The following is a 57,671-nucleotide window of genomic DNA, read 5'->3' as shown; positions in this document are numbered from 1 at the left end:
ACACGGATCTCATCCCGATGGCCGGCGAGACCGATGGGCCCCCAGCCTTCGATCTGGTGCGCCGTGGCTACGACCCCAACCAGGTCACCTACCACGTGAACTGGCTCGTCGAGCAGCTCCGCGAGGCCGAGGCGCACCGGGCCGCGGCCGAGGCCGCCGCGTCCGAGGCGGCGACCGAGGCGGCCCGCGTGCGCGACGACCTGGCCGCGAACCGTCCCGCGTGGGAGGAGTTCGGCGGCCGGGTCACCCAGATCCTCCAGCTCGCCGAGGAGGAGGCGGCCACCGTCCGCGCCGAGCGGACCCGCGAGGCCGACGCCCAGCTCGAGCAGGCCCGCCGGATCGTCACCGAGGCCGAGGCCGCCCGGGAGAAGACCCTGCGAGAGGCCGACGAGCAGGCCGCCTCGATCGTCTCGACGGCGCGCGCCGAGGCCGAGCGGATCGTCGAGCTCGCCCGGTCCACCGCGGCGGCGGCCGAGGACGAGTCGAAGCGCCGGCTGGCCGATCTGGAGCGTCAGCGCGAGCAGGTCACCACCCAGCTCGCGGCCCTGCGCGAGCAGGTGACGGCCCAGCTCGGCGCGCTGCGCGACAAGCTCACCGCCGCCAGTGCCTCGATCGCCTCGATCGAGGCGGCGCCGGTCGAGGAGCGCAAGGCGATCGGCGCCGAGACGACCGCGCTGCCCGCGCCCGCCAGCGCCAGCGTGCGCAGCGCCTGAACCCCGCTGCGGCGGCCGCGCGGGCGCGCCTTCAACCGGCATCCGATCGCAGTCGGGCCGCCCGGCAGCGCCGATCCCAGCATGGCCGGTGCCAGTGCCGGCGGTCCTCGACGCGATCCGGCGGCCAGACGACCAGGTGGGCGGTGCCCGGGTTGATCTCGTGGTCACACCCGGGGCACCGGTAGACCTTCGCCGTCGCCGCGCCGGCGACCGGGCGGACCACCCACTCCCCGTCGCGCAGCAGCACGACCGGATCGGGCAGCCACGCCCCGACCGGCCGCCCGCGCCCGTTCTGCCCGCGCCCGTTCTGCCCGCGCGCGTCCCGACCCCGGGCGGAACGGCGCCGCGCCCGGCGCGTCACCGACCGCGTGAGGGTCTGCCCGGCTCCCAGGAGCGCGCCCGCCGCGTCGGCGGCCCCGACGTCTCCCGGCCGCTGTCCGAACCCGGTTCGGCGACCCACTCGGCCCGGTCCACGACCTCCCCGTCGACGATCCGGCCTGGATCTCCCGCCGGATCGCCCGCGCGGCCGTGGTGCCCTCCTCCCCGCGCCCGCCCTGCCGTTCCTGCGGCGCCCGCCGAACCCGCGGACCGCCCGCCCGCGCCGCCCCCACGGACCCGGTCGATGCCGGCGGCCACGAGCGAGCGGGCCACCTTCGCCTTGCGCACCGCCCCGGCCGGGCTCGCCAGGGCCGAGGAGGCGCCGATGAGCACCTGGAAGCCGCGCTCGCTGCCCCGCCAGTGCTCGCGCAGGATCGGCTCCCCGGCGCCGACGACCAGCCGGCGAAACGCGAAGGCGATGATGGCGACGTCGTCGAGCTGGCCCACCACGGGGATCATGTTCGTCAGCCGGTTGCGCGGGGACACCAGGTACGCCAGCGCCGCCGCGGCCTCGACCTTCGCGGACTGCGGCACCCGCGGATCGGCGACGACCCGCCGCAGCATGACGACCAGATCGGGCAGGAACATCGTGACTTCCCGACCGAACTGCCGCACGGCGTTTTTGTCGAGCGTGACCATCGCCGTCGCGTCTCCTCTTGTGCGAACCAGGACTTCCCGCCGACCGGCGACATCCTAGTGCCGCACCCGGCACCTCCCGCTGGCGACCGCGGCGCCGGCCGTCCCCTTTCAACGGACGGCGCCCCTACGGCGTGCCATGTCGCGCCGTGACGCCTCGACATCCCGGCCCCCTGGCGCCGCCGTGGCTCGGGCGGCGGGTCCCCCGGATCGCCTTCTACCGGCGGGGATGCGCCAGGAAGCCCCGGCCGGTCTTGCGGCCCAGGAACCGGGCCCGGACCAGATGCTCCAGCAGCGGGGCCGGGGCGTAGCCCGGCTCGCGGAACTGCTCGTACAGCGAGCGGGTGATGGCGAGGGTGACGTCGAGCCCGACCACGTCGGCGAGCGCGAACGGGCCCATGGGGTGGCCGCAGCCGACGGTCATCGCGGTGTCGATGTCCTCGATCGTGGCGTAGTTCGCCTGGAGCATCTTCACCGCGTCGTTCAGGTAGGGGAACAGCAGCGCGTTGACGATGAACCCGGCCCGGTCCGCGCAGCGCACCGGGTGCCGGCCGGCCGCCCGTGCCAGTGCCTGGACCGTCGCCGTCGTGTCGTCCCCGGTGAGCACCGTGGGCACCACCTCGACCAGGCGCATCACCTGGGCCGGGTTGAACCAGTGCATGCCGACGACGTCCTGGGGCCGCCGGGTCGCCGTGGCGCACTCGACGACCGGCAGCGAGGACGTGGTGGTCGCCAGCACGGCGCCGGGCCGGGCGACCTTGTCCAGGTCGGTGAACAGCTCGCGCTTGACCGCCAGGTCCTCGACGACCGCCTCGAGTAGCACGTCGCAGCCGCCGAGCTCACCGAGGTCGGCGGTGACGCGCAGCCGGCCCTGGGCGGCGTCGCGGTCGTCGTCGGACAGCCGGCCCTTCGCGACCGCCGCCGACAGCGACGCCTCCACCCGGCCGCGCGCGGCGTCGGCGGCGTCCGGACGACGGGCCCGCAGGACGACGTCATGGCCGGTTCGGGCCAGTACCTCGGCGATGCCCCGCGCCATCGTGCCGCTGCCCACGATCCCGACTGACCGGACCCGCCGCGGCGCCCCGCCGGCCGCCTGCGCGCCGTCGCCGGTTCCCCTGTCAGCGGAAGCCGCCGTGCCGACCGCCGGCTGGCCGCCGCCACGGGGGCCCTCGGCCACCACCTCGGTGGAGTCCGTCGCCGTGTAGGTGTAGAAGCCGCGGCCGGTCTTGCGGCCCAGCAGGCCGGCCGCGACGAGCTGGCCCAGCAGCGGCGCCGGGGCATGCAGATGATCGCGGGTCTGGTCGTACATCGACGCGAGGATGGCGTGCGCGGCGTCGAGGCCGATGAGGTCGAGCAGGGCCAGTGGCCCCATGGGGTGGCCGCAGCCGAGCCGCATCGCGGCGTCGATGTCCTCGCGGGTGGCGAAACGCGCCTCGACCATCCGCACGGCGTTGTTGAGGTAGCCGAACAGCAGCGCGTTGACGATGAACCCGGCCCGGTCCGCGGCGACGACGGCCGTCTTGCCGACCGCGCCCACCAGCGACACGACCGCGGCCAGGGCGTCGGCGTCGGTCACCACGGTGCGGACGACCTCGACCAGGCCCATCACCGGCGCGGGGTTGAACCAGTGCATGCCGAGCACCCGGGCCGAGCGACCGGTGCCCGCGGCGAGCTCCGTCACGGACAGGGAGCTGGTGTTCGTCGCGAGGACGGTCGCCGGCGGGCAGACCTCGTCGAGCCGGGCGAACAGCGCGGTCTTGGCGTCGAGCCGCTCGTCGATGGCCTCGATCACCAGGTCGCAGCCGGCCACCGCGGCGAGCTCGGTGCCGAGGCTCATCCGGCCGAACAGGTCACCGCGGGCCGTGTCAGCCAGGCGGCCGTGCCGGGCCGCCCGATCGAGGGAGTGCTCGATCCGCGCGCGGGCCCGGGCCAGCGCATCGGCGTCCCGTTCCACGCCGACGACGTCGAGCCCGGCCCTGGCCAGCACCTCGGCGATCCCGCTCCCCATGGTGCCGAGCCCCACCACCCCGATCCGCCGCCACCGTGCCCCCCCGCCACCGCCGACCCCCGGCGCCGCCGGGACAGCCGTCGCCGCAGCAGTCTCCGCCGCCGCAGCCGCCGCATTCGCAGAAGCCGTCCCACTCGCCGAAGCCATTCCACCCGCCGAAGCCGTCGCGGCATCGGTGCCGGTTCGGGAGGCCTTTTCCGACCTGCCTTGCGAATGCGTTCCCCGCCGGGCTCTCTCGGCCATGCCCAGGCTCCTCAAGGTCGTCGCGGCAGCCCGACGACAATGCGGCGGAAATCTCGGGCCGCGCGGTATCGAACCGCGGACCCGTCGATTCTCCCAGCCTTTCCACCGCCCGGCCCGAGATCAATCGGAGTCCGCCGGAAGGAGGAGGCCCTCGGCCATCAATCTTTTTCTCGCAACCACGGGAGAGGCCGACTAAAGACGAGATCGTCGCCCGTGCCGTAAAGAACACCAGAAATTCCGGCGGCTTGCCCCGGAAGAACCGATGGTCCGCCGCCAGGCCACCCGGGCCAGGCGGATCCGCATTCGGGATGCGCCGCGGGACGGGCCGGTCAGAACAGGGTGGGGATGGAGGGTTCGAGGCCGCGCAGCTCGTCGTAGTCGACGACGGCGCAGCCCAGGCCGCGGTCGGCGGCCAGCAGCCGGGCCTGCGGGGTGATGGACTGCGCGGCGAGGATGCCCCGCACCGGGTGCGGCAGCGCCGGATCCGCGTCCAGCCGGACGAGGTAGCGGGTCAGCTGCTCGACCCCGTCGATCTCACCCTTACGCTTGATCTCGACGGCGACCGTGGATCCGTCGCTGTCCCGGCAGAGCAGATCGACCGGCCCGATCCCGGTCTCGTACTCGCGGCGGATCAGGGTGAGCCCCGGGGCGATCGCGTCCGGCCGGTCGGCGAGCAGGACCTGCAGGTGGGCCTCGACGCCGTCCTTGCGCAACCCCGGATCGACGCCCAGCTCGTGGGTGGAGTCGTGGAGAACTTCCTCGAGGGTGATGACGAGCTGCTCGGCGGCCCGGTTGGTCACCCGCCAGACCCCGTCATCCTCCGCGATGGCACAGGGCGGACTCATCCAGTTCAGCGGCTTGTAGGCCCGCCCGTCGGCGTGGATCGACACCGACCCGTCCGCCTTGACGAGCACCAACCGGACGGCGCTCGGCAGATGGGCGGTGAGCCGTCCGACGTAGTCGACACTGCACCGAGCGATGACGAGCCGCATGACGTCACGTTATCGCGGACCCCCTGCCCGCCCCCCATCACCCGGACCGTTCTCCCTCTCCCCGGCTCCGGCTCCGGCTCCGGCTCCGGCCAGAATCATCCTGGGTCCCCGTTCCGCCAGCGACGCCACGCCAAGGCCCTGCACTGACCCTCCCGCCAGAACCGCCCGCTGCGATGCGGCCTGGATCAACGCTCTGACCTGCGCAGTTGCACTACCGCCGAACCGCCGCAAGATCGCTGCCTCCCGCCCCCACGCCACCCCTCTGTGGAACTCGTCGTTGATCGACCCTGGGCGGGTAAGTACGAAGTTCAGCTAACCGGCAGCTCGCAACTCGCGGTTCCGGCGTCGCCGATTGTCGCGTCCTACGGTGATCGGCTGGGTACAGAATCGTGCCGAGGGCTGGGCACGGTCTGCGCCCGGAATGCCGTGCTTGTACCTCGGCACGATCTGACCGGTCTCTGGCCGGGAAGGCCGGGACGGGGCCAGCGGCCGGAGACGGCCCTGCCCGGTGCCGCGGTGCACGGCTCGGGTTCACCGCGCCGCCGGCTCCCCGCCCTTCCGTGCCCGTGCAAGTACCGGGAGGCGCTGGAGGTTGATGACGGTTGCGGAGGCGGAGACCGGATCACGCAGGGCCGCCAAGCCGATCGGACCTACTCGGCTAGGAGGAGCAGTCCACGGGGGTCTGTCAGAGTGACGTCCAGCGTGCCGGTGGTCCTCGCTGGTTATCCCTGGCCTTGGCGGCCGGTCCGGGCGGAGATGAGGTCGTCGAGGAGCTCGCGGCGGCCGGCGTAGCGGGTGGCCAGGCGTTCGGCCTGGTCGGGGGCCAGGCGGCCGAGCCGGACGGGGTCGGAGTTGTCCTGCATGTCGGCTCGCTTGACGACGACGGCGAGCGGGTCGGCGGCGACGCGGGCCAGGTAGTCCCGCGTCGACTCGTCGGGGCGGTGCGACAGGGCGTCGACGGCGGCGACGACCGGCGCGGGGTAGCCGGCGGCCGTGAGGTCCGCGAGCGTGGTGTCGCTGTCCTCGACGACGTCGTGCAGGACGGCGGCGAGTTGGGCGGTGTGCGGGTCCACCCCGGCCGGCTCGGCGGTGCGGGCGACCGTCGCCATGACCCGCAGGGGATGGCCGATGTACTCCTCGCCGCCCTTGTCGATCTGGCCGCTGTGGACCCGGGTGGCGAAGGCGATGGCGTCGTCCAGCGTCGGAGCGGCGGTCGCGCCGTGGTCCGGTGACGCGCCGGGTCGGTCGGGCGCGGCCGCGTCAGGGGTGGTCGAGGGCATGCCTCGACCGTACGACGTCCACGATGCCGCGGATTATGGCGCTGAGCTCATAGTCCCGGGGGGTGAACACCGCGGCCGCCCCGAGCCGGGCCAGTTCCCGCGCGTCCGCCGGGGGGATGATGCCGCCGACGACGACGGGGACCTCCCCCGCCCCGGCGGCACGCAGCCCGTCGAGCACCTCGGGCACCAGGTCGAGGTGAGCGCCGGAGAGCACCGACAGGCCGACGACGTGCACGTCCTCCTCGACCGCCGCGGCCACGATCTGCCCGGGGGTCAGCCGGATCCCCTGGTAGACGACCTCGAAGCCGGCATCGCGGGCACGCACGGCGATCTGCTCCGCGCCGTTGGAGTGACCGTCGAGGCCGGGCTTGCCGACGAGCATCTTCACCGGCCGCCCGAGCGCGACGCCCGTGCGGGCCACCAGGGCGCGCAGCTCGTCGAGCCCGGTCGCGCCCCCGCCGGCGCCGACGGCGTCGCTCACCCCGGTCGGCGCCCGGTATTCGCCGAACACCTCCCGCAGCGTGTCGGCCCACTCTCCGGTGGTGACGCCCGCCCGCGCGCAGGCCAGCGTCGCGGGGACCAGGTTCACCTCGGTGCCGGCGGCGGTGCGCAGCCCGAGCAGCGCCTCCCGGACGGCGGACGGGTCACGCCCGGCCCGCCAGGCGGCGAGCGAGTCCCGGGCCGCCTGCTCGAAAGCCGGGTCGACCGTCTGGATCGCCGTGTCGAGCTCGGCGAGCAGCGGGCTCGGTTCGGTCTCGGTGAACCGGTTCACGCCGACGACGACGTCCTCGCCGCTCTCGATCCGCGCGCGGCGGGCCGCCTGGGCGCAGACCAGCGCCGACTTCAGGTAGCCGCTCTCGACGGCGGCCACCGCCCCGCCCATCGCCTGGACCCGGTCGATCTCGGCGGTCGCGTCGGCCACCAGCCGGCGCACCCGCTCCTCGACGACAGGGGAGCCGGTGAACAGGTCGTCGTACTCCAGCAGGTCGGTCTCGTGGGCGAGGATCTGCTGGACACGCAGCGACCACTGCTGGTCCCATGGCCGGGGCAGGCCCAGCGCCTCGTTCCAGGCGGGCAGCTGCAGCGCCCGGCACCGCGCGTCCTTCGACAGGGTGACGCCGAGGGTCTCCAGCACGATCCGGATGACGTTGTTCTCCGGCTGGGCCTCGGTCAGCCCGAGCGAGTTGACCTGCACGCCGTAGCGGAACCGGCGCGCCGCCGGGTCGCTCACCCCGTACCGGGAGCGCAGCAGGTCGTCCCACAGCACCCCGAACGCCCGCACCTTGCACATCTCCTCGACGAAACGCTCCCCCGCATTGACGAAGAACGAGATCCGGGCGCACACCTCCGCCATCCGCTCGGCGGGGATCGTCCCCGTGGCCACCACGGCGTCGAGCACGGCGATCGCCGAGCACATCGTGAAGGCGAGCTCCTGCACCGGAGTCGCCCCGGCCTCCTGCAGGTGGTAGCTGCAGATGTTGATCGGGTTCCACCGCGGCAGCTCCGCCACCGAATAGGCGATGAGGTCGGTGACCAGCCGTAGCGACGGCCCCGGCGGGAAGACGTACGTCCCGCGCGAGAGGTACTCCTTGATGATGTCGTTCTGCGTGGTGCCGGCGAGCTCGGCCGGGTCGGCGCCCTGCTCCTGGGCGACGGCCTGGTAGAGCGCGAGCAGCCACATGGCGGTGGCGTTGATCGTCATCGACGTGTTCGTGCGGGCCAGCGGGATCCCGTCGAACAGCCCGCGCATGTCGCCGAGGTGCGCGATCGGCACGCCGACCCGACCCACCTCGCCGCGGGCGAGCGGATGGTCGGGGTCGTAGCCCGTCTGGGTCGGCAGGTCGAAGGCCACCGACAGGCCGGTCTGACCCTTCGCGAGGTTGCGGCGGTACAGCGCGTTGCTCTCGGCGGGGCTGGAATGTCCCGCGTAGGTGCGGATGATCCACGCCCGGTCCCGGGCTCCACGCCCACCGCCGGGAGGGGCGCCGGTGTCGGTGTCGGTGCGAATGCCGGTGTCGGGACGGGCCTCGGCGTGGGGGTGGGTGCCGGCCTCGGGGCGGGGGGGCGGCTGTGCCGTCCGGGTGCCGTGCCGGTCCGCCGAGCGGGTGGACAGGTCCGTCATCGCCGCCGCCTCCCTGGGGTGCTGCGCCGGAGCCGGTGGCCGAGGAGCCACCGGCGGGCGCGGGCGGGGTCATCACGCCGGCCTCGACCCGCGCGGACCGCGGGCGACGAGTCGAGACTAGGCCGGGCCGCCCCGGCCCGCCCGTCGGCGCGTCAGCCGCGGCACGACCGCCCCGTCGCCGGCTCACCCCTTGTCGCCGGCTCACCCCTTGTCGCCGGCTCACCCCTTGTCGCCGGTTCACCCCCAGGAACCGGGCTCACCTCCAGGCACCGGCCGCCGCCTGGCCAGCGCCGGCTCAGCCCGAGCAGGGGGCCGGCTGGCCCTTCCATTCCTGGATGAGGGCCGCGGGGATCGCCGTGCAGGCGTTCGGGCCGTTGCGGACGATCGTCCACGGCCCGGTGCCGATCCGCCGCCACACGTGCGGGTCGGCCGGCGGATTGGCGACGCCCGCGACCTGGATGCGGCCGATCGCCCAGTACTGGTCTTGCGCGGCGTCGGCGCCCTCGATAGCGCCGAAGAACATGCCCTGCGGCACGGTCACCGCAGCGGCGGTGACCGTGCGGTTGCCGGCGGCCCTGATCTGGTCGGCGACCGTCCAGGACAGGGCCAGCCGCAGGGCGACGGGATCCGGCTCGTCGTCGACCCGCATCTGGTGCGCCCGGCCCGGCTGGCGCACGGCGTCCCAGGGCGCGATGCGCAGGGTGGGCGTGAGCTCGGGCGCGAGCGCTCCGCGCCCCGTGATCGTCACGCCGCCCGTGCCGCGGTCGGCGGTGGCGAAGCCGATGCCCACGCCGATCAGGACCGCGACGAGGAACGCCGCGAGCACGGCGGCTGGCCGCAACTCACGCACGCCGAGAAGCCCTGCGGGCCGCGCACTGCGTTCGCCGGCGATATCCACCCGCGCGGGCACCTCCACTCCTGCAGACCTCCGTCCGGCGTCCACCATGCCATCAGCCGGGCCAGTAACCCGAAAGCAGTACCCGATCAGCAGGTACCCGGCAAGCATGCCGCATCGGAAGTCCCGCCGACACGCGGGCGCGCCCGGGATGACGGTGCGCATCCACCCCGGTTCGGTCCGCTTCGCCCGGTCGCCGACCGCGAACGCGGCGCCGCGGGGCGGCTCAGGCGTGCCCGACGTGCACCAGCTCGGTCGACTCCTCGAACCGCAGCAGCCGCCCGAGCCGGTCGGCGGCGAACATCCGGCCCAACGCGCTCGGCACGTCGACGAGCACCATCGATCGGCCCGCCGCCCTGGCCCGGCGCGCCCCGCCGAGCAGCACCCCCAGCGCCGCGTGGTCGCCGAGCTCCAACCCGGCGACGTCGACGCGCAGCGGCCCGCTGCCGTTGTCGATGGCGGCGTGCAGCAGGGACCGTAGCGTGCCCACCGTCCGCACGTCCACCCTGCCCACCAGCCGCACCGCCTGCCCGGGGCGGCCGCCCGCCCCGGGCGGACCGTACATGTGCACCACGTTCACGCCGTTGTTCATGTGGTCTCCCGTCCCCGGCCGCCCGGCACCCCCGCTCGCCGTGACGCCGGCGCTACCAGCTATCCGCGCCGAGGTGCGGGTAGCACCCAGGTGCGGTTCCGCGCATGGCGGACCGTCGTACGCCCTCTCGCCTCGTCCGAACCGTCGTCGCTCGGCCACGGGGGGTCGGGGCCGGTTACCTCGATGATCCCAGCCGTCGCGGCGCGATGTTTCCTCTGTCGGATTCCGCGACGGGATGAGGACGGATCGGGGCGGGAACTCCTGCCGATCCACCGAGCGTCTGGGACCATGGAGGCCGGATGCCGACGGGCGAAGGTGCTCCGCCCGAGGCTCCCGCGCGGCCCCGTGCGGACCCGGCCGCGGTGCGGTGAACGGGAGGTGCCAGGTGGCCGTGAACTCGGCGCAATACCTCGTCGAACCGGCGTTGGCGATGCTCACCGTGGGGCTGCTGATGGTCATGGCGCGCTGGGCGTCCACCCCGCTGCGGGCGCTGCCCCGCGGGGTCGTGCTCGGCCATGACTTCGGGCTGCTCGTCCCCGTCGCCGTCGTCGACACGCCCGCCGAGGTGAGCCGGGCCCGGGCCGCCCTGCGCACGCAGGGCATCCGCTCCACCTGGGCGATGGCGATGACCCCGCTGCACATCGACGCCGCGGGCAACATCCTGTCCCGGCCCCGGCAACGCCGGCACGTGCTCGTCTTCGGCGCGGACGCGGCCCGAGCCGCCCGCGCGCTGGCGGCCCCGCCCGGCGGGCTGTCCTCGCAGACCTGAGGCGCCGCTCAGGCCACCGCCCGGTCGGAGACCCGCCGGATATCGGCACCGAGCGCGGTCATGTTCTCGACGAAGCCGGCATAGCCACGATCAATGTGGTACACGTCGGTCACCTCGGTCTCGCCCTCGGCGACGAGGGCGGCGAGCACGAGGCCCGCGCCGGCCCGCACGTCCGACGCCATCACCCGGGCTGCCGTCAGCCGGTCCGCGGGCCGGACGATGACGTGATGGCCGTCGGTGCGCAGGTCCGCACCCAGCTTGTGCAGCTCGCGGCAGAACACGAAGCGGCTGTCGAAGACGTTCTCGGTGATCAGCGATGTCCCGGTGCTGATTGCCTCCAGCGCGATGATCTGCGGCAGCAGATCCGTCGGGAACCCGGGGTAGGGCAGGGTCACCACGTCGATCGATCGCGGCCGGTCGCGGCCGACCACGCGGAACCCGTCGTCGCGGACGTCGATCTCCGCGCCGGCCTGCACCAGCTTCTCGAGCACGATGCCGAGATGCCCGGCCCGGCCGTGCCGGATCATGACGTCGCCGCCGGTCATCAGCGCGCCGATCGCGTAGGTGCCGGCGACGATGCGATCCGGCACCGTCCGGTGCTCGACCGGGGTCAGCGCGTCCACGCCGTCGATCACCAGGGTGGACGAGCCCGCGCCGTCGATGCGCCCACCCATCGCGGTCAGCATCTCGCAGAGGTCGGCGATCTCGGGTTCCTGCGCGGCGTTGTCGATGACGGTCGTGCCCTTGGCGAGGACGCCGGCCATGAGGAGGTTCTCCGTGGCGCCGACGCTCGGGAAGTCCAGCCAGATCGACGCGCCCTGTAGCCGGCCCGAGCAGCGCGCGACGAGCGTGCCGGCCTCGACGTCCACGAGCGCCCCGAGCTTCGCCAGCCCGTTGACGTGGATGTCGAGCGCCCGCGAGCCGATCGCGTCGCCACCCGGCAGGGCGACCCGCGCCTCCCCGCAGCGGGCGACCAGCGGGCCGAGCACCGCCACCGACGCCCGGATCTGCCGCACGAGATCCCCGTCCGCCGCGAACCCCGGCGTCTCGGGAACGTCGATGCTCAGCCGGCCACCGTCGACGTCCCGTTCCACCACCGCCCCGAGCCCGACCAGCACCTCAGACATCACGGAGACGTCGAGGATGTCGGGAACCGCGGACAGGGTCGTGCGACCGGCGGCCAGCAGGCTCGCGGCCATCAGTTTGAGAACCGAGTTCTTCGCGCCCGGGACGGCGACCTCGCCGGCCAGTCGGGTGCCGCCTGTCACGACGAAGCGCTCCACGGACCTCGATGCTAGGTCCTGCCGCAAAGATCTTCACCGGCACCCACCGGATTGGCCCCTGCCACCCTGCGCGCTCACCTCATCCCGGTCCGTCCGCCGCCAGGACGGACACCCCGTCATGGGTCCGGACGAACGGCTCCCCACGCCCGGCCAGGGCATCCGTCACCCGCACCGCGAACGCCGGCACGAACCTGGCCTGGATCTGCGCCGGGGACAGCCAGCCGACCTCCGTCGCCTCCGCGGTCCCGGCGGCGATCGGACCGGCCGCGAACTCGCACAGGAAGACCATCGCCACCACGCCGAGCGGCAGGTTCAGGTAGACCCCCGTCAACCGGACCGGTCGAACGACCGCGCCGGTCTCCTCGGCGATCTCACGGCCCGTCCGGCCGCCGGGCTGCTCACCCTGGCCGGCGGCGTCACGCTGCTGGTCTTCTGGGGCTTCCACGTCCTGCTCATCGCCACGGCAAGCGGCAGCGGATCCTCCTGGCGCCGGCTCGCCCCCGCGATCGTCGGGGTAATACTCGTGACGGCGGGTTTTCTGATGACCGGGTAGGGGCCGACGGGTGCAGGTGCTGCGGTCCATCAGTCGTTCGGACAAGGTGCATAACGAGGATGCGGCCGGCTGCCGTCCGGACGGGCTGTGGGTGATCGACGGCGCGACCCCGCTGGGTGACGAGGCCCGGGTGGACGGCCGTTCCCCGGCGGCCTGGCTCAGCACAGCGGCCGACGCGTTCCTGGCCCAGGTGCCCTGGGAGGGCCGTCCGCTGCGGGCGGTGCTGCGGGACCTCATCGGCCATGTCCGCGCCGAGGGACGGCGAGCCGGGCTGCCGGCCGCCGGCTTCCCGACGGCCACGCTGAGCCTGGCCCGCCTCCTCGACGGTCGGCTCGACCTCTGCCTGCTCGGCGACAGCCCCATCCTGCTGCGCCAACCCGGCGCCGCTGTGATCGAGTTCGTCGATCCGCAGTTCGCCGGGGTGGAGGAGGCCCTGCTCGACCGGGTCCGCGCCGAGCTCGACCGCGGCGACGAGGCCGCCGACGCCTACGCCCGCGCCCGCGTCCTCAACCGGGAGCGTCGGCGGTGGCGCAACACCCCGCGGGGTTCATGGGTTCTGTCGGACGTGCCGGCCGCCGCCGAGCATGCCTTCGTCACCACCGTCGCCGTGGCGCCGGGGACGGAGCTGGTCGCGATGTCCGACGGATTCGCTCGCGCCGTGCGGCCCTTCCGCCTGGTCCGTAACGGTGCCGAGCTGCTCGACGAGATCGCCGCGAGCCGCGAGTCCGAGCTGCTCGACCGGCTGCGGGCCGCTGAGTGGGCCGATCCCACCTGCTCGCGTTTCCCCCGCTTCGGGATGAGCGACGACGCAACCATGCTCTACGCCCGGCTCTGACCCCAGGCCCGACGCTTGACCCCAGGCCCGACGCTTGACAGCAAGCCCGACGCTTGACAGCAAGCCCGACGCTTGACACCGTCGCCGGTCTGGCGGCGGCTCCCTAGAGTGGGGGCATGGCGGTACACCTCACCCGGATCTACACCCGCACCGGGGATGACGGCACGACGGCGCTGGGTGACATGTCCAGGGTGGCGAAGACGGATCCGCGGCTGGCCGCCTACGCGGACGTCGACGAGACGAACGCGGCGATCGGCGTGGCGCTCGCCCTCGGCGGGCTCGCCGACGACGTGCGGGCGGTGCTCGGGCAGGTCCAGAACGACCTGTTCGACGTCGGCGCGGACCTGTGCACGCCGGTCGTCGCCGAGCCGGCCTATCCCCCGCTGCGGATCACCGAGGCGTACGTGGACCGGCTGGAGGAGGCGTGCGACCGCTTCAACGCCGACCTGCCGAAGCTCGCCTCGTTCATCCTGCCCGGCGGCACGCCGGGCGCCGCCCTGCTGCACACCGCCCGCACCGTCGCCCGCCGCGCCGAGCGCTCCGTCTGGGCCCTGCTCGACGCCGAGCCCGAGCGGACCGGCCCGCTGCCCGCCCGCTACCTCAACCGCCTGTCGGACCTGCTGTTCATCCTCGCCCGGGTGGCGAACCCGGAGGGGGACGTGCTGTGGCGCCCGGGGGCGCACGCCTGACCGGCGTCCCCGGTGGAGTCCAGGCACATACCGGAGGGTCGACAGTCCAGTCAACCCAATTGTAGACTGGCGATCATGAGTACGACGGTGCGCGTGAGTGACAGGACGCGGCAGCGGGTCGCGGCCATGGCCGCGTCCACCGGCCAGCAGATGCAGACCATCATCGACGAGGCCGTCGAGGCGTACGAACGCGAGCTGTTCTGGCGCGGGTTCGAGCAGGGGTACGACGCCCTCGCCGCCGACCCGGACACCTGGGACGACATCGAGGCCGAGCGCTCGGCCGAGTCACCGGCCCTGCGGGACGGGCTGGAGTGATCTCACCTCGCCGCGGCGAGGTATGGATGGTCGACTTCGGTGAGCCGATCGGCCACGAGCAGGGGCTGCGCCGGCCGGCGGTGGTCGTGTCCGCGGATCGGCTCAACCGCAGCCGCGCGGGCCTGTCCATCGTCGTTCCCGTCACCAGGACCCGCCGTGGGCTGCCCTCCCACGTCGAGCTCGCCCCCGGCGGCACCGGCCTGCGCGAGACGAGCTACGCCAAGGTCGAGGACGTCAAGTCGGTGTCGCAGCAGCGGTTCGCCCGCCGCCTCGGTGTCGTGGGCCCCGACCACCTGCTCCGGATGACCGAGGCGCTGAAGTTCCTGCTGGAGATCTGACCGTGGCGGGCCGCGGCGACCCCGGGAACGGGCAAGGGCGCGTCCCCTCGCGGGGAACGCGCCCGTGACTGCCGCGGTGGCCCGGTCGAGCCGGGCCTGGCCGGCATCCGACCTGAACTAGCTGCGACCCGAGCTAGCTGCGACCCGAGCTAGCTGCGACCCGAACTAGCTCAGCGTGGCCGTCTCGGCCAGGATGCTGACGCCCTGGTGGGTGACCGAGATGAAGCCGCCGTCGACCTCGGCCGAGATCTCCCGGCCGCCGGTCTTGACCCGGACCGTGCCGCCTGGGACCAGCACCCCGAGCAGCGGCACGTGGCCGGGCAGGACGCCGAGATCACCGTCGGTGGTCCGGGCGACGACCATGTCGGCGTCGCCGGACCACACCTCCTGCTCGGGCGAGACGATCGCCACCCGGATCGGCATTACAGGTTCTCCGCGTTCTTCTCCGCGTCCTCAAGGCCGCCGCACATGAAGAACGCCTGCTCCGGCAGGTGGTCGAAGTCGCCCTGGGCGAGCCGCTTGAACGAGTCGATGGTCTCGTCGAGCGGGACGAACTTGCCGGGGATGTTGGTGAACTGCTCCGCGACGAAGAACGGCTGCGACAGGAACCGCTGGATCCGCCGGGCCCGGTTGACGAGGATCTTGTCCTCTTCGGAGAGCTCGTCGATGCCGAGGATGGCGATGATGTCCTGCAGGTCCTTGTAGCGCTGCAGGATCCGCTGCACCTCGCGGGCCGTGTTGTAGTGGTCCTCGCCCAGGTAGCGGGGGTCGAGGATCCGGGAGTTCGATTCGAGCGGGCTCACCGCCGGGTAGATGCCCAGGTCGGAGATGGCCCGGTCGAGCACCGTGGTGGCGTCGAGGTGGGTGAACGTCGTCGCCGGGGCGGGGTCGGTCAGGTCGTCCGCGGGCACGTAGATGGCCTGCAGCGAGGTGATCGAGTGGCCGCGGGTCGAGGTGATGCGCTCCTGGAGCACACCCATCTCGTCGGCGAGCGTCGGCTGGTAACCCACGGCGCTGGGCATCCGGCCGAGCAGCGTGGACACCTCGGAGCCGGCCTGGGTGAACCGGAAGATGTTGTCGATGAACAGCAGCACGTCCTGCTTCTGGACGTCCCGGAAGTACTCGGCCATCGTCAGCGCGCCGAGGGCGACCCGCAGCCGGGTGCCGGGCGGCTCGTCCATCTGGCCGAACACCAGCGCGGTGTCCTCGATGACGCCGGCCTCGGTCATCTCCAGGAACAGGTCGTTGCCCTCACGGGTGCGCTCGCCGACACCGGCGAACACCGAGACGCCACCGAACTCCTTGGCGACCCGGCGGATCATCTCCTGGATGATGACGGTCTTGCCGACGCCGGCACCGCCGAACAGGCCGATCTTCCCACCGCGCACGTACGGCGCGAGCAGGTCGATGACCTTGATGCCGGTGGTGAACATCTCGGTCTTGGACTCGAGCTGGTCGAACGGCGGCGCGGTGCGGTGGATCGGCCAGACCGTCTCGGCGTCGACCTTGTCGACGTCGAGCGGGGTGCCGAGCACGTTGAACACGTGCCCCTTGGTGGCGTCGCCGACCGGAACCGAGATCGGCGCGCCGGTGTCGCGCACGGCAGCGCCGCGGACGAGACCGTCGGTCTGCTGCATCGAGATGGCACGCACGGTGTTGTCGCCGATGTGCTGGGCGACCTCCAGCGTCAGCGTGGCGGTCTCGCCGCCGATCGTGCGGTCGACCTGGAGGGCCTGGTAGATCTCGGGAAGCTCGTCCGGCGCAAACTCCACGTCGACGACCGGTCCGATGACTCGGGCGACCCGGCCGATCCCCGGGGTCCGGCCCTCCGGTGTGGCCGGCGAGCTGGTGGTGACGGTCATGGCGTCCTCAGTTTCCATCATTGCCCGTCGCCGCAGCCTCGGGCTAGCCGTTCTCTGGCACCTCCGGCGCCGCCGGGGTGGTGGGCGCGTCCCCGCCCATCGCCTCGCCGGCGCCGTACTTCTACGTTGTGGTGAGTTGGTGTCGTCTCGCCCGGCACTCAAGATGAGGTGGGTGCTCGCCCCCGAGGGTGTCTCACCTCGACGGCGCGCCCTCCCGCGTGAGGACGCCCACTCTCAGTGTTACCTAATGTGTCCGGCGACGCGGCGACATGGCGGATGTCCCCGCCACCCAGCCGTGCGTCGCCGGTCCACGTCAGGAAGCCGAGGCCAGGGCGTTGGCACCACCGACGATTTCGGAGATCTCCTGGGTGATGGCGTCCTGCCGAGCCCGGTTGGCCTGCCGGGTGTACCTCTTGATGAGATCCTCGGCGTTGTCGGTCGCCGACTTCATCGCCCGCTGCCGTGCCGCCGACTCCGACGCCGCCGACTCCAGCATCGCCGCGTACAGGCGGCTTTCGACGTATCGGGGCAGCAGCGCGTCGAGGACCGCCTCCGCGGACGGCTCGAACTCGTACTGGGGCAGCGGACCGCCGGCCGGCGGCTCGTCGGTCTCGGTGAGCACCATCGGCAGCAGCCGGCGCGCGACCGGCGTCTGCGTGATCGCGGAGACGTACTCCGTGTGGACGACGTGGATCTCGTCGACCCCGCCACCCTCACCAGAGGCAACGAACGAGGCGATGAGAGCGTCCCCGACCGACTTGGCGTCGGCGTAGGTCGGCTGCTCGGAGAAGCCGGTGTACTCGCCGCTGATCGCCCGGCCGCGGAAGCGGTAGTAACCCACTCCCTTACGGCCGATGACGTGCAGCTCCGGCTCCTTGCCCTCCGAGCGCAGCAGCTCGACCAGCTCGTTGGTACGCCGCAGCGCGTTCGAGCTGTAGCCGCCGGCCAACCCCCGGTCGCTGGTGATCACCACGACCGCGGCCCGGACGGGCCGGGGCCGCTCGGTGGTCAGCGGGTGGCTGATCGTCGTCTGCGACGCCACCGCCTCGATCACCCGGGTGATCTCCTCGGCGTAGGGGCGGGCCGCGGCGACCCGCGCCCGAGCCTTGGCGATCCGGGAGGCCGCGATCAACTCCATCGCCCTGGTGATCTTCTTCGTCGACTGCACCGAGCGGATGCGCCGCCGGTACTCGCGAAGCTGCCCCGCCATGGATCAGCCCTCGTCGTCGGTGCGTGCCGGAGCCCGGTGCACCGGGATCGACTCCTGACGGACCGCACCGGGGTCGAGCGGGCTGGCCGCGGGCTCGTTGACCAGCGGCTGCCCGTCGGACAGCGTGAACTGGTTCTTGAACTCGCCGATCGCGGCGTCCAGCTCCGCGAGCACGTCGTCGCCGAGCTTGCCACTGCCCACGATCGTGTCGTAGATCCCCCGGTGCGCCCGACCGACGTAGTCCAGGAACTCCGTCTCGAACCGGCGGATGTCGGCCACCGGCACGTCGTCGAGCTTGCCGGTGGTGCCGGCCCAGATCGACACGACCTGCCGCTCGATCGAGTACGGCTGGTTCTGCGGCTGCTTGAGCAGCTCGACGAGGCGGGCACCCCGGGCGAGCTGGTCACGCGAGGCCTTGTCCAGGTCGGAACCGAAGGCGGAGAACGCCTCCAGCTCGCGGTACTGGGCGAGGTCCAGGCGCAGCCGGCCGGCGACGGACTTCATCGCCTTGGTCTGCGCGCTGCCGCCGACGCGGGACACCGAGGTGCCGACGTTGATGGCGGGGCGGACACCCTGGTTGAACAGGTCCGACTCCAGGAAGATCTGGCCGTCGGTGATCGAGATGACGTTCGTCGGGATGTAGGCCGAGATGTCGCTGGCCTTCGTCTCGATGATCGGCAGCCCGGTCAGCGACCCGCCGCCGAGCTCGTCGGACAGCTTGGCGCAGCGCTCCAGCAGGCGGGAGTGCAAGTAGAACACGTCGCCGGGGTACGCCTCACGGCCCGGCGGGCGGCGCAGCAGCAGCGAGATCGCCCGGTACGCCTCGGCCTGCTTGGACAGGTCATCGAAGACGATCAGCGAATGCTGGCCGTTGTACATCCAGTGCTGGGCGATCGCCGAGCCGGTGTACGGAGCGATGTACTTGAAGCCCGCCGGCTCGTCGGCCGGGGCCGCCACGATCGTGGTGTAGGCCAGCGCGCCGGCCTCCTCGAGGGTGTTCACCACCTCGCGGATGGTCGACTTCTTCTGGCCGATCGCGACGTAGACGCACTTGACCTGCTTGCGCGGATCGCCGGAAGCCCAGTTGTCCCGCTGGTTGATGATCGCGTCGATGGCGACCGTCGTCTTGCCGGTCTGCCGGTCACCGATGATCAGCTGGCGCTGGCCGCGGCCGATGGCGGTCATGGCGTCGATCGCCTTGATGCCGGTCTGCAGCGGTTCCTTCACCGGCTGGCGCTGGACGACCGTCGGCGCCTGCAGTTCCAGGACCCGGGAGCCCTCGGCCTGGATCTCGCCGAGGCCGTCGATCGGCCGCCCGAGCGGGTCGACGACCCGCCCGAGGAAACCGTCCCCGACCGGGGCGGAGAGGATCTGCCCGGTACGGCGGACCTCCTGCCCCTCTTCGATGTGCTCGGCGTCACCGAGGATGACGGTGCCGATTTCGCCGACTTCGAGGTTCAGCGCGAGGCCCAGCACGCCGCCGGTGAACTCCAGCAGCTCGTTGGTCATCGTGTGCGGGAGACCCTCGACCCGGGCGATGCCGTCACCGGTGACGACGACCCGGCCGACCTCCTCCCGGCCGGCGGAGGTGGCCTGGAAGGAGTCGACGTACTCCCGTAGGGCGTCGCGGATCTCCTCCGGCCGGATGGAGAGCTCAGTCATCGCTTACGTCCTTCGTCGTTCATCGCTGGCAGGGCAGGTCGCCTGGGTTCCGCGCCCGGGTCCGGGATCGTCGCGGGAGCGGTCACCCTCGCGGGAGCGGTCACCCTCGCGGGGGCGGTCGAGGTCGCTGTCATGGTCATGACCGCCACCCGGCTATCGGAGCAGCGCCCGGCGCGCGGCGGCCAGGCGGCGTAGCACGCTGCCGTCGACCACCTCGTCGCCGACCTTCACCACGACCCCGCCCAGGAGGTCGGGATCGAGATCGACCTGAAGTTGGATCTGGCGGCCGAAGTACCGGCTGATCGCCGCGCCCAGGCGGGCGATGACCTCGTCGGTCAACGGCACCGCCGTGCGCACGATCGCGACGACCCGACCCCGACGGGCCGCGGCGATCCGGCTGAAGTCGGCCAGGCGACGCTCGACGTCACCGTGGATCCGGTCGGCGGCGGCCTGCTGGGCCAGCCGCAGGGTGACCGGGTGGGCCCGACCGGACAGCAGCCGGGTCAGCAACGCGTTCTTGACCGACGCCGGCGCGGCCGGGTCGGTCAGCGCCAGGGCGAGCTGCGGGTTCTGCCCGAGGATCCGGGCGAACCGGAACAGCTCGTCCTCGACCTCCTCCAGCGCGCCGTCCCGCTCCGCCTCGACCAGCAGGGCCTCGACGCTCAGTTCGAGCAGCGCGTACTGCAGATCGGTCGGCAGGGACCAGCGCGCCGAGACCGCGGTCTGCGCGATCCGCAGGCTCGGCGCGGCGAGCTGGCGGCCGAACAGCCGGGTCGCGAGCTCGGCGCGCGCCGCCGGGGGCGCTCCCGGGTCGGTCAGCGCCCGGCGCACGGTCGGCTCCCGGTGGAGCAGGTCGGCGACGGCCCGCAGGTCGTCGGCGACGCGCCTGGCGTCCACCGGGGTGGCGGCGGCGCCCGGCGGCGTCGCCGTCACCTCGTCGAGGATCGCCCGCGCGGTGGCGAGCGCGTGCCTGCTGGCTCCCTCCACCGTCAGCCTCCCGACCCCACCGGCGCGGGGGTGCTGCCCGCGCCCTCGGCCGAGTTGTCCAGGGCGGCGATGAAGTCGTCGACGAGCCGGGCCTGGGTGGCGGTGCTCTCCACCTGGTAGCCGACGATCTTCGAGGCGAGGTCGATCGCGATCACGCCGACCTCCCGGCGGACCTGGGCCACGATCTGCGCCCGGTCGGCCGCGAGCTGGGCGTCGGCCCGCTCCTTGATCTCGGCGATCTCCCGCTGCGCGGACGCGCGGAGCTCCTCGACGATCTGCCGGCCCTCGGTGTGCGCATCGTCCCGGATGCGCGCGGCCTCGGCCCGGGCCTCGGTGAGCTGCGCCCGGTACTGCTCAAGCAATGCCTGCGCCTCGCGCTGGGCGGCCTCGGCGCGGGCGAGCCCGCCTTCGATGCGCTCGGTGCGCTGCGCGTAGGTCTTCGCGATCTGCGGGCGAATCTTCCAGAAGAAGAAGGCCACGAGCAGCCCGAAGGCCAGGGTGCCGATGAGCAGCTCGCTCAGCGGCGGGATGAGGACGTTCTCGTCGGAATGCCCGCCCTCGCTCGCGGCAATGAGGATGGTGGCTGATGCGCTCATGGTCGCTCCGCCGGTTTACGGGAAGACGAAGGGAACGACGAAGCCGATAAGCGCGAGGGCTTCGGCGAGGGCGAAGCCGATCAGCATGTATCGGAAGGCGACCTGCTCCGCCTCGGGCTGCCGGGCGATCGCCTGGACGCCGAGACCGAAGATGAGACCGATGCCGATACCCGGGCCGATGGCGGCCAGACCGTAGGCCACGGCGCCGAGGCTCCCGGTCACGGCGTCCTTGGAGGCGAGAACGATCGAGGGGTCCATTACGGTGCTTTTCCTATTCAGTCGGGCACCGGGACTCGGCCGGTGCTGGGGGGAGTGTCAGAAACTAGGCGTGGGCCGCTGCCGGCACGCCCACCGGGGCGTGCTCGGCGAGTTCCTCGGACGGAGCAACCTCGTGCTCTCCGTGCGCCATCGCTCCGCCGATGTAGGCGGCGGTGAGGATCGTGATGATGTACGCCTGGAGGGCATCGATGACGAGCTCGAACGCCGTGAGGATGATCGCCACGAGCAGGGACGCGACGCCGAATACGAAAGGAGGCTTGGGCAGCAGGTAGTCCGCGCCCAGCGAGAAGACCAGCAGCAGGAGGTGACCGGCGAACATGTTCGCGAACAGTCGGATGGCCAGCGTGAACGGCCGGACGATCAGCGTCGACAGGATCTCGATCGGACCCAGTAGCAGGCGGATCGCCAGCGGCGCGGTGGGCGCCGGGTCGATCATCTCCTTGAAGTACGCACCAGCGCCGTTCGCCTTGATGCCCGCGTAGTTGAACATCACCCAGGTGACGACGGCGAGGACCATCGGGACCGCGATGCGCGAGGTCGCCGGGAACTGGGCCGCCGGGATGATCGCGAGGATGTTGCAGACCAGCACGAAGCTGAACAGGACCAGCAGGTAGGGCGTGTAGCGGGCGCCCTTCTCACCGATGACCCCGCGGGCGATCTGCACATCGACGAAGTCGTACGCGGACTCGCACAGGTTCTGGATGCCGCGAGGTATGATTTTAGCTCGACGGAAACCCAGCCAGAAGATCACGCCAACGAACAGCGCGGCGAAGATCGTAAGCGCGGTGGCCTTGTTGAGGTAGAGATTGACCGAGCCGATCCCGACATCGAACCAGTGCGGAGTCTGGAAGACCTCCTTCGTGGGGCCTTCGAAGCCCTCATCAGCGAGGACCGGCACGACAAACACCTCCATGATCGATTAAGTAGCGCATCCACGGCTCAGCGAGGTTGCCGTGCCGGCGGCAGATTGCCCCCACCCTACCGGGTTCGCACGACACGCTCACACCGAAGAACGACCCGTAGCCAACCGGCGGCAGCGCTTCGAGGGACACCTCGACAAGCCCAGGCCCTGATGGGTGTCGGCAGGCCGACGTCCTGTTGCCCGCGATACTATCCACACCGGCGCGCCACAGGCACCAACTCTCTTCGAGGTTCACCCTGGCTCATGTGCGCGTTGTCCGGGGGTTTCGCTCCGTTGATGACGTTTCCACATTCCGTGACCACCTCATGACGTCCAGTTCGCGCTGACGCCCGCCCACGGGCCGTCGCCCGGCGCGGTGCCGGGACGTGCACGGGTTGCGGTCATCTCACCACTCCCTCCCGGCGGTCCGCCGCTTGCGCCCACTCTTGCCTATTTCGCCCGCGGCGTCGATGACCTGGGAGGTCATGGTGGCGCCGGTGGGACCGGTGTGCGGTCGCCGCGGTTTTCCAGGTGACCGGAGAGATCGCGGCGAATCGGACCGACCGCACCCATGGAACAGCCGGGAATGGCCGGATAGACAGGTCCACGGGAGGGAACGCCCCAGTCCATTCGGAACGGGACGGCCGGGACCATCGGGACGCAACGAACAGGACGACCGGAACGTCCCCACCAACTCCAATAAAAGGGGCAAACGGCCCCTGGCCAACCGGGCTAGCGTCGGGTCAACCGATAGATGACCAGATACATGGCGGCCGCCATGCCGACCGAGAGCCCGATGGGCAGGAACAGTGCCCGGAAGCCGAACAGCCGGTCGGCACCAAAGCCCACCAGTCCCCAGAACGCCATCCCGGCGATCAGAGTTCCGAAGATGTTCCACGCCTCGCCGGGATGCTGCCCGCCCCGGGCACGCTGCCGGGGCGGACGGCCGGGAGCGCGCGGGGTGCCGGCACCTTCGGGCGGTCCACCATCGGACCCTCGTCGCCGCGTGCCGTCACCGGCCGGCCCCGGAACGCGCTCGCTCATCGTGTCGGCGGCCGCCGCGCGGCGTCCCAGGCGCCGGGGCGGTCCGGGTCGTAAAAGGGCACCCGGGTGTGGGTCGCGACCCAGAGTTCGGCGCCCATCCAGGCGAAGACGCCGCCGAAGATCGACCAGGCGAAGGCCGGCAGGTCGAGCGCCGAGCTGTCCTGGAGTCCCAGGAGCACCACCCCGAGCACCGCAATCTTCAGCGCATAGGTGCCGAGGGCGGCTGGCAGCAGCAGGTGCGGCGCCCGGCGCGCGACCGCGCCCACCGCCAGCTTGCTGATGCTGAAGAACGCGACGACGATCGCGAGCCCCAGCACCGCGCTCAGCGCGCCGGTCCCGCCGCGCAGCCCCGCGGAGATCGCCACGGCGGGCACCGCGAGCGCGAGCGTGAGGATCAGGCCGAGTCGGATCACCCGGGCCGCCGGCACGATCACGCGCGCGCCGACTTCTGCGTGCGGACCAGCAGCGCGAGCAGCGCCGCGAGCCCGACCCCGACGGTGGCGACGAGGATCGGCAGCGGGGAGGCGGAGAACGACGCGGCGACACCGCCGAACCCAACCAGAGCCGCCCAGAAATACATGAACAGAACCGCCCTCACGTGCGAATTACCGATCTCCAGCATCCGGTGGTGGAGATGCATCTTGTCGGCCGCGAACGGCGAGCGCCCCGCCCGCGTCCGCCGAACGACCGCGAGCCCGAGGTCGAGGAAGGGAACGGCGAGGACGGCCAGGGGGATCGCCAGCGGGATCAGCGACGGATACGACCGCGAGGGTCCAGCGTAACCCCCGTAGGCGACCTGACCGGTGACGGAGATCATCGAGGCGGCGGACAGCAGGCCGATGAGCATGGACCCGGAGTCGCCCATGAACAGCCGGGCCGGATTGAAGTTGTGCGGCAGGAAGCCGATGCACACCCCGGCCGTGACCGCGGCGAGCAGGGCCGCGGGCGACGCCCGGTAGAAGCCGTCGATCACCGCGATCTCGTAGGCGAAGTAGAAGGTCGCCAGCGATGCGATGGCCGCGACCCCGGCGGCGAGCCCGTCGAGCCCGTCGATGAAGTTCATCGCGTTGATCAGCAGGACCGTGGCGAGAATCGACAGCGGGACGGCGGTCTCCGGCCCGAGGCTCAGCGTGGTCTCGCTGTTTCGGTCGATGGCGAAGGACCACTGGACGCCGAGCAACACCATGATCCCGGCGGCGGCGACCTGGCCGGCGAGCTTGGTCAGGGAGTCCAGCTCCCACCGGTCGTCGGCGACGCCGAGCAGGCAGATCAGCGTGCCGGCGATGAGCACCGCCCGCGTCTCCGACCAGTCCTGGGAGACGACGGACAGGAACGGCAGCCGGTCGGCCACCTCCAGCCCGGCGTAGAGGCCGGCGAGCATCGCGAGCCCGCCGAGCCGTGGCGTCGGGATCGCATGGACGTCACGGTCGCGGACCCCGGCGACGGCGCCGATGCGCATGGCGAAGGTCCGGGCCAGCGGCGTGGCGAGGAACGTCACCGCCGCCGAGACCACGAAGACGAGCAGGTACTCGCGCACCGTCGGGTATCTCCCACTGCCGACCCGGATGTGGTGGAACTCAGAACAGCCCGCGATGGTTACCGCGGGTACGCGGGGTGCCGTTCGACGAGCGTGGCGACGCGCGCGGCGACGTCCGCGGCGGCGGCGGGATCACGCACCGCCCGGGCGATCAGGACGGCGATCTCCTTCATCTCGCCCTCCCCCATCCCCTGGGTGGTGATGGCCGGGGTGCCGACCCGGATCCCGGAGGAGATCGCCGGCGGCTGCGGGTCGTAGGGGATCGCGTTCTTGTTCAGGGTGATGCCGGCGGCGTCGCAGCGGGCCTCGGCATCGCGGCCGCTGACCCCGAGCTCGCGCAGGTCGAGCAGCGCGAGATGGGTGTCGGTGCCCCCGGCGACCGGCCGGATGCCCTCGGCGGCGAGGCCCTCGGCCAGCACCTGCGCGTTGGCCACCACCTGGCGAGCGTACTGGGCGTAGGCGGGGGTGGCCGCCTCCCGCAGCGCGACGGCCTTCGCCGCCACCGCGTGCATCAGCGGCCCCCCCTGGCTGAACGGGAACACGGCCTTGTCGATGCGTCCGGCCAGCTCCTCCCGGGCGAGGATCATCCCGCCGCGGGGGCCGCGCAGCACCTTGTGCGTGGTGAAGCTGACGACGTCGGCGTAGGGGACGGGGCTGGGGATCGCGCCACCCGCGACCAGCCCGATGAAGTGGGCCGCGTCCACCATCAGCCACGAGCCGACCTCGTCGGCGATGGACCGGAAGGCGGCGAAGTCGATCAGGCGCGGGTAGGCCGTCGCCCCGCAGATGATCATCTTGGGGCGGTGCCGGCGGGCGAGGTCGCGCACCTGGTCGTAGTCGATGAGCTCGGTGTCCTCGCGCACCCCGTAGGCGACGACGTCGAACCACTTCCCGGAGAAGCTCACCTTGCTGCCATGGGTGAGGTGACCGCCGTGCGGCAGCGACATCGCCAGCACCGTGTCGCCGGGGGTCAGCAGCGCCGCGTACACCGCGAAGTTCGCCGACGCGCCGGAGTGGGGCTGCAGGTTGGCGTGCTCCGCGCCGAAGAGCTCCTTCGCCCGGGCGATGCCGATCTCCTCGGCCCGGTCGACCACCTGGCAGCCGCCGTAGTACCGCCGGCCGGGATAGCCCTCGGCGTACTTGTTCGACAGCGTCGAGCCCAGCGCCGCGAGCACCGCGGGTGAGGTGAGGTTCTCGCTCGCGATGAGTTGCAGGCCCCCGCGCAGCCGAGCCAGCTCGTCGAGCACCACACCGGCGATGTCCGGATCCGTGTCGGCGAGCTGGTCGAAGTCCGGGCCCCAGAACGGGGTACTCATGGCGTACCTACCTCCTGCGCTCGTGCCGCCCGATCGGGACCAATGGTCCTCTGCGCCGGCACGGCCCTCCACTCGGGCCGGCGCAGGGCCGGCTCAGGGCCGGCTCAGGGCCGGCTCAACGGCCGGCCGGTTCCCGCACGAGGGGCAGGACCTCGCGCAACGCGTCGAGGCCGACGGCGCCGCTACGGACCACGACCGGCACCTCACCGGTACAGTCGACGATGGTCGAGGGCACGGCCGCCGGGCACGGCCCGCCGTCGAGGTACACCTCGGCGGCGCCGCCGAGCTGGTCGACCGCCTCGTCCGCCGTGGTCGCCGGCGGCTGACCGCTGATGTTCGCGCTGGACACGGCCATCGGCCCGGTCCGGCCCAGCAGCTCGATCGCCACCGGGTGAAGCGGCATGCGCACCGCCACGGTGCCCCGGCCCTCGCCGAGATCCCAGCGCAGCGACCCGGCCTGCCGGACCACGAGCGTCAGTCCGCCCGGCCAGAACGCCGAGATCAGGTCCTTGACCTGCGGAGTCATTCGATCGATAAGCCCGTCCAGGGTCCGCCAGGAGCCGACCAGGACCGGGACGGGCATGTTCCGCCCGCGCCCCTTGGCGGCGAGCAGCGAGGCCACCGCATCCCGGTCGAACGCGTCGGCCCCCAGTCCGTACAGCGTGTCGGTGGGCAGCACCACCAGCCCGCCACGGCTCACGGCGGCGACCGCCGCGTCCAGCCCACGGGCCCGCTCGGCCTCGTCGGAACAGTCGAAGCGCTGCATCACCCCTCCCTCCCTGTCGCTCGCTCCCAGCAGCTCGGCCCGACGACCGCTCTCACGACCCGACCGAATCTCACGACCCGACCGCTCTCACGACCCGACCGCTCTCACGACCCGGCCACGCCGGCCCGGCGACGGCCGCTGACGAACCGGTCCCGCCCGGCCAGGTCGGGATGGTCGGCCACGTCCACCCACCGCCCGTCGGCCCGCAACAGGCCCGGCGCGGCGGCACCGTGGCCGTCGGCGTGCTCGACGACGAGCAGGCCCCCGGGGCGCAGCAGCCGGGCCGCCAGCGCGACGACGGCACGCACCACGTCGAGTCCGTCCGCACCACCCCACAACGCCCGGGGCGGGTCATGCTCACCCACCTCGGGCTCCACCTCGTCGCGGTCGGCATCCGGAAGATACGGCGGATTGCTGACGACCAGGTCGACCGCCCCGGCGAGCCGGGCGAGCGACGCGGTGGGCGCGGCGGTGACGTCGGCCTCGTGGACCGTGACCGGCAGTCCGCTCGCCGCAACGTTACGCCGCAGCCAGCCCAGCGCCGCGGGGTCCACCTCCACAGCGTGCACCCGGGCCCCGGGCACCTCCCCGGCCAGGGACAGCGCGATCGCCCCGGACCCCGCGCACAGGTCCACGCACACCGGCCCGGCCGGCAACGAGGGCAGGGCGGCGATGGCCCAGCCGACGACCGACTCCGTCTCCGGCCGGGGGACGAACACCCCAGGGCCGACGGCGAGGTCGAGGTAGCGGAACCCGGCGAGGCCGGTCAGGTGCTGCAACGGCTCACGCCGGGCGCGGCGGCCCACGAGCTCGTCGAAGCGTTCGGCGGCCCGCGCGGGCAGGTCGTCGACTCCCACCAGCCGGGCCCGGGAGATCCCCAGGGCGAACGCGGCGAGCTGCTCGGCGTCGGCCCGCGGGCTGGCGACCCCGGCGGCGCGCAGCCGCTCGGTGGCCTGCGCGAGCCGCGCCGCCAGGGTCACGGCGGCCCCGTGGGTCACCGACGGGCCGGTCATGACGCCTGGGCGGCCAGCCTGGCCTCCAGGTCGGCGGCGGCGAGCGCGTCCAGCACCTCGTCGAGCTCGCCGTCGAGAACCTGGTCGAGGTTGTGCGCCTTGTAGCCGACCCGGTGATCGCTGATCCGGTTCTCGGCGAAGTTGTAGGTACGCACCCGTTCCGATCGGTCCACGGTGCGGACCTGGCTGGCGCGCGCCATCGACGCCTCCGACTCGGCCTTCTCCCGGGCGACGCCGAGCAGCCGGGCGCGCAGGATCCGCAGCGCGGACTCCTTGTTCTGCAGCTGGCTCTTCTCGTTCTGGCAGGACACCACCAGGCCGGTCGGGACGTGGGTGATCCGGACCGCCGAGTCGGTGGTGTTCACGCTCTGCCCACCGGGTCCGGACGAGCGGAACACGTCGATGCGCAGGTCGTTCGGGTCGATCTCGACGTCGACCTCCTCCGCCTCGGGAAGCACCAGCACTCCGGCGGCGGAGGTGTGGATGCGCCCGGCGGACTCGGTCACCGGCACCCGCTGGACACGGTGCACCCCACCCTCGAAACGCAGGCGGCCGTACACGCCGTCGCCGGGCGCCGAGCCGCGGGCCTTCACCGCCACGCTGACGTCGCGGTAGCCGCCGAGATCGGACGGGTTGGCGTCGAGGATCTCGGTCTTCCAGCCGCGGCGCTCCGCGTAGCGCAGGTACATCCGCAGCAGGTCTCCGGCGAACAGGGCCGACTCCTCGCCGCCCGCGCCGGCCTTGACCTCCAGGATGGCGTCCCGGGCGTCGTCGGGGTCGACCGGGACCAGGTAGGCGCGCAGCCGCTCGTTGAGCCCGGCGAGTTCGGCGTCGAGGTCGGTGACCTCGCTGCGGAACGACGTGTCCTCCGCGGCGAGCTCGCGGGCGGTGGCGAGGTCGCCCTCCACCCGCTCGAGCTCCCGGGCCAGATCGACGACCGGGGCGAGCTGCGCGTAGCGGCGGCTCAGGGCACGGGCCTTCGCGGGGTCGTTGTGCACCGCCGGATCGGCGAGCTGCCCCTCGATCTCGGCGTGCTCCGCGACGAGGCCGTCGAGCGGGGACGTCATGGTGGTTCCTCTTTGCACGTTACGGTCCCGGACGCCGCACAGCTCCGGGAGCCAGGGTCGGCGGGGCGGCGCTGCCTGCGGCGCCCCGGACGCAAACGGCGCCCGCCCGGGGATCCGGACGGGCGCCGTGGCCGCACTACTTCGCGCCGCCGACCTTCTCGCCGGGGCGCCGCCGGCCGAACCGGCGCTCGAACTTCTCGACCCGCCCGCCGACGTCGAGGATCTTCTGCTTGCCGGTGTAGAACGGGTGGCACTGCGAGCAGACCTCGGCGTTGACGACGCCGTTCTCCTTGGTGCTGCGGGTGGTGAAGGTGCTCCCGCAGGTACAGGTCACGGTCGTCTCGTGATAGGTCGGGTGGATGTCAGCCTTCATGGTCCCTCTTTCGATATGGCCGCCGGGTCGCCGTTCGGAGTGAACGGCGTGAACCGGAGCCGGTCTGCTGCCAGTCTGCCAGAGGCGGACGCCACGTCCGCCGGCACGCTTCCCAGCCTGTTTCAACGCCCCCCCGGACCATCCTGTTCCGCCCCCGCCGCGTCCATCGGGCCAGCCGAGCCCCCGCCCGCTGTGCCCCGCCCCCGCTGTGCGCCACCGGCGTTGCGGCGCGCCGTGGCACCACTTCGACGGCCCCCAGACCACGACAAAATCGCCATCTGGGGGAATCCCACCGATCATCGTCCGGATCGCCGAAGGCGATCCGGCGTCACCCCGCACGGCGCCACAGGACTCCGGGGCCCCCACATTTCGCCGAAGACCCACCGGCTCCCGCAGCCGAATCGCCGAAGGCGATCCGGCGTCACCCCGCACGGCGCCACAGGACTCCGGGGCCCCCACATTTCGCCGAAGGCGAAATGTGGGGCTAGTCCTGAGGCGGCGCCGTCTTGGCGATCTGCATGAGGAACTCGTAGTTCGTCCGGGACTGCTTGAGCCGGTCGAGCAGGAGCTCCAACGCCTGCTGGTTCTCCCGGGTGTGGAGCACTCGGCGCAGCTTGTGCATGATCGCGAGCTCGTCCGGGGCAAGCAGGATTTCCTCCTTGCGGGTGCTGGAGGCGTCGACGTCGACCGCCGGGAAGATCCGCTTGTCGGCGATCTTGCGGTCGAGCTTGAGCTCGGCGTTGCCCGTCCCCTTGAACTCCTCGAAGATCACGGTGTCCATCGTCGAGCCCGTCTCGACCAGCGCCGTCGCGATGATCGTCAGGGATCCGCCGTTCTCGATGTTGCGGGCCGCACCGAGGAAGCGCTTCGGCGGGTAGAGCGCGGTCGAGTCGACACCACCGGACAGGATCCGCCCGGAGGCGGGGGCGGCCAGGTTGTAGGCGCGGCCCAGCCGGGTGATCGAGTCGAGCAGGACGACGACGTCGTGACCGAGCTCGACCAGGCGCTTGGCCCGCTCGATGGACAGCTCGGCGACGTTGGTGTGGTCGGCCGGCGGGCGGTCGAAGGTGGAGGCGATGACCTCACCCTTGACCGAGCGCTGCATGTCGGTGACCTCCTCCGGCCGCTCGTCGACGAGGACGACCATGAGGTGGACTTCCGGGTTGTTCGTGGTGATCGCGTTGGCGATGGACTGCAGCACCATCGTCTTGCCGGCCTTCGGCGGGCTGACGATGAGGGCGCGCTGCCCCTTGCCGATCGGCATGACGAGATCGATGATCCGCGTCGTCAGCAGGTGTGGCTCGGTCTCCATGCGCAGACGCTCCTGCGGGTACAGCGGCGTCAGCTTGGTGAACTCGGGCCGCCCGCGCGCCTCGTCGGGCTCCATCCCGTTGATCGTGTCGAGCCGGACCAGTGCGTTGTACTTGTCCCGGCGCTGCTCGCCATCCTGCGGCGCGCGCACGACGCCGGTGATGGCGTCTCCGCGGCGCAGCCCGTTGCGGCGCACCTGGGCCAGGCTGACGTAGACGTCGGTCGGACCGGTCAGGTAGCCGCTGGTCCGGACGAAGGCGTAGTTGTCCAGGACGTCGAGGATGCCGGCGACGGGCACGAGGACGTCGTCCTCGCGCAGCACCGGCTCGTTCTCGGCCGGGCCGGCCTGTCCGCCGCGACCACGGTTGCGGCCGCGCTCACGGAAACGGCCCCGCCGGCTGCGGCCGGCGAAGTCGTCGTCGCCCTGACCGCTCTGGCCAGAACGGTCCCCGCCGGAACGGTCCCCGCCCGAGCGGTCCCCGCCGGAACGGTCCCCGCCGGAACGGTCCCCGCCGGAACGGTCGCCCTGGGTCCGCTCGGCCCGACCCGACGACCGGTCACCGGACTGCCGGTCCTGCCGGTCCCCGCCAGATCGGCGGTCCGTACCCTGTCGGTCGTTCGTGGGCCGCTCGCCGCCGTCACCGCCGGCGCGGCCGTTCTCTCCAGAGCGGCCGTTGTCTCCAGAGCGGCCGTTGTCCCCGGCGCGGTCGCGGCGGTCCTCACGGCTGCGGGGAGCACCGTCGCCCTGTCGACCGGGGGCGGTCGCCGGCTGGGCCGGGGCGGACTGGGTGGAGGCGGAGGCCGGCTGGACCGAGGCGGCGGCGGGCTGCGCCGGGGCGGCCGCCACGGGGGCCGGACGGGTCTCGACGACAGTGTCGCCGGCCGAGTCGGGCAGGGTCGGCTGCTCGGCGGCGGGGCTCGCCACGCCGCGCGACGCGCCGCGGCGGGAACGGGTGCGGGTGGTGGTGCTGGGGGCACCGCCGTCGCTGCTGGGCTGGCGGGTCGCCTGGGGCGCCGCGGCGAGCGCCTCGCTCGGCGCCGGGATGGGCGCGGCGGGGGCCTGGTCGGTGGCCGGGGCGGGTGCGGAAGCACCCGCGGACTCGCCGTTCTGCAGGTTCTGGATCGCGGCGATGAGCTGGCCCTTGCGCAGCCGGCCCACCCCCTGGATGCCCATGGACGAGGCCATGGCCTGCAGCTCGGGAAGCAGCATCGCGGACAGCCCGGTGCCCTGCCGACGCCGCCGGGTCGCGGTCGCGCCCTCGGTGGCCGAGGCCGCGGTCGCGGCGGCGGCCCGGGAGCCGCGGCCGGCACGCCCGCTGCCGTTGTCGGCAGCGGGCGCGGTGGTGAGGGCGTCTGCGGACGAGGTAGCGGCCGGCCCGCTCTCGTGGGGCGATGCAGGCGTCGCAGGCGCCGCAGACTCACGTGCGCTCAGTGGCAGCACGTTGGTGGTGTCGCTCAAGGTTTTCCTTCCCTGAAGGAACTGGCTCCTGATGAGCCGGGCGTAGCTTGTGAACCTTCTTCGCCTGCACAGATGCCGGGTGAAGGGGATGTACAGCACCGGATGGGCGAACGTCGCGCCCGTCTACGGCGCCAGCGGCCGACTGCCGCGAGCGAACTCGCCGATCCCGCCCAGGTGTGCCGGTGTGGAGCCGAGGCAACGACGACGAGGCCGAAACACCGGAGTCCCGAACCACGGCCCATCTGGCGTAGCCAGAGCGGCACTGCGGGAGCGAGCACGCGCCGCGGTGGCAGCGGGTGCAGTCACCAGACTATCCAGCGGCAGACACCTCGGCAACAACCTTGAGACGTCAGGACTTCCTGATGTGACACACGACCGCAGGCTGCGGCCCGACCGCCCCACCCCAGCCTTACTATATTACCCTATAAATCTATTCGACTACTTTCCGGAGTCGAAACGGATGACCTGCGCACCGCGCCGGTCAACGCTCAGGGGCGCGACCGAGAACTCGGAGCTCGCCGCGCCCACCGCCGCCGCGGCCTGCTCCCCGCCGACCGCGAGCGCGAGCACGGACGGCCCGGAGCCGGACAGGGTCGCCGGCACCCCCAGCGCGCGCAGCCGGGCGACGAGCTCGCCGGTGGCCGGCGCCGCGGGCAGCCGGTAGGGCTGGTGCAGCAGGTCCTCGGTGGCGCTGAACAGGGTGCGGGCGCGCTGCGCCGCCCCGGCGGGTTCGGCGGCGGACATCGTCAGCGCCAGCAGTGCGGCCCGGCCGAGGGTCCGAGCGGCGTCGGTCAGCCCGACCAGGGCCGGTAGCGCCCCCCGCGACGCCTCGGTGGACTGGCGCACGGTCGGCACGAAGACCACCGGCCGCAGCTCGGCGAACGGGTCGACGCACAGGCAGCGGGCCCCCTCGACGTCCTGCCAGGCGACGGTGAAACCGCCCATCAGCGCGGCGGCCACATTGTCCGGATGGCCCTCGATGTCGTGCGCGAGGCGCAGCATCCATGCGGATCCGGCCGGCGCCGCGACCCCGAGGTCGGGCGCGGTTGCGTCGAACAGGGCGCCGGGACGGGCTACGCCGGGGTCGCCCGGGTTCGCCACGGCGCCGGCCTCGAACTCCGGGCCGAGGTCGGCCCGGGTGAGCGCCGCCGCGGCTACGATCCCCGCCACGATCGCGGCCGCCGACGAGCCGAGCCCGCGGCCGTGCGGGATCCGGTTCACGCAGCGCAGGGCGAGCCCCGGCTGCGCCCGGCCGAGCAGGTCGAACGTCGCTCGGATCGCCCTGACCACCAGGTGCGTCTCGTCCTGCGCGACCGCGTCCGGGCCGACCACGTCCACGGTCAGGCCGGACGAGGTCACCTCGACGTCAACCTCGTCGTACAGGCCGAGGGCAAGCCCGAAGGCGTCGAAGCCCGGGCCGAGGTTCGCGCTCGTCGCGGGGACCCGCACCCGGACCCGCTGGGCCACGCCGTCGGCATCCGACCGGCCGGCGCCGGGCACCGGCGCGCTCCCGTCCTCCCCGGGAAAGTCCTCCCCGGGAACATCGCGGACATCCGCGCCGGGGACGGCGTCGACGTCCGGGACCGCGCCGGACAGGGCGGTCACGAGGTCTGCAGCCCGAGCGCCTCGGCGGCACCCGCGACGGTCGGACGGATCGTCTCCGGTTTGGCCGCCCCGCTGATCGCCCAGTCGGGGTCCTTCAGTCCGTTGCCGGTCACCGTGCAGACGATGCGCTGGCCGGCCTCGATCCGGCCGTCCTCGCGCGCCATCAGCAGCCCGGCGACGCTCGCCGCGCTGGACGGCTCGACGAAGACGCCCTCCCGGCGGGCGAGCAGCCGGTAGGCGGCGAGGATCTGCCGGTCGTTGACGGCATCGATGAGGCCGCCGGAGGAGTCCCTCGCGTCGACGGCGAAATCCCAGGAGGCCGGGTTGCCGATGCGGATCGCGGTGGCGATCGTCTGCGGGGAGGTGACGACCTCACCGCGCACGATCGGGGCCGCGCCCGCCGCCTGGAAGCCGCACATCCGCGGCCGGCCGGCACCGACGCGGGCGTCCTCCTCCAGGTACCCCCGCCAGTAGGCGGTGATGTTGCCGGCGTTGCCGACCGGCAGGCAGTGCACGTCCGGGGCCCGCCCGAGCGCCTCGACGATCTCGAACGACGCCGTCTTCTGACCCTCCAGGCGGAACGGGTTCACCGAGTTGACCAGGGTGACCGGCGAGGTGTCGGCGAGTTCGCGGGCCACCCGCAGGCAGTCGTCGAAGGAGCCGTCGAGCTGAAGCAGCCGGGCGCCGTGCACGAGCGCCTGGGCGAGCTTGCCCAGCGCGATCTTCCCGCTGGGGACGAGCACCGCGCAGGTGATGCCGGCGCGGGCGGCATAGGCCGCGGCCGAGGCCGAGGTGTTGCCCGTGGAGGCGCAGATGACCGCCTGGGAGCCCGCGCCGACGGCCCGGCTGATGGCCATCGTCATCCCGCGGTCCTTGAACGAACCCGTCGGGTTCGCGCCCTCGACCTTGAGATGAACCTCACACCCGGTGAGCTCGGACAGGTGCGCCGCGTGCAGCAGCGGCGTACCGCCCTCCCGCAGCGTGATCACCGGCGTGTCGTCGTCGACCGGCAGCCGGTCGCGGTACTCCTCGATGATCCCCCGCCACGGCCGGTGCGACCGGTCGGGCTGCGTGGACGTCGCCGGCGCCGCCGGCCCGCCCGCGAACGGCGTGGACTCCACACGAGCTGTGGACTCCACACGAGCTGTGGACGTCGTGGTCACGGCTCACCTCCCTCGACCCGCATCACGCCGGACACCGCCCGCACCCCGGCGAGGCCGCGTAGCTCCTCGACGGTGGCGGACAGCGCCGCGTCCGGCGCGGCGTGCGTCACGAGGACGAGGCTCGCGTCGTCGCCGCGGCCGTCCTGGCGGACGCTCCTGATGGACACATCGTGACGCGCGAAGGCACCGGCGACCGTCGCGAGTACGCCGGTCTTGTCGGTGACGTCGAGATTCACGTGATACCTCGTCACGGTACGGCCCATCGGCAGCACGGGCAGCGCCGCGTAGGACGACTCACCCGGCCCGCGATGGCCCGCGATGCGGTTGCGCGCCACAGCGACCACATCGCCGAGCACCGCCGAGGCGGTCGGCGCCCCGCCCGCCCCCTGGCCGTAGAACATCAGCTGGCCGGCGGCCTCCGCCTCGATGAACACCGCGTTGAACGCCTCCCGCACCCCGGCCAGCGGGTGGGTCCGCGGGATCATCGCGGGATGGACCCGGACGCTGATCCCGTCGGTCTCCGCGGAGCGCTCGGCCACCGCCAGGGCCTTGACGGTGCAGCCCATCTCGCGGGCGCTCGCAATGTCGGCGGCGGTGACGTCGCCGATGCCGACCCGGTAGACGTCGTCGATGGTGACCCGCGAGTGGAAGGCGAGCTGAGCCATGATCGCCGCCTTCGCCGCGGCGTCGTAGCCGTCGATGTCGGCGGACGGGTCGGCCTCGGCGTAGCCGAGCGCGCCGGCCTCGGCCAGCGCCTCGGCGAACGACGCGCCGGTCTCGTCCATCCGGGTCAGCACGAAGTTCGTGGTGCCGTTGACGATGCCGAGCACCCGGCGGACGTGATCGCCGGCCAGGCTCTCGCGCAGCGGGCGGATCAGCGGGATCGCCCCGCCGACCGCGGCCTCGTAGTAGAGATCCGTGCCGGCGGCGGCGGCGGCGTCGTGCAGCGCGGCGCCGTCGGAGGCCAGCAGCGCCTTGTTCGCGGTGACCACCGGTTTACCGGCCCGCAGCGCGGCCAGCAGCCAGCCCCGGGCCGGCTCGATCCCACCGACGACCTCGATGACGAGATCGACGTCGTCGCGGGCGACGAGACCGGCGGCGTCCGCGGTGAACAGGTCCGCGTCGATGTCGAGGCCGCGGGCCCGCTCCGGGCGGCGCACCGCGATCCCGACGAGTTCAAGCGGCTCGCCGACCCGGGCGGCGAGGTCGCCGGCGTTGGCCCGCAGCAGCCGGACGATCTCGCTGCCGACGACGCCGCAACCGAGCAGCGCGATCCTCACGGTGCCACCGCCGGGTCGGCCTGTTCCGCCGGGTCGATGTCGAGGCGCAGCAGGTCCTCCTCGGTCTCCCGCCGGACGATCAGCCGGGCGACGCCGTCGCGCACCGCGACGACCGGCGGGCGGGTGACATGGTTGTAATTGCTGGCCATGGACCGGTGGTAGGCGCCGCTGGCCGGCACCGCGACGAGGTCGCCGGGGCGCACGTCGTCGGGCAGCGGCACGTCGTGGGCGACGACGTCGCCGGATTCACAGTGCCGGCCGACGAGCGTGACCACGTGGGCCGCGGGTGAGCCCGCGCGGGAGACCAGCCGGGCGGTGTACCGGGCGTCGTAGAGCGCCGTGCGGATGTTGTCGCTCATCCCGCCGTCGACGCTGACGAAGGTACGCAGCCCGGGCAGCTCCTTGACCGTGCCGACCTCGTAGAGGGTCACCGTCGTCGGACCGACGACGGCCCGGCCGGGCTCCACGCCGAGACGCGGGACGGCGAGCCCCGCGGCCGCGCACTCCTTGCCCACGACGGCGGTCAGCCGCTCGGCGACGTCGGCCACCTCCAGCGGGGCGTCCTCGCTGGTGTAGGCGATGCCGAGCCCGCCGCCGAGGTCGAGCTCGGGCAGTTCGAGGTCGTGGGTGTCGCGGATGCGCGCCAGCAGGCCGACCATGCGGTGCGCGGCCAGGCCGAACCCGGCCGTGTCGAAGATCTGCGAGCCGATGTGCGCATGCAGGCCGACGAGGTGCAGCGCGTCGGCGGCGAGCACCCGCTCCACCGCCTCGGCCGCCGCCCCCCCGGCCAGCGAGAAGCCGAACTTCTGATCCTCCTGGCCGGTGGAGACGTAGTGGTGGGTGTGCGCCTCCACCCCCGGGGTGACCCGCACGAGGACCCGCTGGCGCACCCCGGCCTCGGCGGCGACGGCGGCCAGCCGGTCGATCTCGGCGAAGGAGTCGACGACGATCCGCCCGACGCCGTAGGCGACGGCCGCGCGCAGCTCGGCGACCGACTTGTTGTTGCCGTGGAACAGCAGCCGCTGCGCCGGGAAGCCGACCGAACGGGCCACGGCGAGCTCGCCGCCGGTGCAGACGTCGAGGTTCAGCCCCTCCTCGGCCACCCAGCGGGCGACGGCGCGGCACAGGAACGCCTTGCCCGCGTAGTAGACGTCGCAGTCCTCGAACGCCGACCGCCAGGCGGCGCAGCGGGCCCGGAAGTCGGCCTCGTCCAGGATGAACGCCGGGGTGCCGAACTCGGCGGCCAGCTCGTCGACTCGGACGCCGCCGATCCGCAGCACCCCGTCGGGGTCGAGTCGGGCCGTGGCCGGCCAGAGGTTCTCCTCCAGGGCCGCCACCGCCGGGCTGTCGGTCTCGCTCATCTCGCCTCTGCCTGTCTCATTCCACTTCCACTGCCCGTCTCACGCCACTGCCTGCCTCAAGCCACTGCCTGCCTCAAGCCACTGCCTGCCTCAAGCCGCGGCCTGCCTCCGGCTGCGGCCTGCCTGATGCCGTCCCACCGTCACATCCGCTCCGGCGCGCTGACGCCGAGCAGGCCGAGGCCGTTCGCGAGCACCACCCGGGTCGCGGCGACCAGCAGCAGCCGGGCAGCGGTGAGCTGGCCCGCCGGCTCGTCTCCCTGCGGGAGTACCCGGCAGGCGTCGTAGAACCGGTGGTAGACCCCGGCGAGCTCCTCCAGGTAGCGGGCGATCCGATGGGGGCCGCGCAGGGTGGCCGCCGCCTCGATCACCCGCGGGAACTCCCCGAGGCCGCGCAGCAGGTCAACCTCGCGCGGATGGGTGAGCAGCGCGACGTCCGCCGTGTCCGGCACGACCGCGAGGTCGAGTGCCTCCGCGTTGCGCAGCAGCGAGCTGATCCGCGCGTGGGCGTACTGGACGTAGAACACCGGGTTGTCGCTGGTCTGGCGGGTCACCAGGTCCAGGTCGAGGTCGAGGGCCGAGTCGAGCGAGGAGCGGACCAGCGAGTACCGGGCCGCGTCGACCCCGACGGCGTCGACGAGGTCGTGCAGGGTCAGGAAGGTCCCGGCCCGCTTGGACATCTTCACCGGGGCGCCGCCGCGCGACAGCGTGACCAGCTGCCCGATGATGACGTCCAGGCTGGTCGCCGGGTCGTCGCCGAAGCAGGCGGCGATCGCCTTCAGCCGGGCGACGTAGCCGTGGTGATCAGCCCCGAGCAGGTAGACGAGCTGGTCGAAGCCGCGGCCCCGCTTGTCGCGGTAGTAGGCGGCGTCGGCGCAGAAGTACGTCGGCCGGCCGTCGCTCTTGACCAGGGGGCGGTCCTTGTCGTCGCCGAAGTCGGTGGTGCGCAGCCACACTGCGCCGTCGGCGTCGTAGACGTGGCCCTGCCCGCGCAGGTCCTCGACCGCCCTGGTCAGCGCTCCGGCGGCGTGCAGCGCCTGCTCGGAGGCCCAGCGGTCGTAGTGGACGCCGAACCCCTCCAGCGTGGAGCGGATCTCGGTGAGCATCAGGGCGAGACCCTGCTCGGTGCTCACCGCGAGCGCCTCGCCCTCGGGCAGGTCCAACAGGTCCGGCCGGGCCGCCAGGACCGCCGCGGCGATCTCCGCGACGTACGCCCCGTGGTAGCCGTCCGCCGGGATCTCCCGCCCGGCGGCCGCGGCCAGCACGGACGCGCCGAACCGCTCGGTCTGCACGCCGGCGTCGTTGACGTAGTACTCCGTGCCCACCGAGAAGCCGGCCGCGGTCAGGATGCGGCCCAGCGCGTCACCGACGGAGGCCCAGCGGGCCGAGGCGAGCGTCACCGGCCCGGTCGGATTCGCGCTGACGAACTCCAGGTTGACCCGCACGTCGCGCGGCTTCGCCGCCTGGCCGTAGCTCTCGCCGGCCCGTACCACCGTGCGGGCGATCTCGCCGAGGGCCCCCCCGGCGAGGGTGAAGTTGAGGAACCCCGGACCGGCGATGTCGACGCTGGCGATCCCGCTCTGGGTGACGAGCCGGCCGGCCAGCACCTCGGCGACCTCGCGCGGCCTGCGGCGGGCGGACTTGGCCAGCTGCAGCGCCACCGGGGAGGCGTAGTCGCCATGCCCGGGGGTCTTCGGTCGCTCCACCGTGACGGTGGTCGGCACAGTCACGTCCAGGTCGCCGTCGGCGACCGCGCGGCCTATGGCCGCGACGATGGCGTCAGCGAGATCGGCGGGGGTCATGCCGCGATGCTATCGGCGCGACGCCGTAGGACGTCCGCCCGCCGATCCGCTCTCAAGGCCGCCGCGCGCGAGACCCCTCGGTCAGCCCGGCGAAAGCCGCGGGGTGTCCGCGCCCTCATCGCGCGAACCCACGCGCAGGACCCGCCTCGCGGGTAGACCGCCGACGGCGCGGGCCGCCCGCGCTGACAGGCCCGTCGAGCACGAGCAGGCCCGCGGCACCGAGGCGCAGCCTGCAGGCCCACCCGTCCGCCCGCGCTCCGCGAGTTGTGTGACCGGCATCCCTGGCGTGCCTTCGGCCGCCCGCCTACCCGGGCCGACCACGAGACCCCAGCGACAGTCAGTCACCCGATCATCACGAAGACATGCCGAGGAGTAATGACGTTTTCAGTGCCTGAAACCGTGATGAGCTCTCGGCTCGTCTCCGTGACCGCCGGCTCCGCCAGCGACCGCGGGGCTCGGTCAGACGGCTCAGCGGCCGCGCAGGCTTCGGCGGCTAGACCGGCTGGCCGGCGGCGAGCTTCTGGACGACGGTGATCAGCTCGTCGGGGTCGAACGGCTTCGTCAGGTAGTAGTCCACCCCGATGCGCGCCCCGCGCTTGACGTCGGCCTCCTGCGCCCGCGCGGTGAGCATGATCAGCTTGATGTCGGCGGTCGACGGGTCCTCACGCAGGTGGGCGGCCACGTCCCAGCCGTTCATCCGCGGCATCATGATGTCGAGGGTGATCACCTGTGGAGCCACGGCAGACACCATCTCCAGCGCGTCGACACCGTCGACGGCGGTATGGACCTCGAAGCCTTCCAACTCAAGGTTGACGACCACGAGCTGACGAATCACCGCGTCGTCGTCGACGACGAGGACCCGGGGGGCGGCGGGGTACACACCGGAAGCTTACGGCCGACCCGGGTGCGCGATCCGGCGTTCCCGCCTGGTAACGTATGCCGCGTTGACCCAGAGCCCCCGTAGCTCAGGGGATAGAGCACCGCCCTCCGGAGGCGGGTGCGCAGGTTCGAATCCTGCCGGGGGCACGCGGGATCTTCCATGCTTGCTGCCCCTTTGGGGCGACTTCGGCGGAACCGTCGCCATGTCTGCCGGGGGGGCCGAGCCCCCCGAACCCCCCACGGTGTCTGGGGCTTCGCTCTGTGGCCAGGGCGGTCGGGGGGGTGCGACAAGTGTGGTGGGGGAGCCGATGCAGGCTTCTCCGAACGGGCCATTCCGGTGGTGATGCCAGTCGGGCATCCGGTGAGCCGATGATCGATCCATCCCGGGCGCAGTCGAACGCATCCGCTTCCCTCGCCGAAGCCCTCGGGGGCTCTCTGCATCGGCCAGTTCTCTGCGGTCGACCTTGCTGCGCGCGACGTACAGGCCGCCGGGAACCCGCCGGAGGTCCTTGGAACCTCCAGAGGTCGTAGAGCACCACCGCACTCGCCAGGCTGAGCACAATCGCCTAGAACGACACGACGAGCCAGTACGGCGTCGAGTAGTCGGCACGCCTGTCGCTCCGCGGAAAACCCCATACGGCCATTGCGAACGCCAGGGTGCCGAGAACGGGAACGACCCCCGCGACCGCCCTGGGCTGTCTCCATGGCGATGGTCTGCCGACCACCTTGCGGAAGCCATCACGAGCGCCGATTATCGTGCCGTCGACGGACACCGTGTCGGGCCTGCCCTCGGCCAGGACCTCGATCACCGCGCCGTCGTGCCGGTCAAGAAAGTCGAAGTGGAACCCCAGCTCGGCGGCCTCGGCCGGACGCGGGGACACCGCGAAGCCGAGGTCTGGTCGACTCGTGCGAGCGACCTCCGCGGAGAGTATTCTCCGAACCCCGGGGAGCGAAATCACCGGAAAAGACTTCAGGTCGGTGTCGCGGACAGCCACACGCCCTCCGTTCCACACGGTTACGCGGACGACGGATGCGCTCTCAATCTTGGTTCCTCCGTAGTCGAGCCGCAGCGCACCAAAAGGTTTTCCCGTGTCCAGCACAGACTTCCCGATGACCCAGTCGGACCGGACCGAGTAGAATGGGCGTATATTCCGCTTCCCGCGGTCCACGGTACCGACACGACCTAATTTCCGACAGGCTGGCCGGACATGATGGGCGCAGAGGAATAAGTCGCCGCTCCAGATCGACGAGGGCGTCGGTGCCGCGGTCCGGGGAGAAGGCCGCACTTCGACGGCGCCGGTGACGACCAGGTCGGCCGGGATCTCGACGTGGACACCGCCGTGTCGCCGCGAGCGGTGAACGCCGCGGCCGGAGTCCAGGCACCGAGCAGCTACCAACTCTTTGGCGATGGTCAGGGTCGCGAGCCCGGCCCGTCGGCAGGCCGGGCCCGCCGGTCGACGGGCCCGCCGGTCGACGAGCGAGCCGGTCGCCGCCGGGAGATCCGCCCAGCGCAGGATCGTGAAGGCGTGGCCGCGGCGGGCGACCTCGAAGGCGCGGCCGGCGGGGCCGTGGGCTGTGATGATGAGGGCGCGTTCGTCGGCGGCCCAGGACAGCAGGCGGCGGCGCGAGCGGGCGGCGCCGACGGGGTCGTGGCAGAAGCAGCTCGCCGTCCTCGGTCAGTGGGTCGCGGACCAACCCGGCCCGCGGTAAGCCGGTTCGAGCCGCGGCGACCCTCACGTTTCCACAGATGGGCGTGTCGCATTACGGTCGGATGCGCGATGCGCGATGCGCGCGAGCGCGTTTGCCGGGGCGATGCGCACCGCCACCTTGGTGTGCTCCCGGCCTACCCGTTCCACGGGGGACCGGCCGTGAACCCGGACATCTCCGCGCGCCACCGTCGCGCAGGCGAAGGTGTCCGCGTTCCCTTCGACGAAGGAGGGGTTCGGGCTGGCCGCCGGCTGCAGCTGGGCCGCCGCCGCCCACGCCCACCTGGCCCTGTACCGGCGCCTCGCCGCGGCGAGCGCCCGCTGACGGCCGGCCGAGGAAGGTGCCGACCCGGACGACACCGGCGCGCCGGGAGGCGCGGAGACACCCCCGAGCGGTCACGGAGAGTAGACCGGATGCCACGGCCCGCGCGTGACGGGCTGACGGCACCGGGAGGCGCAGCGATGACGGTGCGGACCGGCCGGTTCGGCGTCTGGACGGTCCAGCCGCAGTGGCCGGCCGAGGCGAGCGAGCGGGCGGCGATCGCGGTCGGGCTGGAGGAACTGGGGTTCGGGGCGATCTGGTTCGGCAATGCCGGCGGCGACCTCGACCTGCCGGCGCAGGTCCTCGCCGCGACCTCGCGGATCACGGCGGCGACCGGCATCGTCAACGTCTGGACCGAGCCGGCCGAGCTCGTCGCGCGCCGGCGCGCCGAGATCGTCCGCGATCATCCGGACCGACTGCTGCTCGGCATCGGCGCCGGACATCGGGAGTCCGTCGAGCCGCGGACGGGACGCCGCTACGAACGGCCCTACCAGGCCGTCGTCGACTACCTGGACCGTCTCGACGCGGCCGTCCCGCCGGTACCGCCCGCCGAACGGGCGCTCGCCGCCCTCGGACCGCGCCTACTCGGCCTCGCGCGCGACCGCGCCGCCGGGGCCGTGCCGTACCTGGTCACCCCGGCGCACACCCGGTGGGCCCGGGAGATCCTCGGCGACGGCCCGCTGCTGGCCCCCGGCCAGATGGTCCTGCTGGAACCCGACCCGACGGCGGCACGCCGCGCCGCCCGCGCCGCCCTCGCCGTATACCTCAAGCGGGTGAACTACACCCGCAACCTGCTACGGATCGGCTTCACCGCGGACGACCTCGCCGCCGGCGGCAGCGACCGGCTCGTCGACGGGCTGGTGGCCTGGGGCGATCCGGCGACCGTGGTCGACCGCCTGACAGAGCATCATCAGGCCGGCGCCGACCACGTCGGCATCCATCTGATCACCCCCGGCGGGACGCCGCCCCTGGCGCAGTGGCGCAGGCTGGCCGCAGCCCTGTCGCCGCCCGTCTAGCCTCCATGCCGTTCGGTTGGCGGACGCAACGGCCTGTCAAGGGATGGCGGGGCTGGCTGTGTCCGGACCGGGTTCTCCACAACCCCGCTGACCGGCCCCCACCCAACGGCATTGGCCCTGGACGAGAACCAGCCTGGGCCAGTACCGATTTAGGGAACACCATGACCGCCGGGGTCGAGGCCAGGCCGGACCCGGACACGCGGCGCGGTTCCACGGAACATCATGATCGCCGGGGTCGGGGCCGGATGCGTGGCCCGGTCCCGCGCTCGCCACGCTGATGCCCGACCGGCGGCTACGCGTCAGCCCTCGCGTCGTCAACTGCGCGATCCCCCCAACATCGCACCCGCGAACACGGCGTAACCGAACGCCCTTGCGATCAGACCGTCACCGGGCCGGCCGGAACCGGGCTGCCCGCCGCTCTCGCCACGGCCGGAGTCCCCTGACCGGTGGATGCCGCCGAGCCGGTCGCGCCGGAACGGGCCGCGGCGGGCGGCCCGGGCCGCGGCGCCGCCCCCGGTTCCGGACGCGGCCGACCGCCGCCGGGGACCGTCTCTCGCAGCGTCCGGTAGACCTCGGTGAACTCGCGGACCGCCTGCACGGAGCGGTACCCACCGAGCCGGCGGGCCAGCATGCGCAGCCGTTCGGCCGTGCGCGCGGAGTTCACCCGGGCGTCGAGCCGCGCGGCGCGGATGGCCCGCTCGCAGGCCCGCTCGACGTCGCCCTGCTGCAGGTGGACCTCGGCGAACCACGTCTCGTACAGCGAGATCTCGCGGGCGCGCAGCGGATCGTAGCCGGCCAGGCCGTGCCGCAGCCGAGCCTCGGCCCGGTCGGGACGGCGCAGCTCGGTCCAGCACCGACCGGCCATCACGTCGATCTCGCGGGTGTCCAGCCAGTAGACCCATTCGGGATCGGCGGCCGGATCGCTGCGGTCGTAGAGCCGCTCGACGACGGCGAGCGTCTGCTCGCAGGCCCGCAGTTCCCCGGCCCGGGCGTGCGCCCAGGCCAGTCTGTCGGCGAGCAACGCCCGGGTGGTCGCCGACGCCGAGCGCCCGACCCCGGCGCAGGCGGTCTGCGCGAGCAGCACCCCCTGCCGGACGTCGGCGTGGTTGACCATCTGGTAGGCCTGGGTGGAGATCAGGTTGGCGGCCAGCACGGTGTCGCCGCCGGCGTGTGCGGCCCTGATCCCGCCGGTGAGGAACCGCACCGCCGCCCCGTGCCGACCGGCGTCCGCGGCGATCCACCCGGCGAGCTGGCAGAGCTGGGCCACCGACGACAGCAGCCGGCGGCCGACCTGGGCGTCGTAGACGGCCTCGCGCAGCATCGTGACCGTGCCGATGAGCTCCCGTTCGACCAGGCCGACGAGGTCGCGCCCGCCGACGTAGTCGTCCAGCCGGCGGAACTGCCCGACCCGACCCTCCACTTTCTCCGCCAGGGCCGCGCCGACATGCCGCCCGGCGGCGAGCTCCGCGACCTGCGGCGGCTCCAGCAGCAGCCACTCATGGGCGAACCGGACGCCGTCCCAGTCGTCCGTCTCCGCCGGCCGGGTCGCCGGCACGGAAGCGGGCGCGGGGACCGGCCGCGCCCGCGCCGCCCCGGCGCCCCGGGCCCCCGGCACCCCGATCGACGTGCCGGGCATCGCGACCCGACCTCCCGGCGCCGCCGGCGACACGGACGCGGCGGAGGTCGACCCCGCCGACGCCGGTCGCGCGGACGCCGCGCCCCGCACCGCGGCGGCCAGGTAGGCGGCAAGCAGCTCGCTGCTGCGCCGGGTCCAGGCGCCCGAACCGGGTGGCGGACCCCCGCCCGTGGGCGGCTCCCCGCCCGTGGCCGCGAGGCCCGACCATGCCACGTCCACGTCGAGGTCCACGCCGAGGTCCACGCCCACGCCGAGGTCCACGTCGAGGTCCACGCCCACGCCGAGGTCCACGTCCGCCGGCGCCGGCCCGGACCCGCCGGCGTCCCGACCGTCGACGGACTCCCCCGGCAGCGGTGGCCGGAACCCCAGCTCGGGCTCCTTGACTCCGAACAACTGACAGTAGGCACGCCGATAGGCGACCCCGGGAAAAACCTTGCCGAGCTCATGACGACGAATCATTTCCGCGGTCGCCGCCGGCGGGGTGAAACCGCTTTTTCCCGGCAGCCCGCGCAGCCGCTCGGCGAGACCGTCCTGCGTCAGGCCGTGCGCCTCACGAAAACGCCGGAGAATGTTCGGCGTCCAGCCCGGATGCCTATCGACCGACACGTCGACTCCGTTCCCTCGCCACCGCTCTCACGCCGAGATCAGGATAGTCAGTGGGATGAGACGAACGGGCAGAATTACCGGAACCGGAACCGACGCATCCTCGATGTCCCTTTTCTGTCCGGTCGTCAGTCTGTCCGGTCACCGGCCTGCCCGGACGATCACCTCCCGGGTGACCTGGTCAGGCAGCGCGGGGCGCGATGGACTCGAGGTCACGCGGCTCCGCTCGGGTAGACGGGAGGTCCCCGGCCGTGGTGCCGCACTCCGGGTGCCGGTCGGCCACGAATGGCCCCCTCGAAGACCGGCACCCAGGCCGGTTCCGGGTGGGCAGGGCCAAGACCGGCCCACCCGGAACCGGCCGTTCCACGCCGGCCCCACCCGCGGGCCGCCTCAGGGCGCGGTGCCGAGCTCCGCCGCCAGCGGGATCACCCGCTCGCCGAGGATGTGCAACGGTTCGAGCCGCCACACGTCCCGCACGCCGCCGAGCACCGCCTGGACGCCGAGTTCGGCCAGCCGACCCAGGTCGTCGAGAATCCTTTCGACCCGATCCCCGTCAGGTCCGACGTCAAAGGAATAGGTCGTGGTCTTGAGGATGTCGTCGTAGTCCCGCCCCACCGCCTCGCAGTGCGCCCGTAGGACGTCGAGCTTGCGCGGTAGCTCCGGCCCGGGAAAAAGATTGCATGCCTGGGCGTAGCGGGCCACCAGCCGCAGCGTCTTTCGTTCTCCGCCGCCGCCGATCAGAATGGGCGGATGCGGCCGGGTAAGCACCTGCGGCGAGTTGAGCGGCCGGGCCAGCTGGTAATGCCGGCCGGAATAGGGGCTCTCGTCGTCGCTCCACATCCGCAGGCAGACCTCGAGGGTCTCCGCCAGGCGTTCGAACCGTTCGGCGAGCGGCGGGAACGGCAGGCCGAGGCCCGCCGCCTCCGCCTCGTACCAGGCCGCCCCGATGCCGAGCCAGGCCCGACCGCCCGAGAGGACGTCGAGCGTACTAATGATCTTGGCGAGGGCGCCCGGGGCACGGTAGACGGTCCCGGTGACCAGCGTGAGCAGCTTCACCCGCCGGGTGTGGGCGGCGAGAAAGCCCAGGGTGGTGTAAGCCTCCAGCATCTCGTTCTCGGCCGGGCCGACCATCGGGATCTGGAAGAAGTGGTCCATGACCGACAGGTGATCGAAGCCGGCCGCGTCGGCGGTCCGGGCGACGTCCGCCAACTCCTCCCCGAGCCGCTCCGGGCCCTGCGGCGAGGTGAAGTCGGGCAGCGACAGACCGATCTGCATGGGTGCTCCTTCCCCGCCCCCGCCGGCGCGGAGACGGACTGTCGTTTCTCCCTCAAGGCGACCGGAACCCGCGACGGACAAGCTCCCACGGGTGACGGCAGCCACCACATCCGTACGCGGAGAGTCGCATTTGAAACGGCATCCCCGCCGCGCACGCCCACCAGACCCAACATCACCACAGGCATCCCGCGACGGACTTCCACCCGTAATGCCGGGAAACCTGGATGGACGACAATCCAGGCATGTTCCGTCCGGTAGCCGCCAGGGCGGCCGCTGGAGGCCCGGGTGGCGGGGCCTCCGGGGTATCCGTACCCTTTTGCGTGAAGGTCGTGGCATCGCCTCGTCCGCCGCGCCGACGGTCACGTCCGGTGACCAGCACGCGAGCTCCGGGGCGGAGCCCGGGCCGGCGGGGTCGGCCACGCGGTCCGGTCCGCGCCCGGCGGGCGGCCCGGCGGACGGCGCGCCGGAGCGGGCGGTCTGCCGGCTCGCGCACGCCGACCGCGCCGGGCCGCAACCGGGGGCCCGGCTCGCGGGCCCGCGCGAAGCATCCGGCGGGGGGATGACCGGTTGACCACATCGCCACCTCCCCCGCGCCGTTTTCGCCTGGTGCGGCTCGCCCAGCTGCTGCTCATCCTCGCCACGCTCGCCCTGTCCGTCGCCTCGTTCGTGGACATGCCGCGCTTCGGCGACGAGGCCCGGTCGCTGAGCTACGGCGTCGCCATCGGCTCCGGCCTGATCTGCGTGTCCCGGGCCGTCCTCGTCCGCGGTGAGCGCGCGCCGTGGGCGCTGCTCGGCGTCGGGTTGATCAGCTACGGCTGCGGGACCATCTACCACAACGTCACCGTGGACAGCCAGGGCGGGGACATCCAGCCGTCGCTGGCGGATCTCGCCTGGCTGCTGTTCTACCCGGCCTGCTACGTCGCCGTGATCCTGCTGCTGCGCCGGCGGCTGGTCCGGCTGCACCGCAGCATCTGGCTGGACGCGTTCGTCGGGCTGCTCGGCGTGGCCGCGCTGACCAGCGGCATCGGGGTGGCGATGGCACGGGCCAACCCCGAGTACAGCGCGTGGACGATGACCGTCAACGTCATCTACCCGCTGGCGGACCTGCTGCTGATCCTGCTCGTCGTCACCGTGTTCGGGCTGCTCGGCTGGCGTCCGGGCCGGGTGTGGTGGCTGCTGGGCGCCGGGCTGATGAGCTTCGCCCTGGCCGACTCGCTGCTGCTCGTGATCGTCACCGCCGGTGGCAAGCCGTCGAACGGCGTGCTGTCCAGCCTGTGGCTGCTCTCGGTGCTCATGCCGGCGCTGGCGTCCTGGCTGCGCCCGCGCTGGCAGCCGCCGGCGAAGATGTCCGGCTGGGGCGTCATCGCCGTGCCGCTGGTGCTCGCGACGGTCGCGCTGGGCCTGCTGGTGCTCGGCGCCGCGATCGACCTGCCGGCGGTCACCGTGGCGCTCGCGGCGGCGACGGTGCTGTCCGCTCTGACCCGCGCGGCCTTCACCTTCATCGAGGTCCAGCAGCTCGCGGAGAGCAGGGTGCTGGCCCGCACCGACGACCTGACCGGCCTGGCCAACCGTCGTGGCTTCATCGAGCGGCTGACGCGGGCCGAGCAGCACACCACCGGACCGGACACCTTCGCCCTGCTGCTGCTCGACCTCGACCGGTTCAAGGAGATCAACGACTCGCTCGGCCACCAGGTCGGGGACGCGCTGCTGACCCAGGTCGGCACCCGCATCTCCGACGCCCTGCGCCCGGGAGACCTGCACGCCCGCCTCGGCGGCGACGAGTTCGCGGTGCTGCTCGAACACGCCGACGCCGACGCCGCCCGCCGGGTGGCCGACCGGGTGCTGACCGTGCTCGCCGATCCCTTCGACGTCGGGGGCGTGACACTGCACGTCGGCGCGAGCATCGGTGCGGCGGTCTACCCGGACCATGCCCAGGACGCCCACACCCTGCTGCAGCGCGCCGATGTGGCGATGTACGCGGCGAAGTCGAGCCGCACCGGCGTGGAGTCCTACCGCCCGGGCGCCGACGTGAACAGCCTCGTCCGGCTGGACATGATCGAGTCGCTGCGGGCCGCCCTCGGCACCGGCCAACTGGAGGTGCATTACCAGGTCAAGGTCGATCTCAGCTCCGGGCGGGCGGACGCCGTCGAGGCCCTCGTCCGCTGGCGGCACCCGACCCGGGGCCTGCTCGGCCCGGAGGAGTTCGTCCCGCTGGCCGAGCAGGCCGGGTTCATGCGGATGCTGACGATCGAGGTGCTGCACACCGCGCTCGACCAGTGCCGGCGCTGGCACGCCGCCGGCCTCGACGTCGCCGTCGCGGTCAACCTGTCCGCTTCCGACCTGCTCGATCGGGGCTTCCCCGAGCAGGTCAGCGGGATGCTCGCCGGCTTCGGCCTGAGCCCGGCCGCGCTGGAGCTGGAGATCACCGAGACGACGCTCATGCTCGACCGGGTGCGGTCGGCCACCGTGCTCGGGGAGCTGCGGGCGCTCGGCATCGGCATCGCCGTCGACGACTACGGCACCGGCTACTCGTCGCTGGCGCGGCTGCTCGAACTGCCGGTGAACGTGCTCAAGCTCGACAAGTCGTTCATCCAGCGGGTGGAGGACGACCGCCGGGCCGAGGCGATCGTGCGGTCCACCGTGAGCCTGGCGCACGCCCTCGACCTGCGGATCGTCGTCGAGGGGGTGGAGACCGCGGCGGCGATGCGGATGCTGCGCGACGTCGGCTGCGACCTGGCCCAGGGCTACTTCCTCGGCGAACCCGGCCCGTCCGAGCTGGTTACCGAACAACTCCGGCAACAGGTCGCGCCGGCTGGCACGATCGACCTGGAGACCGCGACGCGGGAGGCGGCCACGCGGGAGGCGACCACGCGGGAGGCGACAGGGCCCGCGACGCCCCGCGAGGTGAGCGGCCGGGAGGCGATCCGCGACCCGGTGGCCGACCGCGGGGCACGCCGCGCCGGCGGCCTCGTCCCAACGAGGGAGGGTGCCGTGCTGAACACTCCGGTGGCCCCCGGCTCGACGCCGGCGGGCAGCCCATGGCGGTGACCGCGCCGCCCCGCGCGGTGGGCCCCACCGTGTGGGACGGCTTCTCGCTGCTACGCAGCCCCGGGCAGGCACCGGTCGCGGTCGGCGGCACGCTGGACCCGGCGACGCTGGTCGGCGCCTACCGGGCGGGGGCGTTTCCGTGGCCCACCGGGGACGAACCGGGGGGCGAGGACACCGGGGAACCGGCAGCGGGCGGGGTGGGCGGCCTGCGTGGCCTGCTGCGGGCCGCCGTCGCCGCGCGCCGGGTGCGCCACCTGTCCCCCGACCGTCCCGGCGGCTACGACCTGCCCTGGTGGAGCCCCGACCCGCGGGCGGTGATCCCCACCGGCGGGGTGCGGGTGAACCGGTCGCTGCGCAAGCGGCTGCGCAACTGCGGGTGGACGACGACCGTCGACGAGTCCTTCGTCGAGGTGGTCCGGGGCTGCCAGCGCGACGGCACGTCCGGCTGGATCACCGACGAGCTGATCGACGGCTACGCGCGGCTGCACGCCCTGGGGTGGGCGCACAGCCTGGAGGTCTGGGACGGCGACGAGCTCGTCGGCGGCGTCTACGGGGTCGGGGTCGGCGGCGTGTTCGCCGGCGAGTCGATGTTCCACGTCCGCACCGACGCCTCGAAGGTCGCCCTCGCCGACTTCGACGCGCGCTTCGCCGCCGCCGGGGGCGTGCTGATGGACGTCCAGATGGCGACGGACCACCTCGTCGACCTCGGCGCGCTGGAGATTCCCCGGGCCGACTACCTCGCGGTGCTGGCCCGGGTGCGCGACGCCGACGTCCGGCTCGACCGCGACCGGCGGCCCGTCGCCCGCCTCGCGCCGCCCGCGGGCTGACCGGCCGTCGGGGGCGCATGCCGGCGGCTCAGCCGGGATCGAGCGCGCTGGTCGCCGCCACCAGCGGGAAGCGGGCGCCGGCCTCGGCGAGGACGGCGAGCAGGTGATCGATCTCGTCGTCGGTGTTCGCGGCGGTGATCTGCACGCGCACTCCGACCTGGTCGCGGGGGACGACGGGGAAGGGCACCACGGAGGCGAAGACCCCCCGCTCGTACAGGAAGCGGCCCAGCGGGTCGGCGTGGTCCGGATCCGTCAGCGGGATCTCGACGATCGGGAACCCGCTGGTGTTGAGCGTGGCCAGGCCCAGCCCGCGCAGCCCGTCGAGGAACCGGCTGGTCAGCCGGTGCAGCCGGGCCCGCAGCGCCTCGCCGCGCTGCTCGTTGACCCGCAGCCCGACCAGGCCCGTCGCCAGCGACGCGACCGGCGACGGACCGGAGAAGATATACGGCCCGGCGGCGGACTTCAGGTACTCCTTCACCTCCGTCGGGCAGGCGACGAACGCGAGCAGCGACGAGTACGCCTTGGAGAACCCGCCGACGAGCACCAGATTGTCGTAGCTGGCGCCGAGATGGCGCACGATGCCGTTGCCCCGGCTGCCGTACGGGCTCGACTCGTCGGGGCCACGCTCCCCGACGACGCCGAAGCCGTGCGCGTCGTCGACGTAGAGCAGCGCGTCGTGGGCGCGCGCGAGCGGGAGGAGCTCGGCGAGCGGCGGCCCGTTGCCCGTCATGCTGTGTACCCCGTCGACGCAGATCACCCTGGGATGGGGGGCCGTGCGCAGCCGCCGTTCCAGCCGGTCGAGCCGGTCCTCGCGGAACCGTGCGACGGTCCCGCCGTGGCTGGCGACCATCGCGGCCCCGTCGTGGGCGGTCTGGTGGGCGTGGAGCTCGACGAACAGCGCGCCCCGGCCGACCAGCGCCGGCAGCACCGAGAGCTGGATATGGGTGATGGTCGGCAGCAACAGCGCGTCCTCGGCGCCGAGCAGCTCCGCCAGCGTGCGCTCGATGTCGTCATACGGGCGTGGGCTGGCAATCAACCGTGACCAGCTCGGATGCGTTCCCCACAGGTCCAGGTACGCCGGAACCGCATCGATGATCTCCCGGTCGAGGTCGAGGCCCAGATAGTTACAGGAGGCGAAATCGGTGAGCCAGTGGTCACCGATCCGTATCCGGCGGCCGTCGATCTCGTCGACCGTCGCGTCGTAAAAGGGCGCCTGCCGGCGCATGCGGTCGAGTTCCGCACGCATACCCAGCGGCCGGTCGAGTACGTGCCGCCAGGCCGGGGAGAATGCGCCCGGCGCAGGTGGCACGGGTCGGCCCAGGGTTTCAAAGGTCTGCGACATCCCGGCCCCTACCTGGCCGATCGAGGGCTCGACGCGATCATGCGACCCGCCACGATGATCGCGAATAGCACAGAATGCCGCGGGGATCCGAGTTTCTGGAAATTCATCGGATCCGGCTGGATAGTCGGGCGCGCCACTACCATCACCCATCCTTGGGTTCACCGGGAACGCACGTCGCCGGGGTCAGGGAACGAGGAGATACCAACGGAACCAAGGGAACGTTGAACAGGTAAACGATAAACCTCGGGACCCGCCGATTCCACACATCGCGCATGAGCTGGGCAAACACGTAGCGAGTTGCTCCGTCTACTTCGCTCGAGGCCCGCGCGGCGATAGGCCGGGGACCGCGCAACCCGCCTCGCCCGACCGGCCCGACCGCCCGACCGGCCCCGGGCTCGGCCTCCCCGACGGCCTCACCCACTGCCTGGCCCAACCGGGCCGGCCGCGCGGGGTCCCCTCCGCTCCCGCCAGGCCCGGCAGACCCGCCGGGCAGGGCACCGACGACCCCCGCCCGGGGCCGGCGGGCCCCGACGGCGGGAGTGTTATCGTCCCCGCCATGTCTGACACGGCGGCATCCGCGGCGACCTCCGCCGAGCCCACGACGGCGACAGCGGGGCCCTCCTCGCCGGGCGCGGCGCGGCCCGCGACCCCCCCGGCGGCACCGGCCCCCCAGGCGGCACCGGCCCCCCAGGCGACGCCGGCCCCCCGGGCACCCACGACCAGCCCCGCAGGCACCCCGGACGGCGAGGCACCCCTCGTGCGCACGCTGCCGTACTCCGGCTGGGGCCTCGGCCGGTCGAAGACCCTCTTCCTCGCGCACCGCAAGGAGCCCGTCGACCCGGCGGGGTTCTACTCGCTGATCGCCGCGGACTCCGTCCGCCAGCTCATGCGGTACACCTCGCTGACGGGCCAGCTCGTGCTGGACGTCGGCGGCGGTCCGGGCTACTTCCGCTCGGCGTTCCTCGACGCCGGCGCCCGCTACGTCTGGGTCGAGCCGGACGTCTCGGAGATGGAGGCCGGGGGCATCGAGGTCCCCGGCCGCGTCCGGGGCAGTGCGTTGGACCTGCCGTTCCTGTCCGGCAGCGTCGACCTGTGCTACACGTCCAACGTGCTGGAGCACGTCCCCGACCCGTGGCGGATGTGCTCGGAGCTGGTCCGGGTCACCCGCCCCGGTGGGCTGATCTTCCTCAGCTACACCAACTGGCTGTCGCCCTGGGGCGGCCACGAGACCGCGCCGTGGCACTACCTCGGCGGTGACCGGGCGGCGGCCCGCTTCGAGCGCCGCAAGGGTCAGGCGCCGAAGAACATCTACGGCCGGACGCTGTTCCCGGTGTCGGTCGCCGACACCCTGTCCTGGGCGCGGCACCGTGCCGACGTCGAGATCCTCGACGCGATGCCGCGCTACCTGCCGGACTGGGCGAAGGTGATCCTGAAGGTGCCCGGCGCCCGCGAGATCGTCACCTGGAACCTCGCGATGGTGCTGCGCAAGCGCTGAGGTCTTTCGCGGGCGCTCAGACGAGCCTGAGCTGCTGGCCCGCCGACGGCCGGCGGGCCCGCCGCCGCGCGCTCGCGGCCTCACCCGTCGACAGCAGCGCCGGGCCGATGTCGGCGAGGAACGGCGAGGGCCGGGTCTCGGCGTCCGCGCCGGCGCGGCGGCGCGCCGCGGAGGTCAGGATCAGCCGGTGGCGCGCCCGGGTGACACCCACGAAGAACAGCCGCCGCTCCTCGGCCTCGGCGAGCAGCGCCGCCGCGGCCGGGTCGGCCTCCCCGCCCGGCGTCGCCTCGTCGGCGGCCGCGGATGCGCGGCCGGCGGGCCCGAAGCGCATTGGCAGCAGCCCGTCCTCGCAGCCGACGATGAAGACCAGACCGAACTCCAGGCCCTTGCTCGCGTGCAGGGTGAGCAGGCTGACGCGGTCCGCCCGCGGGTCGAGCCCGTCGACCTCGCTGGCCATCGTGACCGACGTGAGGAAGCCGTCCAGGTCGGTCCCGGCGGCGGCCGCGGCGGGTGAGAGCAGCTCCACGGCGAGCCGCAGCTCGGCCTCGGTCGGGACCCGCCCGCCGGGGAAGCCCGCGAACCCCGCCGGCAGCGGCGCGCCCAGCTCGGTGCCGAGCGCGGCCGCCAGGCCGACCGCCTGCGCCGCCGCGTCGCGCAGCAGCCCGGACACCGCTCGCCCGCCCACCGCACCCGCCGCACCCGCCGCACCAACCACGCCTGCCGCCGAGACCGGCGCGGGCCCGCCCGTGCGGGCGCCGGACGCCGCGCGCAACAACGCCAGCAGGGCGGCGACGGCCGGGGTGTCGGCCAGCGGCAGGTGGGAGCGGCGCTGGAAGGGAAATCCCCGCTTCGCCAACGCCTCCATGATCGGTTCCGCCTGGCGGGCCGTCCGGTAGAGCACCGCGATGTCCGCGAACGACAGGCCCGCCTCCACCGACCCGTCGACCCCGGCGTCGAGCGCATGGAAGGAGGTCCCGCCGAGCGCCGCGTCGATGGTGTCGACGACCGCGATGGCCTCCTCGGCCTCGCTGTGGTAGCGCCGCAGCAGCACCGGGCCGTCCCCCTCGGCACCTCGCACCGCGGTCAGCACCCGGCCCGGCACCAGGCTGGCCGGAGCGATCACGTCGAGGGCCGCCCGCACGATCGTGCGGGTCGACCGGTAACCGCGGGTGAGCGCGACCGTGCGCGCCCCCGGGTAGTCCTGCTCGAACCGCAGGAAGAAGCCGACGTCGGCGCCGCGGAAGCTGTAGATCGCCTGGTCCGGGTCACCGATCACGCACAGGTTCGCCGCCGGCGGGCACAGCAGCCCCAGCAGCCGGTACTGGAGCTCGTCGGTGTCCTGGTACTCGTCGACCCAGACGTGGCGCCAGCGGTCCCGGTAGTGCTCGACCAGCTCCGGCGCGGAGCGCAGCAGGGTCAGCGGCAGCACGATCAGGTCATCGAGGTCGACCATGTCCCGTTCCCGCAGCTCCGCGTCGTAGCGGGCGAGGACGCCGACCAGGTCGTGGTCGCGCTGAGCCTGACCGAGCGCGCGCAGCCGCTTGAGCTCGGCGATGCCGGCCGACACCCGACGCCGGGCGCGGGAGTCGCCCTCGCCGTGCAGCGCGGCGTCGAGCAGCTCCGCCCGCACGGCGTCGTCGGCGACCTGGACCTGCGCGCCACGCGCCAGCCGCTCGTGCTGCTCGCGGACGATCGTCAGCCCCAGGCCGTGGAACGTCGTCGCGAGCACCCGGCGGGCCCGTTCGCCCAGCATGGCGTCGAGCCGTTCGACGAGCTCCCCCGCCGCCCGCCGGGTGAACGTCACCGCCAGGCACTGCTCGGCGGGCACGTCGCGCTCGGCCACCCGGTGGGCGATCGCGTGCACCAGCGTGCGGGTCTTGCCGGTTCCGGGGCCAGCGAGGACGAGCAACGGGCCGGCCGGATGCGCCGCCGCCCGCCGCTGGTCCGGGTCCAGTCCATCGAGCACGGACGGCTCCGCACCCGCGACCGGACCCGCCGACTCGGCCGCACCCGCCGGTTCCGCGGAATCCACCGGCTCGACCGGAGCCGCCCCCGCGACGACGGCCCGGTCAGCAGGCGATTTCTCCCCCACCGCGGCGAGCGCCTCGTCGAGCGTCGGGCCGTCGTCGGCGACGTCCGCGCCGGTCGCCGCGGCCGACTCGGCGGCGAGCGCGCTGTGGTGGGCCCGATGGCCGCGTCCCGCCTGCCGCGAGATCCGGCCGCCGCGCCCGTCCGCGTCCGGCCGGGCCGGGGCGGCGGGGGCGGCGGGGGCGGCGGGGGCGAGGTCGAACAGGGTGCCGCCGTCCCCGGCGAGCTCACGCGGCTCGAACAGCCGGATGACGCCGTACTCGCCGTCGAAGCCGGCCTGGCGGATCACCTCGCCGCGGCGCAGCCGGGAGATCGCCTCGACCAGTTCGGCCGAGCCCACCTCGGCGATCGCCGACACCGGGACGTCACCGAGGATGCCGAGCTCCGGGCCGAGCCGGGACACCAGCGAGGTGACCTGGCTCGCGACGGCCTTGCTCTTCGGCCCCACCCCAAGGATCTCCCCGACGACCTCCGGCAGCGGCACCAGCGAGGTGACCTCCGCGGCCGTCGCGGGACGCACGCCGGCCCCCCGGTCGGCCAGCGCCTCGACCCGGTTGAGCACCCCCACGGTGAGCAGGCCACCGCAGGTCGGGCAGCGGCCGCCGACCTGGCGGGTCTGCTCCGGGGTCAGGCACACCCCGCACTTGCGGTGCCCGTCGAGGTGGTACTTGCCCTCCTCGGGGAAGAACTCGACCGTCCCGGCGAACCCGTCCCCGCCGCGCAACGCCGCCTCGATGGCGAAGTAGTCCAGCTCGCAGGTGAACGCCGTCGCCTCGCGGCCGAGCATGGGCGGCGAGTGGGCGTCGGAGTTACTCACCAGGCGGTAGCGGTCGAGGCCGGAGATCCGCCAGAACATCTCGGGGTCGGCGGACAGCCCCGTCTCCAGGGCGAAGATCTCGTCGGCGAGGTCGGCGTAGCAGTCCTCGACGGCGTCGAAACCGGACTTTGACCCCAGGACGGCGAACCACGGGGTCCACACGTGCGCCGGCACGAGGTAACAGCCCGGTCCGCCGGCCAGGGTGATCTCCAGCAGGTCGCGGGAGTCCAGGCCGAGGATGGGCCGCCCGTCCGCGGCCAGGTTGCCGATGCGGGCGAGCGCCGCGGTGATGGTCCCGGCGGCCTGCCGGGTCGGCGCGTAGAGCAGGTGATGGACCTTGCGGGTCCGCTCGCCCCGCTTGTAGATCGTGGAGATCTCGCTGGAGATCATGAAGCGGGTCACCGTCCGGCAGGATGCCGGCAGCGTGCGCAGCACCTCCCGTTCCAGGTCGGGTCGCAGCCGGAACAGGCCGGGCTCGGCCGGAACAAGCTTCTCGGCGAGCTCCTGGGACCACGCGGGGTGGGTGAAGTCTCCGGTGCCGACGACGGCGATGCCCTTGCGCGCCGCCCACCAGGCCAGATGCTCCAGGTCGCAGTCCCGGCTGCAGGCCCGTGAGTACCGGGAGTGAATGTGCAAATCAGCATAGAACCGTGACCTCACGGATGTGTATGTTGTCGCATCCGCCCGCGGCGGCCGGCGGCGGCACGCCGAGGGGGTTGCCTCGAGCGCCGACCGGCCAACGACAGGCATACACCGAGGCCACGGTCTATCCACGGCGGTCGGCCGCCGACGGATCGCGGCGCGGCTCGCGCGGACGTGCCACCCGGCCCGCCGCCCGCCGGGGACAGCCGTCATTATTCGTAGGTCGAGATTCGCACGTTGCGGCATTCCGGTCGGATCGCGGCGGCCCGGAGCTTCCCGGCAGGACCCTCGATCCACGGCACCCCGGAGAGCTCGGTACAGCCCGGAGCTCCGTGGCGGACCCGTAGTCGAGACAGCCCGGAGCTTCATTGCGAAGGCCCGATCGCGGCGACGCGGAGGGTAGGGAACGGGAGGGACGGCGGATGGCACCCGACGGGCGGCGCGCCCTGTCCGCCGCCGGCGCGCGGCGCGCGGCGCGGATGACCCGGTGACGGCACCCCACGCCGACGCCGAGCAGCGCGCGGCGCTGGCCGACCGCTGCCACCGGCTGGTGCGCTTCCTGCACGAGGTCGCGGTGGGGCGCTCCAAGCGCGTGCGCACCGTCGACGAGCACCCGCTCACCGTCTGGCTCGCCGACGTCCCGGCCGGCGTCGCCCTGTCGGAGCACGCCGGCGCCGGCGAGGTCCTGCTGACCGCCCCCGCCGCCGCCACGCTGCCCCCACCCCCGCCGCTCCCGCCGATCC

General features: G+C 73.0%; 48 protein-coding genes, 1 tRNA gene and 1 pseudogene (1 of these 50 only partly in view). 12 read left to right on the top strand and 38 right to left on the bottom strand.

Annotation, left to right across the window (positions count from 1 at the left end):
- On the top strand, positions 1–713 hold the 3' portion of the coding sequence (locus FRAQA3DRAFT_RS27015; RefSeq protein ID WP_009742230.1) for a sugar-binding protein. Its footprint begins 10 nt before the window's first position; only the last 713 of its 723 coding nucleotides appear in the window; its start codon lies beyond the left edge, outside the window; the stop codon is at positions 711–713.
- 31 nt (positions 714–744) lie between these two features.
- Here FRAQA3DRAFT_RS27015 and FRAQA3DRAFT_RS27010 read toward each other — a convergent pair whose 3' ends face one another.
- From FRAQA3DRAFT_RS27010 to FRAQA3DRAFT_RS26975, 8 genes are all read right to left on the bottom strand, one after another.
- A complete protein-coding gene (locus tag FRAQA3DRAFT_RS27010) occupies positions 745–1,074 on the bottom strand; it encodes a hypothetical protein (RefSeq protein WP_009742229.1) in 330 nt (109 codons plus the stop codon).
- Positions 1,071–1,730 carry a YkvA family protein gene (locus FRAQA3DRAFT_RS27005; protein WP_009742228.1) on the bottom strand — a complete coding sequence of 220 codons (660 nt, stop codon included), beginning with the start codon at positions 1,728–1,730 and terminating at the stop codon, positions 1,071–1,073. Before FRAQA3DRAFT_RS27005 ends, FRAQA3DRAFT_RS27010 begins: the two co-directional genes overlap by 4 nt.
- Before the next feature lie 214 nt (positions 1,731–1,944).
- Complete coding sequence (locus tag FRAQA3DRAFT_RS27000) at positions 1,945–3,735, bottom strand: 3-hydroxyacyl-CoA dehydrogenase family protein (protein ID WP_232292171.1); 1,791 nt, start codon at positions 3,733–3,735, stop codon at positions 1,945–1,947.
- Positions 3,736–4,307: 572 nt separating this feature from the next.
- Complete coding sequence (gene nucS / locus FRAQA3DRAFT_RS26995) at positions 4,308–4,970, bottom strand: endonuclease NucS (RefSeq protein WP_009742226.1); 663 nt, start codon at positions 4,968–4,970, stop codon at positions 4,308–4,310.
- 722 nt (positions 4,971–5,692) lie between these two features.
- Entirely contained in the window at positions 5,693–6,250 is a 558-nt protein-coding gene (locus FRAQA3DRAFT_RS26990; protein WP_009742225.1) for an HD domain-containing protein, read from the bottom strand.
- Positions 6,231–8,372: a protein meaA gene (locus tag FRAQA3DRAFT_RS26985; RefSeq protein WP_009742224.1), complete on the bottom strand. Its 2,142-nt coding sequence runs from the start codon at positions 8,370–8,372 to the stop codon at positions 6,231–6,233. The genes FRAQA3DRAFT_RS26990 and FRAQA3DRAFT_RS26985 overlap by 20 nt, the downstream gene beginning before the upstream one ends.
- A 295-nt stretch (positions 8,373–8,667) precedes the next feature.
- Entirely contained in the window at positions 8,668–9,270 is a 603-nt protein-coding gene (locus tag FRAQA3DRAFT_RS26980; protein WP_232291787.1) for a hypothetical protein, read from the bottom strand.
- Positions 9,271–9,493: 223 nt separating this feature from the next.
- Positions 9,494–9,859, bottom strand: a complete 366-nt coding sequence (locus FRAQA3DRAFT_RS26975; protein ID WP_009742222.1) for an STAS domain-containing protein — start codon at positions 9,857–9,859, stop codon at positions 9,494–9,496.
- 385 nt (positions 9,860–10,244) lie between these two features.
- Between FRAQA3DRAFT_RS26975 and FRAQA3DRAFT_RS26970 the strand changes: the two genes are divergently transcribed.
- Complete coding sequence (locus FRAQA3DRAFT_RS26970) at positions 10,245–10,628, top strand: hypothetical protein (RefSeq protein ID WP_009742221.1); 384 nt, start codon at positions 10,245–10,247, stop codon at positions 10,626–10,628.
- Positions 10,629–10,636: 8 nt separating this feature from the next.
- Here FRAQA3DRAFT_RS26970 and murA read toward each other — a convergent pair whose 3' ends face one another.
- Complete coding sequence (gene murA, locus FRAQA3DRAFT_RS26965) at positions 10,637–11,911, bottom strand: UDP-N-acetylglucosamine 1-carboxyvinyltransferase (RefSeq protein WP_232291786.1); 1,275 nt, start codon at positions 11,909–11,911, stop codon at positions 10,637–10,639.
- 79 nt (positions 11,912–11,990) lie between these two features.
- Positions 11,991–12,356 (bottom strand): NUDIX hydrolase, encoded by a 366-nt coding sequence (locus tag FRAQA3DRAFT_RS26960; protein ID WP_009742219.1) that lies wholly within the window; start codon positions 12,354–12,356, stop codon positions 11,991–11,993.
- A 118-nt stretch (positions 12,357–12,474) separates the two neighbouring features.
- On the opposite strand from FRAQA3DRAFT_RS26960, the gene FRAQA3DRAFT_RS26955 reads away from it, so the two are divergent.
- The 4 genes from FRAQA3DRAFT_RS26955 (at position 12,475) to FRAQA3DRAFT_RS26940 (ending at position 14,641) form a co-directional block, all read left to right on the top strand.
- Positions 12,475–13,299 (top strand): protein phosphatase 2C domain-containing protein, encoded by an 825-nt coding sequence (locus tag FRAQA3DRAFT_RS26955; RefSeq protein WP_009742218.1) that lies wholly within the window; start codon positions 12,475–12,477, stop codon positions 13,297–13,299.
- Between the two features lie 116 nt (positions 13,300–13,415).
- Positions 13,416–13,988, top strand: a complete 573-nt coding sequence (locus FRAQA3DRAFT_RS26950) for a cob(I)yrinic acid a,c-diamide adenosyltransferase (protein ID WP_009742217.1) — start codon at positions 13,416–13,418, stop codon at positions 13,986–13,988.
- Between the two features lie 93 nt (positions 13,989–14,081).
- Positions 14,082–14,303 (top strand): hypothetical protein, encoded by a 222-nt coding sequence (locus tag FRAQA3DRAFT_RS26945; RefSeq protein WP_232291785.1) that lies wholly within the window; start codon positions 14,082–14,084, stop codon positions 14,301–14,303.
- Between the two features lie 26 nt (positions 14,304–14,329).
- Positions 14,330–14,641 (top strand): type II toxin-antitoxin system PemK/MazF family toxin, encoded by a 312-nt coding sequence (locus tag FRAQA3DRAFT_RS26940; protein ID WP_035921583.1) that lies wholly within the window; start codon positions 14,330–14,332, stop codon positions 14,639–14,641.
- Between the two features lie 165 nt (positions 14,642–14,806).
- Here FRAQA3DRAFT_RS26940 and FRAQA3DRAFT_RS26935 read toward each other — a convergent pair whose 3' ends face one another.
- From FRAQA3DRAFT_RS26935 to FRAQA3DRAFT_RS26825, 23 genes are all read right to left on the bottom strand, one after another.
- On the bottom strand, positions 14,807–15,064 hold the full coding sequence (locus tag FRAQA3DRAFT_RS26935; protein ID WP_009742214.1) for a F0F1 ATP synthase subunit epsilon: 258 nt from the start codon (positions 15,062–15,064) through the stop codon (positions 14,807–14,809).
- Positions 15,064–16,503 carry a F0F1 ATP synthase subunit beta gene (gene atpD / locus FRAQA3DRAFT_RS26930; protein WP_009742213.1) on the bottom strand — a complete coding sequence of 480 codons (1,440 nt, stop codon included), beginning with the start codon at positions 16,501–16,503 and terminating at the stop codon, positions 15,064–15,066. Before atpD ends, FRAQA3DRAFT_RS26935 begins: the two co-directional genes overlap by 1 nt.
- A gap of 313 nt (positions 16,504–16,816) precedes the next feature.
- Positions 16,817–17,713, bottom strand: a complete 897-nt coding sequence (locus FRAQA3DRAFT_RS26925; RefSeq protein ID WP_009742212.1) for a F0F1 ATP synthase subunit gamma — start codon at positions 17,711–17,713, stop codon at positions 16,817–16,819.
- Positions 17,714–17,716: 3 nt separating this feature from the next.
- Positions 17,717–19,375 carry a F0F1 ATP synthase subunit alpha gene (atpA, locus tag FRAQA3DRAFT_RS26920; protein WP_009742211.1) on the bottom strand — a complete coding sequence of 553 codons (1,659 nt, stop codon included), beginning with the start codon at positions 19,373–19,375 and terminating at the stop codon, positions 17,717–17,719.
- Between the two features lie 153 nt (positions 19,376–19,528).
- Entirely contained in the window at positions 19,529–20,362 is an 834-nt protein-coding gene (locus FRAQA3DRAFT_RS26915) for a F0F1 ATP synthase subunit delta (RefSeq protein WP_009742210.1), read from the bottom strand.
- Positions 20,363–20,364: 2 nt separating this feature from the next.
- Positions 20,365–20,958, bottom strand: a complete 594-nt coding sequence (locus FRAQA3DRAFT_RS26910; protein ID WP_009742209.1) for a F0F1 ATP synthase subunit B — start codon at positions 20,956–20,958, stop codon at positions 20,365–20,367.
- Between the two features lie 15 nt (positions 20,959–20,973).
- On the bottom strand, positions 20,974–21,216 hold the full coding sequence (locus tag FRAQA3DRAFT_RS26905) for an ATP synthase subunit C (RefSeq protein WP_009742208.1): 243 nt from the start codon (positions 21,214–21,216) through the stop codon (positions 20,974–20,976).
- A gap of 64 nt (positions 21,217–21,280) precedes the next feature.
- A complete protein-coding gene (atpB, locus tag FRAQA3DRAFT_RS26900) occupies positions 21,281–22,150 on the bottom strand; it encodes a F0F1 ATP synthase subunit A (RefSeq protein ID WP_035921582.1) in 870 nt (289 codons plus the stop codon).
- A gap of 720 nt (positions 22,151–22,870) precedes the next feature.
- The gene (locus FRAQA3DRAFT_RS35495; protein ID WP_035921579.1) at positions 22,871–23,005 is read right to left on the bottom strand and encodes a F0F1-ATPase subunit family protein; all 135 of its coding nucleotides are present in this window, start codon (positions 23,003–23,005) and stop codon (positions 22,871–22,873) included.
- Positions 23,006–23,178: 173 nt separating this feature from the next.
- Positions 23,179–23,616, bottom strand: coding sequence for a hypothetical protein (locus tag FRAQA3DRAFT_RS26890; RefSeq protein ID WP_009742205.1), 438 nt, complete (start codon positions 23,614–23,616; stop codon positions 23,179–23,181).
- Positions 23,613–24,719: an MraY family glycosyltransferase gene (locus FRAQA3DRAFT_RS26885; protein ID WP_009742204.1), complete on the bottom strand. Its 1,107-nt coding sequence runs from the start codon at positions 24,717–24,719 to the stop codon at positions 23,613–23,615. Before FRAQA3DRAFT_RS26885 ends, FRAQA3DRAFT_RS26890 begins: the two co-directional genes overlap by 4 nt.
- A gap of 59 nt (positions 24,720–24,778) precedes the next feature.
- A complete protein-coding gene (glyA, locus tag FRAQA3DRAFT_RS26880; RefSeq protein ID WP_009742203.1) occupies positions 24,779–26,035 on the bottom strand; it encodes a serine hydroxymethyltransferase in 1,257 nt (418 codons plus the stop codon).
- Positions 26,036–26,150: 115 nt separating this feature from the next.
- Positions 26,151–26,801 carry an L-threonylcarbamoyladenylate synthase gene (locus FRAQA3DRAFT_RS26875; protein WP_009742202.1) on the bottom strand — a complete coding sequence of 217 codons (651 nt, stop codon included), beginning with the start codon at positions 26,799–26,801 and terminating at the stop codon, positions 26,151–26,153.
- Positions 26,802–26,905: 104 nt separating this feature from the next.
- Positions 26,906–27,814, bottom strand: coding sequence for a peptide chain release factor N(5)-glutamine methyltransferase (gene prmC / locus FRAQA3DRAFT_RS26870; protein ID WP_009742201.1), 909 nt, complete (start codon positions 27,812–27,814; stop codon positions 26,906–26,908).
- The gene (gene prfA, locus FRAQA3DRAFT_RS26865; RefSeq protein WP_009742200.1) at positions 27,811–28,881 is read right to left on the bottom strand and encodes a peptide chain release factor 1; all 1,071 of its coding nucleotides are present in this window, start codon (positions 28,879–28,881) and stop codon (positions 27,811–27,813) included. The genes prmC and prfA overlap by 4 nt, the downstream gene beginning before the upstream one ends.
- Before the next feature lie 136 nt (positions 28,882–29,017).
- Positions 29,018–29,254, bottom strand: a complete 237-nt coding sequence (rpmE, locus tag FRAQA3DRAFT_RS26860) for a 50S ribosomal protein L31 (RefSeq protein ID WP_009742199.1) — start codon at positions 29,252–29,254, stop codon at positions 29,018–29,020.
- A 484-nt stretch (positions 29,255–29,738) separates the two neighbouring features.
- The gene (rho, locus tag FRAQA3DRAFT_RS26855) at positions 29,739–32,024 is read right to left on the bottom strand and encodes a transcription termination factor Rho (protein ID WP_009742198.1); all 2,286 of its coding nucleotides are present in this window, start codon (positions 32,022–32,024) and stop codon (positions 29,739–29,741) included.
- A gap of 438 nt (positions 32,025–32,462) precedes the next feature.
- Positions 32,463–33,629 carry a homoserine kinase gene (locus tag FRAQA3DRAFT_RS26850; RefSeq protein WP_009742197.1) on the bottom strand — a complete coding sequence of 389 codons (1,167 nt, stop codon included), beginning with the start codon at positions 33,627–33,629 and terminating at the stop codon, positions 32,463–32,465.
- Positions 33,626–34,792, bottom strand: a complete 1,167-nt coding sequence (thrC, locus tag FRAQA3DRAFT_RS26845) for a threonine synthase (protein WP_009742196.1) — start codon at positions 34,790–34,792, stop codon at positions 33,626–33,628. The genes FRAQA3DRAFT_RS26850 and thrC overlap by 4 nt, the downstream gene beginning before the upstream one ends.
- The gene (locus FRAQA3DRAFT_RS26840) at positions 34,789–36,072 is read right to left on the bottom strand and encodes a homoserine dehydrogenase (protein ID WP_009742195.1); all 1,284 of its coding nucleotides are present in this window, start codon (positions 36,070–36,072) and stop codon (positions 34,789–34,791) included. Before FRAQA3DRAFT_RS26840 ends, thrC begins: the two co-directional genes overlap by 4 nt.
- Entirely contained in the window at positions 36,069–37,433 is a 1,365-nt protein-coding gene (gene lysA, locus FRAQA3DRAFT_RS26835; RefSeq protein WP_009742194.1) for a diaminopimelate decarboxylase, read from the bottom strand. The genes FRAQA3DRAFT_RS26840 and lysA overlap by 4 nt, the downstream gene beginning before the upstream one ends.
- Before the next feature lie 140 nt (positions 37,434–37,573).
- Positions 37,574–39,232 carry an arginine--tRNA ligase gene (gene argS, locus FRAQA3DRAFT_RS26830; protein WP_009742193.1) on the bottom strand — a complete coding sequence of 553 codons (1,659 nt, stop codon included), beginning with the start codon at positions 39,230–39,232 and terminating at the stop codon, positions 37,574–37,576.
- Positions 39,233–39,725: 493 nt separating this feature from the next.
- Positions 39,726–40,112, bottom strand: coding sequence for a response regulator transcription factor (locus FRAQA3DRAFT_RS26825; protein WP_009742192.1), 387 nt, complete (start codon positions 40,110–40,112; stop codon positions 39,726–39,728).
- 74 nt (positions 40,113–40,186) lie between these two features.
- Here FRAQA3DRAFT_RS26825 and FRAQA3DRAFT_RS26820 point away from each other — a divergent pair.
- A tRNA-Arg gene (locus FRAQA3DRAFT_RS26820) sits at positions 40,187–40,258 on the top strand.
- 419 nt (positions 40,259–40,677) lie between these two features.
- Here FRAQA3DRAFT_RS26820 and FRAQA3DRAFT_RS26815 read toward each other — a convergent pair.
- The gene (locus FRAQA3DRAFT_RS26815; protein ID WP_035921575.1) at positions 40,678–41,106 is read right to left on the bottom strand and encodes a hypothetical protein; all 429 of its coding nucleotides are present in this window, start codon (positions 41,104–41,106) and stop codon (positions 40,678–40,680) included.
- Between the two features lie 1,173 nt (positions 41,107–42,279).
- On the opposite strand from FRAQA3DRAFT_RS26815, the gene FRAQA3DRAFT_RS26805 reads away from it, so the two are divergent.
- Complete coding sequence (locus tag FRAQA3DRAFT_RS26805; RefSeq protein WP_009742189.1) at positions 42,280–43,155, top strand: TIGR03620 family F420-dependent LLM class oxidoreductase; 876 nt, start codon at positions 42,280–42,282, stop codon at positions 43,153–43,155.
- Positions 43,156–43,531: 376 nt separating this feature from the next.
- Here the strand turns inward: FRAQA3DRAFT_RS26805 and FRAQA3DRAFT_RS31865 are convergent, their stop codons facing one another.
- Both FRAQA3DRAFT_RS31865 and FRAQA3DRAFT_RS26795 read right to left on the bottom strand, forming a co-directional pair.
- Entirely contained in the window at positions 43,532–45,397 is a 1,866-nt protein-coding gene (locus tag FRAQA3DRAFT_RS31865; protein WP_009742188.1) for a helix-turn-helix transcriptional regulator, read from the bottom strand.
- Positions 45,398–45,784: 387 nt separating this feature from the next.
- Positions 45,785–46,669 carry an LLM class F420-dependent oxidoreductase gene (locus FRAQA3DRAFT_RS26795; RefSeq protein ID WP_009742187.1) on the bottom strand — a complete coding sequence of 295 codons (885 nt, stop codon included), beginning with the start codon at positions 46,667–46,669 and terminating at the stop codon, positions 45,785–45,787.
- Positions 46,670–47,236: 567 nt separating this feature from the next.
- Between FRAQA3DRAFT_RS26795 and FRAQA3DRAFT_RS26790 the strand changes: the two genes are divergently transcribed.
- Positions 47,237–49,717 carry a bifunctional diguanylate cyclase/phosphodiesterase gene (locus tag FRAQA3DRAFT_RS26790; RefSeq protein ID WP_035921571.1) on the top strand — a complete coding sequence of 827 codons (2,481 nt, stop codon included), beginning with the start codon at positions 47,237–47,239 and terminating at the stop codon, positions 49,715–49,717.
- Positions 49,708–50,544, top strand: coding sequence for a leucyl/phenylalanyl-tRNA--protein transferase (gene aat / locus FRAQA3DRAFT_RS26785; protein WP_009742185.1), 837 nt, complete (start codon positions 49,708–49,710; stop codon positions 50,542–50,544). The genes FRAQA3DRAFT_RS26790 and aat overlap by 10 nt, the downstream gene beginning before the upstream one ends.
- Before the next feature lie 28 nt (positions 50,545–50,572).
- Here aat and FRAQA3DRAFT_RS26780 read toward each other — a convergent pair whose 3' ends face one another.
- Positions 50,573–51,886, bottom strand: coding sequence for a pyridoxal phosphate-dependent aminotransferase family protein (locus FRAQA3DRAFT_RS26780; RefSeq protein ID WP_009742184.1), 1,314 nt, complete (start codon positions 51,884–51,886; stop codon positions 50,573–50,575).
- 757 nt (positions 51,887–52,643) lie between these two features.
- Between FRAQA3DRAFT_RS26780 and FRAQA3DRAFT_RS26775 the strand changes: the two genes are divergently transcribed.
- Positions 52,644–53,381 carry a class I SAM-dependent methyltransferase gene (locus tag FRAQA3DRAFT_RS26775; protein ID WP_009742183.1) on the top strand — a complete coding sequence of 246 codons (738 nt, stop codon included), beginning with the start codon at positions 52,644–52,646 and terminating at the stop codon, positions 53,379–53,381.
- Between the two features lie 16 nt (positions 53,382–53,397).
- Here the strand turns inward: FRAQA3DRAFT_RS26775 and FRAQA3DRAFT_RS26770 are convergent, their stop codons facing one another.
- The gene (locus FRAQA3DRAFT_RS26770; protein ID WP_009742182.1) at positions 53,398–56,946 is read right to left on the bottom strand and encodes a UvrD-helicase domain-containing protein; all 3,549 of its coding nucleotides are present in this window, start codon (positions 56,944–56,946) and stop codon (positions 53,398–53,400) included.
- 469 nt (positions 56,947–57,415) lie between these two features.
- On the opposite strand from FRAQA3DRAFT_RS26770, the pseudogene FRAQA3DRAFT_RS36360 reads away from it, so the two are divergent.
- Positions 57,416–57,671 (top strand): annotated as a pseudogene (locus FRAQA3DRAFT_RS36360) (hypothetical protein); the annotation flags it as partial.

It is taken from the genome of Frankia sp. QA3 (assembly GCF_000262465.1).
Taxonomy (GTDB): domain Bacteria; phylum Actinomycetota; class Actinomycetes; order Frankiales; family Frankiaceae; genus Frankia.
This window is presented reverse-complemented; position numbering and strand designations above follow the sequence as displayed.

Coding starts and splice junctions, on each gene's coding strand:
- prfA (WP_009742200.1), bottom strand. CDS start 28,881: ATGACGTCCCCGCTCGACGGCCTCGTCGCGGAGCACGCCGAGATCGAG.
- FRAQA3DRAFT_RS26985 (WP_009742224.1), bottom strand. CDS start 8,372: ATGACGGACCTGTCCACCCGCTCGGCGGACCGGCACGGCACCCGGACG.
- glyA (WP_009742203.1), bottom strand. CDS start 26,035: ATGAGTACCCCGTTCTGGGGCCCGGACTTCGACCAGCTCGCCGACACG.
- aat (WP_009742185.1), top strand. CDS start 49,708: ATGGCGGTGACCGCGCCGCCCCGCGCGGTGGGCCCCACCGTGTGGGAC.
- FRAQA3DRAFT_RS35495 (WP_035921579.1), bottom strand. CDS start 23,005: ATGGCGTTCTGGGGACTGGTGGGCTTTGGTGCCGACCGGCTGTTCGGC.
- atpB (WP_035921582.1), bottom strand. CDS start 22,150: ATGGAGGTGTTTGTCGTGCCGGTCCTCGCTGATGAGGGCTTCGAAGGC.
- FRAQA3DRAFT_RS26905 (WP_009742208.1), bottom strand. CDS start 21,216: ATGGACCCCTCGATCGTTCTCGCCTCCAAGGACGCCGTGACCGGGAGC.
- atpD (WP_009742213.1), bottom strand. CDS start 16,503: ATGACCGTCACCACCAGCTCGCCGGCCACACCGGAGGGCCGGACCCCG.
- rpmE (WP_009742199.1), bottom strand. CDS start 29,254: ATGAAGGCTGACATCCACCCGACCTATCACGAGACGACCGTGACCTGT.
- prmC (WP_009742201.1), bottom strand. CDS start 27,814: ATGACCGGCCCGTCGGTGACCCACGGGGCCGCCGTGACCCTGGCGGCG.
- FRAQA3DRAFT_RS26805 (WP_009742189.1), top strand. CDS start 42,280: ATGACGGTGCGGACCGGCCGGTTCGGCGTCTGGACGGTCCAGCCGCAG.
- FRAQA3DRAFT_RS26935 (WP_009742214.1), bottom strand. CDS start 15,064: ATGCCGATCCGGGTGGCGATCGTCTCGCCCGAGCAGGAGGTGTGGTCC.
- FRAQA3DRAFT_RS26925 (WP_009742212.1), bottom strand. CDS start 17,713: ATGGCGGGGCAGCTTCGCGAGTACCGGCGGCGCATCCGCTCGGTGCAG.
- lysA (WP_009742194.1), bottom strand. CDS start 37,433: ATGAGCGAGACCGACAGCCCGGCGGTGGCGGCCCTGGAGGAGAACCTC.
- nucS (WP_009742226.1), bottom strand. CDS start 4,970: ATGCGGCTCGTCATCGCTCGGTGCAGTGTCGACTACGTCGGACGGCTC.
- FRAQA3DRAFT_RS26940 (WP_035921583.1), top strand. CDS start 14,330: ATGGTCGACTTCGGTGAGCCGATCGGCCACGAGCAGGGGCTGCGCCGG.
- FRAQA3DRAFT_RS27000 (WP_232292171.1), bottom strand. CDS start 3,735: ATGGGGAGCGGGATCGCCGAGGTGCTGGCCAGGGCCGGGCTCGACGTC.
- argS (WP_009742193.1), bottom strand. CDS start 39,232: ATGACCCCCGCCGATCTCGCTGACGCCATCGTCGCGGCCATAGGCCGC.
- FRAQA3DRAFT_RS26990 (WP_009742225.1), bottom strand. CDS start 6,250: ATGCCCTCGACCACCCCTGACGCGGCCGCGCCCGACCGACCCGGCGCG.
- FRAQA3DRAFT_RS26795 (WP_009742187.1), bottom strand. CDS start 46,669: ATGCAGATCGGTCTGTCGCTGCCCGACTTCACCTCGCCGCAGGGCCCG.
- FRAQA3DRAFT_RS26780 (WP_009742184.1), bottom strand. CDS start 51,886: ATGTCGCAGACCTTTGAAACCCTGGGCCGACCCGTGCCACCTGCGCCG.
- FRAQA3DRAFT_RS26910 (WP_009742209.1), bottom strand. CDS start 20,958: ATGAGCGCATCAGCCACCATCCTCATTGCCGCGAGCGAGGGCGGGCAT.
- FRAQA3DRAFT_RS26950 (WP_009742217.1), top strand. CDS start 13,416: ATGGCGGTACACCTCACCCGGATCTACACCCGCACCGGGGATGACGGC.
- FRAQA3DRAFT_RS26975 (WP_009742222.1), bottom strand. CDS start 9,859: ATGAACAACGGCGTGAACGTGGTGCACATGTACGGTCCGCCCGGGGCG.
- atpA (WP_009742211.1), bottom strand. CDS start 19,375: ATGACTGAGCTCTCCATCCGGCCGGAGGAGATCCGCGACGCCCTACGG.
- FRAQA3DRAFT_RS26875 (WP_009742202.1), bottom strand. CDS start 26,801: ATGCAGCGCTTCGACTGTTCCGACGAGGCCGAGCGGGCCCGTGGGCTG.
- FRAQA3DRAFT_RS27005 (WP_009742228.1), bottom strand. CDS start 1,730: ATGGTCACGCTCGACAAAAACGCCGTGCGGCAGTTCGGTCGGGAAGTC.